52 protein-coding genes, 1 tRNA gene, 1 pseudogene and 1 other annotated feature (1 of these 55 running past the window's edge) are annotated in these 57,671 nt (G+C 50.3%); of the genes and pseudogenes, 36 read left to right on the forward strand and 18 right to left on the reverse strand.

Annotated features, from left to right (window positions below):
• The first annotated feature begins 155 nt into the window (after positions 1-155).
• The 6 genes from EHW56_RS00005 (at position 156) to EHW56_RS00035 (ending at position 3,750) form a co-directional block, all read left to right on the forward strand.
• Positions 156-1,052, forward strand: a complete 897-nt coding sequence (locus EHW56_RS00005; RefSeq protein WP_152796782.1) for a hypothetical protein — start codon at positions 156-158, stop codon at positions 1,050-1,052.
• A 151-nt stretch (positions 1,053-1,203) separates the two neighbouring features.
• Positions 1,204-1,617: a hypothetical protein gene (locus EHW56_RS00010; RefSeq protein ID WP_152796780.1), complete on the forward strand. Its 414-nt coding sequence runs from the start codon at positions 1,204-1,206 to the stop codon at positions 1,615-1,617.
• A gap of 45 nt (positions 1,618-1,662) precedes the next feature.
• Complete coding sequence (locus EHW56_RS00015; RefSeq protein WP_172970040.1) at positions 1,663-2,349, forward strand: GNAT family N-acetyltransferase; 687 nt, start codon at positions 1,663-1,665, stop codon at positions 2,347-2,349.
• Between the two features lie 227 nt (positions 2,350-2,576).
• Positions 2,577-3,074 (forward strand): ASCH domain-containing protein, encoded by a 498-nt coding sequence (locus EHW56_RS00020; RefSeq protein ID WP_152796776.1) that lies wholly within the window; start codon positions 2,577-2,579, stop codon positions 3,072-3,074.
• A 159-nt stretch (positions 3,075-3,233) separates the two neighbouring features.
• A complete protein-coding gene (locus EHW56_RS00030) occupies positions 3,234-3,494 on the forward strand; it encodes a type II toxin-antitoxin system Phd/YefM family antitoxin (RefSeq protein ID WP_069590095.1) in 261 nt (86 codons plus the stop codon).
• Positions 3,481-3,750, forward strand: coding sequence for a Txe/YoeB family addiction module toxin (locus EHW56_RS00035; RefSeq protein WP_216644429.1), 270 nt, complete (start codon positions 3,481-3,483; stop codon positions 3,748-3,750). The genes EHW56_RS00030 and EHW56_RS00035 overlap by 14 nt, the downstream gene beginning before the upstream one ends.
• A gap of 78 nt (positions 3,751-3,828) precedes the next feature.
• Here EHW56_RS00035 and EHW56_RS00040 read toward each other — a convergent pair whose 3' ends face one another.
• Both EHW56_RS00040 and EHW56_RS00045 read right to left on the reverse strand, forming a co-directional pair.
• The gene (locus tag EHW56_RS00040) at positions 3,829-4,593 is read right to left on the reverse strand and encodes a hypothetical protein (RefSeq protein WP_152796775.1); all 765 of its coding nucleotides are present in this window, start codon (positions 4,591-4,593) and stop codon (positions 3,829-3,831) included.
• Between the two features lie 119 nt (positions 4,594-4,712).
• Positions 4,713-6,188 carry a sensor domain-containing diguanylate cyclase gene (locus tag EHW56_RS00045; RefSeq protein ID WP_052708002.1) on the reverse strand — a complete coding sequence of 492 codons (1,476 nt, stop codon included), beginning with the start codon at positions 6,186-6,188 and terminating at the stop codon, positions 4,713-4,715.
• A 216-nt stretch (positions 6,189-6,404) separates the two neighbouring features.
• Between EHW56_RS00045 and EHW56_RS00050 the strand changes: the two genes are divergently transcribed.
• Complete coding sequence (locus EHW56_RS00050; RefSeq protein WP_152796773.1) at positions 6,405-6,800, forward strand: hypothetical protein; 396 nt, start codon at positions 6,405-6,407, stop codon at positions 6,798-6,800.
• A gap of 79 nt (positions 6,801-6,879) precedes the next feature.
• On the opposite strand, the gene yciA is transcribed toward EHW56_RS00050, so the two are convergent.
• From yciA to EHW56_RS00065, 3 genes are all read right to left on the reverse strand, one after another.
• Positions 6,880-7,278 (reverse strand): acyl-CoA thioester hydrolase YciA, encoded by a 399-nt coding sequence (yciA, locus tag EHW56_RS00055; RefSeq protein WP_152796771.1) that lies wholly within the window; start codon positions 7,276-7,278, stop codon positions 6,880-6,882.
• 95 nt (positions 7,279-7,373) lie between these two features.
• Complete coding sequence (locus EHW56_RS00060) at positions 7,374-7,916, reverse strand: septation protein A (protein WP_077605981.1); 543 nt, start codon at positions 7,914-7,916, stop codon at positions 7,374-7,376.
• A 145-nt stretch (positions 7,917-8,061) separates the two neighbouring features.
• Positions 8,062-9,405, reverse strand: coding sequence for a sodium-dependent transporter (locus tag EHW56_RS00065; RefSeq protein ID WP_046073441.1), 1,344 nt, complete (start codon positions 9,403-9,405; stop codon positions 8,062-8,064).
• Between the two features lie 517 nt (positions 9,406-9,922).
• Between EHW56_RS00065 and cls the strand changes: the two genes are divergently transcribed.
• The 4 genes from cls to EHW56_RS00085 all read left to right on the forward strand — a co-directional run bounded on the left by cls (position 9,923) and on the right by EHW56_RS00085 (position 14,006).
• Positions 9,923-11,383: a cardiolipin synthase gene (cls, locus tag EHW56_RS00070; RefSeq protein WP_152796768.1), complete on the forward strand. Its 1,461-nt coding sequence runs from the start codon at positions 9,923-9,925 to the stop codon at positions 11,381-11,383.
• Between the two features lie 194 nt (positions 11,384-11,577).
• Positions 11,578-11,883: a hypothetical protein gene (locus tag EHW56_RS00075; protein ID WP_046073439.1), complete on the forward strand. Its 306-nt coding sequence runs from the start codon at positions 11,578-11,580 to the stop codon at positions 11,881-11,883.
• Between the two features lie 322 nt (positions 11,884-12,205).
• The gene (locus tag EHW56_RS00080; RefSeq protein WP_152796766.1) at positions 12,206-12,739 is read left to right on the forward strand and encodes a molybdopterin-dependent oxidoreductase; all 534 of its coding nucleotides are present in this window, start codon (positions 12,206-12,208) and stop codon (positions 12,737-12,739) included.
• A 10-nt stretch (positions 12,740-12,749) separates the two neighbouring features.
• Positions 12,750-14,006 carry a GGDEF domain-containing protein gene (locus EHW56_RS00085; protein ID WP_152796764.1) on the forward strand — a complete coding sequence of 419 codons (1,257 nt, stop codon included), beginning with the start codon at positions 12,750-12,752 and terminating at the stop codon, positions 14,004-14,006.
• Between the two features lie 76 nt (positions 14,007-14,082).
• Here EHW56_RS00085 and trpA read toward each other — a convergent pair whose 3' ends face one another.
• The 7 genes from trpA to aroF form a co-directional block, all read right to left on the reverse strand.
• Positions 14,083-14,898 (reverse strand): tryptophan synthase subunit alpha, encoded by an 816-nt coding sequence (trpA, locus tag EHW56_RS00090; protein WP_370517162.1) that lies wholly within the window; start codon positions 14,896-14,898, stop codon positions 14,083-14,085.
• On the reverse strand, positions 14,898-16,091 hold the full coding sequence (trpB, locus tag EHW56_RS00095) for a tryptophan synthase subunit beta (RefSeq protein ID WP_152796760.1): 1,194 nt from the start codon (positions 16,089-16,091) through the stop codon (positions 14,898-14,900). The genes trpA and trpB overlap by 1 nt, the downstream gene beginning before the upstream one ends.
• Before the next feature lie 109 nt (positions 16,092-16,200).
• The gene (gene trpCF, locus EHW56_RS00100; RefSeq protein WP_152796758.1) at positions 16,201-17,589 is read right to left on the reverse strand and encodes a bifunctional indole-3-glycerol-phosphate synthase TrpC/phosphoribosylanthranilate isomerase TrpF; all 1,389 of its coding nucleotides are present in this window, start codon (positions 17,587-17,589) and stop codon (positions 16,201-16,203) included.
• Positions 17,586-18,590, reverse strand: coding sequence for an anthranilate phosphoribosyltransferase (gene trpD, locus EHW56_RS00105; protein ID WP_152796794.1), 1,005 nt, complete (start codon positions 18,588-18,590; stop codon positions 17,586-17,588). Before trpD ends, trpCF begins: the two co-directional genes overlap by 4 nt.
• 80 nt (positions 18,591-18,670) lie before the next feature.
• Positions 18,671-19,285, reverse strand: coding sequence for an aminodeoxychorismate/anthranilate synthase component II (locus tag EHW56_RS00110; RefSeq protein ID WP_152796756.1), 615 nt, complete (start codon positions 19,283-19,285; stop codon positions 18,671-18,673).
• The gene (locus tag EHW56_RS00115; protein ID WP_172970041.1) at positions 19,282-20,886 is read right to left on the reverse strand and encodes an anthranilate synthase component 1; all 1,605 of its coding nucleotides are present in this window, start codon (positions 20,884-20,886) and stop codon (positions 19,282-19,284) included. The genes EHW56_RS00110 and EHW56_RS00115 overlap by 4 nt, the downstream gene beginning before the upstream one ends.
• Positions 20,883-21,896 carry a 3-deoxy-7-phosphoheptulonate synthase gene (gene aroF / locus EHW56_RS00120; protein WP_152796754.1) on the reverse strand — a complete coding sequence of 338 codons (1,014 nt, stop codon included), beginning with the start codon at positions 21,894-21,896 and terminating at the stop codon, positions 20,883-20,885. Before aroF ends, EHW56_RS00115 begins: the two co-directional genes overlap by 4 nt.
• 83 nt (positions 21,897-21,979) lie before the next feature.
• Positions 21,980-22,074 (reverse strand) — a sequence feature (Trp leader region).
• 415 nt (positions 22,075-22,489) lie between these two features.
• Here aroF and EHW56_RS00125 point away from each other — a divergent pair.
• From EHW56_RS00125 to EHW56_RS00145, 5 genes are all read left to right on the forward strand, one after another.
• Positions 22,490-23,392: a PHP domain-containing protein gene (locus tag EHW56_RS00125; protein ID WP_152796752.1), complete on the forward strand. Its 903-nt coding sequence runs from the start codon at positions 22,490-22,492 to the stop codon at positions 23,390-23,392.
• A 106-nt stretch (positions 23,393-23,498) separates the two neighbouring features.
• A complete protein-coding gene (locus EHW56_RS00130; protein ID WP_152796750.1) occupies positions 23,499-24,119 on the forward strand; it encodes an L-threonylcarbamoyladenylate synthase in 621 nt (206 codons plus the stop codon).
• A 307-nt stretch (positions 24,120-24,426) separates the two neighbouring features.
• Positions 24,427-25,404, forward strand: a complete 978-nt coding sequence (rluB, locus tag EHW56_RS00135) for a 23S rRNA pseudouridine(2605) synthase RluB (RefSeq protein WP_046073429.1) — start codon at positions 24,427-24,429, stop codon at positions 25,402-25,404.
• 209 nt (positions 25,405-25,613) lie between these two features.
• Positions 25,614-26,513: an AraC family transcriptional regulator gene (locus EHW56_RS00140; RefSeq protein ID WP_152799833.1), complete on the forward strand. Its 900-nt coding sequence runs from the start codon at positions 25,614-25,616 to the stop codon at positions 26,511-26,513.
• Between the two features lie 77 nt (positions 26,514-26,590).
• Complete coding sequence (locus EHW56_RS00145; protein WP_227486544.1) at positions 26,591-28,765, forward strand: TonB-dependent siderophore receptor; 2,175 nt, start codon at positions 26,591-26,593, stop codon at positions 28,763-28,765.
• 45 nt (positions 28,766-28,810) lie between these two features.
• Here EHW56_RS00145 and EHW56_RS00150 read toward each other — a convergent pair whose 3' ends face one another.
• Positions 28,811-29,554, reverse strand: coding sequence for a YciK family oxidoreductase (locus EHW56_RS00150; protein ID WP_077667138.1), 744 nt, complete (start codon positions 29,552-29,554; stop codon positions 28,811-28,813).
• Between the two features lie 125 nt (positions 29,555-29,679).
• On the opposite strand from EHW56_RS00150, the gene sohB reads away from it, so the two are divergent.
• From sohB to EHW56_RS00165, 3 genes are all read left to right on the forward strand, one after another.
• Positions 29,680-30,732 carry a protease SohB gene (sohB, locus tag EHW56_RS00155; RefSeq protein ID WP_152799835.1) on the forward strand — a complete coding sequence of 351 codons (1,053 nt, stop codon included), beginning with the start codon at positions 29,680-29,682 and terminating at the stop codon, positions 30,730-30,732.
• Between the two features lie 385 nt (positions 30,733-31,117).
• The gene (topA, locus tag EHW56_RS00160) at positions 31,118-33,748 is read left to right on the forward strand and encodes a type I DNA topoisomerase (RefSeq protein ID WP_077577951.1); all 2,631 of its coding nucleotides are present in this window, start codon (positions 31,118-31,120) and stop codon (positions 33,746-33,748) included.
• A gap of 144 nt (positions 33,749-33,892) precedes the next feature.
• Positions 33,893-34,816 carry a TIGR01212 family radical SAM protein gene (locus EHW56_RS00165; RefSeq protein ID WP_152799837.1) on the forward strand — a complete coding sequence of 308 codons (924 nt, stop codon included), beginning with the start codon at positions 33,893-33,895 and terminating at the stop codon, positions 34,814-34,816.
• Here EHW56_RS00165 and EHW56_RS00170 read toward each other — a convergent pair.
• Complete coding sequence (locus EHW56_RS00170) at positions 34,803-37,931, reverse strand: efflux RND transporter permease subunit (protein WP_152799839.1); 3,129 nt, start codon at positions 37,929-37,931, stop codon at positions 34,803-34,805. The two genes, EHW56_RS00165 and EHW56_RS00170, sit on opposite strands and share 14 nt — an antisense overlap.
• Positions 37,924-39,069 carry an efflux RND transporter periplasmic adaptor subunit gene (locus tag EHW56_RS00175; protein WP_152796739.1) on the reverse strand — a complete coding sequence of 382 codons (1,146 nt, stop codon included), beginning with the start codon at positions 39,067-39,069 and terminating at the stop codon, positions 37,924-37,926. Before EHW56_RS00175 ends, EHW56_RS00170 begins: the two co-directional genes overlap by 8 nt.
• 803 nt (positions 39,070-39,872) lie before the next feature.
• On the opposite strand from EHW56_RS00175, the gene EHW56_RS00180 reads away from it, so the two are divergent.
• The 6 genes from EHW56_RS00180 (at position 39,873) to EHW56_RS00205 (ending at position 44,917) form a co-directional block, all read left to right on the forward strand.
• The gene (locus tag EHW56_RS00180) at positions 39,873-41,246 is read left to right on the forward strand and encodes a multidrug transporter (RefSeq protein ID WP_152799841.1); all 1,374 of its coding nucleotides are present in this window, start codon (positions 39,873-39,875) and stop codon (positions 41,244-41,246) included.
• 272 nt (positions 41,247-41,518) lie between these two features.
• Positions 41,519-41,872 (forward strand): DUF805 domain-containing protein, encoded by a 354-nt coding sequence (locus EHW56_RS00185; RefSeq protein WP_046073416.1) that lies wholly within the window; start codon positions 41,519-41,521, stop codon positions 41,870-41,872.
• Between the two features lie 122 nt (positions 41,873-41,994).
• Positions 41,995-42,513, forward strand: a complete 519-nt coding sequence (locus tag EHW56_RS00190) for a GrpB family protein (protein ID WP_152799843.1) — start codon at positions 41,995-41,997, stop codon at positions 42,511-42,513.
• 164 nt (positions 42,514-42,677) lie between these two features.
• Positions 42,678-42,764 (forward strand) — tRNA-Leu (locus tag EHW56_RS00195).
• Positions 42,765-42,974: 210 nt separating this feature from the next.
• A complete protein-coding gene (locus tag EHW56_RS00200) occupies positions 42,975-43,853 on the forward strand; it encodes a LysR family transcriptional regulator (protein ID WP_069590163.1) in 879 nt (292 codons plus the stop codon).
• Between the two features lie 137 nt (positions 43,854-43,990).
• Complete coding sequence (locus EHW56_RS00205) at positions 43,991-44,917, forward strand: YeiH family protein (RefSeq protein ID WP_152799844.1); 927 nt, start codon at positions 43,991-43,993, stop codon at positions 44,915-44,917.
• Positions 44,918-44,937: 20 nt separating this feature from the next.
• Here EHW56_RS00205 and EHW56_RS15260 read toward each other — a convergent pair whose 3' ends face one another.
• Positions 44,938-45,084: a hypothetical protein gene (locus EHW56_RS15260; protein WP_155522538.1), complete on the reverse strand. Its 147-nt coding sequence runs from the start codon at positions 45,082-45,084 to the stop codon at positions 44,938-44,940.
• A gap of 270 nt (positions 45,085-45,354) precedes the next feature.
• Here EHW56_RS15260 and EHW56_RS00210 point away from each other — a divergent pair.
• Positions 45,355-45,987: pseudogene (locus EHW56_RS00210) on the forward strand (cation transporter); the annotation flags it as partial.
• 321 nt (positions 45,988-46,308) lie between these two features.
• Complete coding sequence (locus tag EHW56_RS00215) at positions 46,309-46,755, forward strand: GNAT family N-acetyltransferase (protein WP_152796729.1); 447 nt, start codon at positions 46,309-46,311, stop codon at positions 46,753-46,755.
• 162 nt (positions 46,756-46,917) lie between these two features.
• Here the strand turns inward: EHW56_RS00215 and EHW56_RS00220 are convergent, their stop codons facing one another.
• Positions 46,918-47,424 carry an SCP2 domain-containing protein gene (locus EHW56_RS00220; protein ID WP_172970042.1) on the reverse strand — a complete coding sequence of 169 codons (507 nt, stop codon included), beginning with the start codon at positions 47,422-47,424 and terminating at the stop codon, positions 46,918-46,920.
• 219 nt (positions 47,425-47,643) lie between these two features.
• Here EHW56_RS00220 and EHW56_RS00225 point away from each other — a divergent pair, with 219 nt between their 5' ends.
• From EHW56_RS00225 to EHW56_RS00250, 6 genes are read left to right on the forward strand one after another with little or no spacing between them, the layout of a single operon-like run.
• Positions 47,644-48,639 carry a peptidase U32 family protein gene (locus EHW56_RS00225; RefSeq protein WP_152799846.1) on the forward strand — a complete coding sequence of 332 codons (996 nt, stop codon included), beginning with the start codon at positions 47,644-47,646 and terminating at the stop codon, positions 48,637-48,639.
• A 9-nt stretch (positions 48,640-48,648) separates the two neighbouring features.
• Entirely contained in the window at positions 48,649-49,524 is an 876-nt protein-coding gene (locus tag EHW56_RS00230) for a U32 family peptidase (protein WP_077638968.1), read from the forward strand.
• A gap of 46 nt (positions 49,525-49,570) precedes the next feature.
• Positions 49,571-50,899: an anaerobic C4-dicarboxylate transporter gene (locus EHW56_RS00235; RefSeq protein WP_152799848.1), complete on the forward strand. Its 1,329-nt coding sequence runs from the start codon at positions 49,571-49,573 to the stop codon at positions 50,897-50,899.
• A 28-nt stretch (positions 50,900-50,927) separates the two neighbouring features.
• Positions 50,928-51,419 (forward strand): GNAT family N-acetyltransferase, encoded by a 492-nt coding sequence (locus tag EHW56_RS00240; protein WP_077638970.1) that lies wholly within the window; start codon positions 50,928-50,930, stop codon positions 51,417-51,419.
• The gene (locus tag EHW56_RS00245; protein WP_152799850.1) at positions 51,416-51,814 is read left to right on the forward strand and encodes a VOC family protein; all 399 of its coding nucleotides are present in this window, start codon (positions 51,416-51,418) and stop codon (positions 51,812-51,814) included. The genes EHW56_RS00240 and EHW56_RS00245 overlap by 4 nt, the downstream gene beginning before the upstream one ends.
• Before the next feature lie 60 nt (positions 51,815-51,874).
• Positions 51,875-52,264, forward strand: a complete 390-nt coding sequence (locus tag EHW56_RS00250) for a hypothetical protein (RefSeq protein ID WP_152799852.1) — start codon at positions 51,875-51,877, stop codon at positions 52,262-52,264.
• Between the two features lie 119 nt (positions 52,265-52,383).
• Here the strand turns inward: EHW56_RS00250 and EHW56_RS00255 are convergent, their stop codons facing one another.
• A complete protein-coding gene (locus EHW56_RS00255) occupies positions 52,384-53,301 on the reverse strand; it encodes a hypothetical protein (RefSeq protein ID WP_046073402.1) in 918 nt (305 codons plus the stop codon).
• 487 nt (positions 53,302-53,788) lie between these two features.
• Between EHW56_RS00255 and katG the strand changes: the two genes are divergently transcribed.
• From katG to yqfB, 3 genes are all read left to right on the forward strand, one after another.
• Positions 53,789-55,966 (forward strand): catalase/peroxidase HPI, encoded by a 2,178-nt coding sequence (katG, locus tag EHW56_RS00260; protein WP_152799854.1) that lies wholly within the window; start codon positions 53,789-53,791, stop codon positions 55,964-55,966.
• Positions 55,967-56,147: 181 nt separating this feature from the next.
• Complete coding sequence (dcuC, locus tag EHW56_RS00265; RefSeq protein ID WP_152799856.1) at positions 56,148-57,515, forward strand: anaerobic C4-dicarboxylate transporter DcuC; 1,368 nt, start codon at positions 56,148-56,150, stop codon at positions 57,513-57,515.
• Positions 57,516-57,606: 91 nt separating this feature from the next.
• A protein-coding gene (yqfB, locus tag EHW56_RS00270) for a N(4)-acetylcytidine aminohydrolase (RefSeq protein WP_152799858.1) crosses the window boundary here: on the forward strand, positions 57,607-57,671 show its 5' end (the start). It continues 250 nt past the right edge of the window; the window shows 65 of its 315 coding nt (coding positions 1-65); it begins with the start codon at positions 57,607-57,609; the stop codon falls past the right edge of the window.

Genomic DNA, 57,671 nt, shown 5'->3' on the forward strand with positions numbered 1-57,671 from the left:
AGCCGACCAAGATCAGCTTGGTGGCCAAACAGAAGCGCTGTCTCATGAATCCCAGTTTCTTAGAAAAGGTTTTAGCCGCAGGCATACCGGCGATGGTTGAAAAATAAACACTCATGCGCTCGCCCTGTGTCATTCGTTAGTGTCACGGAGGACATATGAACGATTCGGAATTGTTAGAACAAGCCTTACATAGTGGGGCAATCATTCATCAACCTCATGCGTTGAAAGCATTTTTATCAGCAAATTTCCTTGCTAAACGTTTTGGTGAAAATGACAAACTTTTTTCTCATACGTCTATTTTAATGGCTAATGATTCAGTTTTGGTACAGCCTACATATGAGGAATCTGTTCAAGCACCAGCATTACAAGATTTTCGTATTCAAAGAATACTGAATCGTGGTATTTATCCCGCAGCTTATCAAGCTACTTTTCAGTGGTATCAAAACAAAGGTTTTGATGAGGTTTTTCGCCACTTTGCCACCAAAGCAGCATCTGATAATGAATACTTATCCCACCATGTGACGATATTGCTTGCAATGAATAGTGTCTATAGGCAATTGAATGAACATCAGATCCCAGCCTTTCTTAATCGTTTTACAGAGTTCGTTACGTCTACGTTTTCAAATATAGATAGCGTTAACTCGAAACCAGTGCCAGTAAAGGCCAGTCTCTCAGATGTATTATCATCTTGTATTGAGCAGTTTGGTTTCTTTGGACACAACTTGATCACTTTGGCTTGGCTATTACGTTGCAAAGATCAGTTATCAACATCACTGTATGAAGCAATGCTGTCAAACTTATATGTTCAGGCCAATAGTCCTTTGGAAGACCCCGAAGATGAAATCGATCAAGTCATATGGGGGCAATGCAAGGCTGAGCCGGGTATAGAATCGTTTGAATCACGTATAAATTGCTTAATCTTTGATTACACGTCAAATTTGCATCAAATAACATTTGCTGATGCTCTATGCTTGTTACAATCTGAGTTTCCGCAATATACGGAAGATTTAAATAAAATAGCGAAATATCAATGCCTTGTTCTTGAAAAATGAAACTAAAAAACGCTTAAATACGGATTCGCAACGCGTAGCATTTGTGGTTTGCGGCAGATTTAGTAATTTAGGTGGTATGCGGTAACATCGGTATTGCGTTGCACACCACGTAAGCGGGCATTTTCTATGTCAGGGAAGATCGAGAAATTAAATGAAAATTAAGCATTTGTCTGTTAATTCATGCCGACCGAAGCGTAGCTCGGAGATTTTAGCTGAGCTGACAAATGGTGAGGCTAAAGCATTTCCTTCAAAGACGATGACTGGTGCATGGATGTGTGTTTGGAGCGAGAGTGATAACGAACTAATAGAGCTCATTCCAGTGCAGTATAAATTGACGTTCGGCGACTTAGCTGCAATTTATGAAGATCAAGGTAAAAAGCAAAATTTTCATGCTTCTCACTTTATGCTCGAAGCAAACAAAACGGTAGATGAGTTAGTTGCGATAGCAGAGAAATATCAATTAACTCATCGATTTAGAAAACACTTTGGTGGTCCTTTGTATGAGGTTTGGCTAGAAGATGGCCTGCTAGTTGAATTTTGCTCTGCCGAAATTTCAAAACTTTAAGTGTCGCGTAGCCGGCACTTTTGACTAAGTATGGAGTATAAAGCGATGGATAGCATTGATAAATCTTGGCTTGCGCGTTTGGGCGTGAATCAGATTGAGAGCAATTATATTTTCACTGGTTGTGAATACTATAAACGAGGCGGCGAAGAGGATTTAGCGTTTCTGTATGCGTCTGATAACCTGACACTGGTCAGCTGCAATGAAGACGTTCGCACACATCTAGAAAAATCTAAGCTGCGATCGCTGTATGACTATATCGACGATGTGAACTCTCAAGCGTTTGAGGTCTATATCGATGATATTGACTATTATCTATCAGGTCATATTTGTGACGCTAAATCAAAGGTAGAGGTTGTTCAGCTCACGCTGGACGCCCATCGGGAGCACATCGAACAATTTATTACAGGGTTTGATGAGGAAGAATTATTTAAAGCGGATTTAAGTCTGGACTCAGACTATTTCTATATGGCATATCTGGAAGGTCAGCCTGTTGGGATCATTGCATCATATTGTGGTGTCGAGCCCTTTGAATCGCTGTCTATCTTAGTGACACCAAACTGTCGTCAGCGCGGTGTCGGCAAGGCACTGATTTCAAGGTGGGTCAAAGAGGTTGAAAAGAGGGGACGTGTCGCCCGATATCGTGCCAACCGGGAAAATATTGCCTCTCGACGCCTTTGCGAGTCGTTAGGCTTTGTTGCTCACAGCCATATTCAAATACTGGCAGAACTATGAGTAGCGGCAACGACCCAATACGCATTGGTGGAGTTATCGCAATATGATAAGTGGGAGAGTCGTTTGTACCTTATGTGCGGAAAATGCCGTCAGGCGAGGTAGGCACAAGAATGTGGCGAGAGCTATGGATTGTCGAAGGCTGTGATGACACCTATCCGATAAAACTTCGCTTTCAGGAGGCGGGAGCTGGCGCCGCGAATTGGATAATTGAATAAACAAGGACACTCATGAATACAGAACAACAGGCATTTTTAAACACCTACCTTGCCACTTTAACTGACGCAGAACGTCAGGCCGTGCCTGAAACGATTGCCGAGTACTTTTGCGCGGATGAATACAATGCTAACGAATGCGCCCGTTTGATTGATCAAGGCATAAAACGCGCATCGTGTAGCTTAAAAGCATGCTACGAGATAGAAAACGAACCTTACCCGCAAGTCGGGCGTTTAACCGTGGTGCTTAACTGGGCGCAGCAGCCGGTTTGTATTATTAAAGTGACTGAAGTGAGCGAGTGCCCGTTTGATCAAGTGACTGCTGAGTTCGCCGCAGCGGAAGGAGAGGGCGATAAGAGTTATGCGTGGTGGCGGCAGGCACATCTTGCGTTTTTTGAGGAAGAGGGGCAAGCACTTGGCGTGCCGTTTACAACCCAATCCCCTTTGGTGTTAGAGCGCTTTGAGAAAGTCTATCCGCTTGATCACCATGAAAATGAGCAGGTGAGCGCATGATAAAACAAGTCGGTCAAACGCCCATCCAACCCGAACACTTGGCTCGCTGTCATTGCGGGACAGTTGTGCTCAGCGAATAGCGACTAGACATGTTCTTTAAGTTGTACATGTCTAGTTTGTTGCTCTATACTTCGATGGTGTAAGAATAGGAGTGATCCGATGAAAATCATTTCGTTTACTGAAGCGAGAAATGGCCTCAAAACGGTATTAGATGGGGTGGTTGACGACGCTGATACCGCTATCATCACCCGACGTGATGCAGAGGATGCGGTGGTGATGTCGCTTGACTACTACAACAGCCTTATGGAAACCGTCCACCTGTTGCGCTCGCCCGCAAATGCTGAGCACCTAAATCGCTCTATTACTCAGTACAAGATGGGGAAAGCGATGGAGCACGCGTTAGTCGATGACGATGAGTAGTCGCTTACTTTGCTGGACGGATGATGCGTGGCGTGACTACGTATACTGGCAAAGTCAGGATAGAAAAACACTCAAGCGAATCAACAAGCTCATCATCGATGTAAAACGAACGCCATTCGAGGGGATAGGTAAGCCTGAGTCACTAAAAGAAAATCTGACAGGCTTCTGGTCGCGGCGTATTGATGACACCAATCGGCTGGTTTACGCCGTGGATGATACGTCTATTACGATCCTATCTTGCCGATATCACTATTAGTCACCTAGCGCCTGCGGTGCACAATGGCACAATGAAGGCGCGAGGCGTCATGCTCACCACCCTCAATAAAATCACTCCTTATAACGCCTCTGGATAGTGCGTTTTCAGTAATTCTTCGACCACCGCCAGGTTCTGTCCGAGCTTTCTCAGTGCCAGCAAGCGTGTTTTGCTAAATTTAGCGTCTTTTTGCACCAAGCGCATGATGTAGGCAGCGCGTTTGCCTTGGTAGACATCCTCTGATTTATGGAAAAAAGCGTTACAGAACAGCAGCGCATCACCTGCATCCAACGCAGGCGTCACCTTACCTTTCTCCATATAGTCATACTCTTGCTGAGTGATGTGAAACGGCGGGTGCTCGGGCACCGACGGGTCGGCAATGCGCACCAGTGAGTGCAATTGATTGGCTTCGCGGATCAGCGATAGGCGCACCGCTCCCTCTTCCATCACGATAGATAACTGCCCTGAGCCGGGTTCTTTCACTGGCGTCAGCGGGATCCATACCGTGAGCATATCTTCCGGCCGCTCCATAAAGCCAATCGAGTCAAAATCGGTATGGAAAGGAAAGCCTTGATCCTCGGGCGTTTTCTCCAAATATAAATCGGCCAAAATGCGATAGTCTGGTAGCAGTGCCTCAATGGTGTCGGCGATGTTGAGATCTGGGTCGCGGAATACCATGGGCCCATAGATCGCTTTTTTGTAAATGTCGGCATACCAAGTTTGCCCATTTGGCATGGCGTCGAGTTTGGCAGCGAGAGCCGTTTGTGTCTCTAGGCTCAGTACGCCAGGGACGACTTTGCCGTGATGAGGAGAGAGGTTGTCGAGAAAATCCGGGCGAGCTGGCATAGAAGCTCCTTGAGGGGGATATAAAATCGAGTGTGTTAGATGTAGTTTAGCAAATCACCGTCTTCACTGAATAACGGCGGTGGCGAGATAAATGTACTGACCGAGAATGCCCTACAAGTTTAAGCGTAACTGACGACCCGGTTGCGTCCAGAGAGTTTGGCGTTGTATAAAGCGTCATCGGCATGCTGGTAGAGGTGCTTAGCATCGAGCTGGGCCGCGTCGAGCTCTGCACAGCCAATTGACACGGACACACGGATAGCGGGGGAGTAGTCGAGGATCGAATGTTGGTCGTAAACGGCCTCGCAGAGCTGAGCGGCATAGTGCTGCGCCGCTTTTTGGTCGGTATTCGCCAACAGACAAGCGAACTCTTCCCCGCCAATGCGATAAATGTTGCTGTGCAGAGGAAGATGCGTTTCGAGTAATGACGCGAAGGCTTCGAGGACGTGATCGCCAACGATATGGCCGTAGTTATCGTTGATGCGTTTAAAATGGTCGATATCAATAATAAGCAGGGATAGAGGCTGATGTCGGTACCGGGCTTGTTCACCAAAGCGGGCAAGGTCACTGGCAAATTGACGGCGGTTGTATAGTTGTGTCAGCGGGTCAGTCGCAGCTTGGCGCATTAATGCTTGTTCTTCCGCCTTACGCTGACTGATATCCCACATCACCCCAGCGACCACACCTTGAGGCTTATTTTTCGGATCATTATTGGTGGTGATTTCTACCCACGTATATTCACCATTATCACGTTTAACCTGTAAGTCCATTTTTAGCTCGTTGCCAGCGGGCGATAAAAAATGGCGCACCCGCGAGAAAAACGCTCGACGATACTGAGGATGAATGCGGCGCAGCCAGTGTCGGCTGGTGTAGGTACGGGAGTCACGAATACTGCTGGCAGCACTGTCACCGATGATCTCTGACGAGCACCAACAGATACCGCGTTGAACATCCACTTGCCAGGTGCTGCAGTGGGTATTGTCTTTAATGATTTCGATTTGCCGTTGTTTAGAAAACAGCTCGTTTTTTAGCACTGTACTGGCGATGAGATGTCCCGTGGCGCGCAGCAAGGTCACATCACTTTCTGACCAGCGTTGTTCACGCTCGCAATCATCAAACCCTAGTGTTCCCCACCATTTATTATCGACAATGATGGGGATGGTTAACATCGATAAAATGCGCTGTTGTGTTAAATAGCGTTTGAGCCAGGATGAGGGTAATTGATCAGTAATGACAGATTGATACTCGCCACGTTGTCGGCTTTCTATCAGCTCGCGGTACTCGGGGTGAGCGAGGCTAGAGCTAAAATGATTGAAGTGGGGGAGACGAATTTGCGCATACTTCTTCTCGTTGGCCCATTCAAAAACATAATCTTGCAAAATATCGCTGTCGCTGAGTGCTAATACTTGAAACACCCACACGCGACTCACTTGCGTGACAGCTCCAATTTCAGCGAGCAAGTGATTAATATTGGCAAGCCTGTCGTCACCACTGACCAGCATGTCTGCGCCGCGTAGCACAGCCGACAGCAGGTCGACATTCAGCTCAGAGAGCTGGTGTCTATCAAGTTCAGGTTGGATCCCGGTTAGGATGGTCATGCGATAGTCCGTTATCTACAAAGTCACCACTTTGTTGAGCGTAGCAGGCGCGTGTATAAATAGTTAACACAGAACACATTAAATATTCAGTGTTGTGGGTCACGTTTGCGTTTAGTCGCACTCGCTCTGTTAGTAAAAATAGACATAATCATCGCCGCAGTGGAATGAGTGCTGCGACAGTGTGAGTGGCTAACACACCTTGATATGGAAATAAGTATGAGAAAGTCAGTGGTAATAAAGCAAACCCCAACCCGTTTATGTGTGAATGATGACTGTTACACGATGCACAATATTGTTGATGCCAGCGTTGAAGAACTCACGTGGAAAGATCACCTGCTGAGGATGTTGGGGTTAGGAATACTAAGCGCGAGCTTTTTGTTTTTTATGTTGGTCGGTGAGCTGCCTTACGCGGAGTATTTGCCTGCAGTGGGCTTTGCTGCAGGCGCGTTGTTAGCTTTGCTGACAAGCGCAAAATACGTGCTACGCATTGAATATAACCACCAGGATGACACGGGCGTGCAATGGCTGACCATCGCCAAAAGCGGAAAGAAAACAGATAAATTGCTTTTTGATCAGCACGTCGCGCAATTAAAGCGGTTGTTAATCTCATAGCCATGCCGGTGGCGATGTTTATCGAGCGGATACACGAAGGGCCTGCAATTTAACAGGCCCTTTTTACTTGTTGATCGCGTTATTTATTGATTGCGCGAGGGCGGCCGTTTTCATCAATCGCAACATAATTAAAGGTTGCATGACTAACCTTGTTGCGATCGCCAATCTCATCATGACTGACGGGCTTAACCCAGACCTCAAGCTCAATGGTAATCGAGGTATTGCCGATACGTTGGCACGTGCCGTAGCAGCAAACCACATCGCCGACACTGACGGGCGATTTAAATGTAATGTCGTTGACAGAGACAGTGACAACGCGTCCACCAGAAATCTCTTTGGCGAGAATTGCGCCGGCTAAATCGAGCTGGGACATGATCCAACCACCAAAAATGTCCCCATTGGCGTTGGTATCGGCGGGCATGGCTAATGTACGAAGCAGCAGTTGGCCACGTGGGCAGTTGTTTTTATTGTCAGGCATGGTTCTCTTCACATCTTATCGCAAAGGGGCATGCACCCCCTTTTTTATAGAACAGACAAGAATTGTGACCGCTAACACAGCATTTGGGCAAGTTTTTATTGGTCTGAGTTGCTCTCTTTGGGCATATGGCGATAGATATACACCCCAGTTGCAATCATAAACAGGAAGGTCAGGATTAAAGTGCCGAAGACCTTAAAGTTCACCCAGGTATCAAGCGGCATACTATAAGCAACATAAATGTTCACGCCGGCTAATAGGGAAAAGAACCCAATCCAGGCCCAGTTAATGGTGCGCCACACGCGTTCTGGCAGTGTAATCTCTTTGCTGAGCATATTCTTGATCAAAGGCTTACCCATCGCCTCGGACACCGCCAAGCCAATGGCGAATAAGACATACACAATGGTGACTTTCCACTTGATGAAGTTGTCATCGTGAAAAAATAGCGTCATGCCGCCAAATATGGCGACCAGAACGGCGGTGATGATTTGCATCTTTTCAACGCGTTTATACAACGCCCAAACCAGCACAACTTGCACTAGGGTGGCGATGATCAGTGCACCGGTTGCCATATAAATATCGTAAAATTTGTATAAGGCAAAAAAGATAATTAAAGGGATAAAATCAATCAGTTGTTTCATAACGCCGCCGCGTAACTAGGTGTATTTAAGCTAAGTATGTACGCAGTGTACCCAAATGCGCAGAGAGGGGAAACGACAAGGCGGAGAGAGAAAAGATAACAAGGTAGGCGCCTTGGCAGGGGGGGTTGCCAAGGCGCGTTGAAGATTAAATCCAATCCCAGCCGAACACCAGTAGCATCAGTATCGGGCAGATAACACGAACATAGCCTGGCCAGATTTTCCAAAACCAGGTTTCGCCAAGCTCAGGGCTACCTTGCACCAGCTCTTTCAAGATTTCGTTGCGGTGCCATAGCCAGCCTGCAACCAACGCAAACAGCAGGCCAAGGATAGGCTGTGCGTACTCGGTGGTGACGGTAACCACCAAGCCAAACAGATCGCCAAAGTTGTAAACAATCACCGCCGAGGCAATGGTGATAAGGCCGCCAATCCACCATACCGCTTTCTCTCGTGATTGACGGAATTCCTCAGTAGCACAGGCTACAGGTACTTCAAGCAATGAGATGGCTGAGGTGAGGGCGGCAATGACCATCAGCAAGAAGAAGGCAAAACCGACAAAGATGCCCGCTGTTCCCATGGTGTCGAACATGGCAGGGAGGACACTGAATACTAGTGTGTCACTGCTGAGGAGCGCGCCTGCATCGCTGTAGATAGCCACGCCATTGTGTTGGGCAACAAACATGGCAGGCATGATCAATAGCCCCGCAATAAAGGCGATGCCCGTATCCAGCAGTGCTACTTGTGCAGCAGTTTTAGGAATGTTGGCGGTTTTGGACAAATACGAGCCGTATACCATCATCACGCACACACCCAGAGAGAGTGAGAAAAACGCTTGCCCCATGGCACTCACGACCAGCCCCGGCGAGAGGTGCGACATATCTGGGATCAGGTACATCTTCAGCCCTTCCATCGCGCCAGGCTGAAATAAAATGTAAACCACCATGATCACGAACAGTAAAAAGAGGACGGGCATTAAACGTGACGACCAGCGTTCGATCCCGTTGGCAATACCATTACGGACCACCAAAATCGTCGGCACCATAAAGCACAGCATTAATGCGAGGTTACGGGTCTCGCTAAATGACTCTAACCATGCTGCCGCATCGGTAAAGCCTATTAATGCAAGTAAGGGGGAGACCATATAGCCCACCAACCAACCGGCCACGATGGTGTAAAAGCTTAAAATGCCAGTCGCGCCGAGTAAGCCGACTAATCCAAGTAACCGACCAATCCATTTTTGTCCACCGGATACGGCTGACAGTGAGCGAACGGGGTTTGCATTGCCATAGCGTCCAATAGTGAGTTCTGCTATCAAAAGGGGATACGCTAGGACAAAGACCATCAGCAAATAAATAAACAGAAAAACGGCGCCGCCGTTTGAGGCTGTTTGCGTGGGGAAACCCCAAATGTTGCCGAGCCCAATCGCAGAGCCGGCTGCCGCCAAGATAAACCCTAATCGGGATGAAAATTGTGCGCGTTGTGTGTTTGCCATACCTACTCGATATCGTATTCGATAATTAATTGATTTTTATGGGCGCATACTCAGTTGCTCCCGTCAGGTGCTCGCTCATGGTGTAAACTAATAATTACACTATGAGACGAGTGGTTCCCTCTACAAAGACTCGTAAGTAAACCAGTTTATGCGTAGAATTTGAAGATCACGCCGTACGTAATGCCATCATATCGCCACATTTCCCCATATTCTCTCTCCGTGTGATTACTTAGTGTGCATCGATAAGGTGAATCCGCTGCCTATAGTGAGTATCACAGTGGCTTTCTCTATCGCAATTATTGATTTAACACATTGTTAACATTGCTGCTTTGGGTCACGTTAAAATGCACCTTAAGGTGCACTTAACATTATACTGGTGTGGCATTTATCACGATTTTTACGCCACTTGTCTTTTTCTAAAGACAAATCATGGCTTGCACCGAGTGGCAAGCTAGGCAGAATAGAGAAAGCGAGAGAACACGCTTTCGTCAGTTATTATTAAGGTGTGCAATTAGGCATGGAAAAAGTCTACGAGATCGTAACCTTACTGTTGCTCCTGGTCTATTGGTTAACCATTGCTGGGGTGACAGTCCGAGTGGTATTCAAGCGCCGCGCGCTGGGTGTATCGATCGCTTGGTTAATGATCATTTATATCCTCCCGATCGTGGGGGTGATTGCCTACCTGCTATTTGGCGAGCTTAACCTTGGTAAGACGCGTGCAATGCGAGCAAAAGCGATGTTTGAGCCATATCGTCAATGGCTGCTCAGTTTGCAGGCGTGCCCTGCACATCGTCCTCAGCATATCAATGAACAATCTCACCATGTCAATCGACTCTGCCATGCCCGAATTGGTGTGCCGGAGCTCACCGGCAACCAGCTGGCGTTGCAAACAGAACCGGCCGATATTCTTAAGTCGATCGCGCTTGATATTCGCCAAGCGCAAAAAAGCGTCGATATGGTGTTTTATATTTGGCATCCCGGCGGCCATGCCGATGAAGTTGCGCAGGCGGCCTGCGATACGGCCAAACGTGGGATCCCCGTGCGTATTATGCTGGACTCTGCCGGCAGTAAAGTTTTTTTCCGCAGCAAATGGCCACATGCAATGCGTGAAGCCGGCGTTGAGCTGATTGAAGCTCTTGCCGTGAATCCATTTCGGATGTTCTTCCGTCGCCTTGATATTCGCCAGCACCGCAAGGTGGCGATCATTGATAACCATATTGCCTATACTGGCTCGATGAACATGGTGGATCCTCGCTTTTTCAAGCAGGACGCGGGGGTCGGGCAATGGGTGGATGTAATGGTGCGGGTCTCGGGCCCTACGGTACCCGTTCTAAGTAGCGTGTTTGCGTGGGATTGGGAGGTGGAAACTGGGCTACGCGACTTGCCGTCATCGCCAGAGTGTTTGCTGATTGAAGATCACCAACATGCCAATCACGCGGTGCAAGCTATCCCGTCTGGACCTGGCTTGCCAGAAGGGATGATTCAACAAGTGCTGACTCTGGCTATTCATCAAGCAGAGAAGAGCATTGTGATCACCACCCCGTACTTGGTGCCAAGTGAAGGTCTGATGGTGAGCTTACAAACGGCCGCGCAGCGTGGGGTGTCAGTCACTCTGATTATTCCCGAGAAAAATGACTCCTTGATGGTGGAGTGGGCGAGCCGCTCGTTTTTTGAGGATTTAATGTCAGCAGGGATAGAAATCTACCGCTTCGGTGGTGGGTTATTACATACCAAATCCGTGTTGGTCGATGAGCAGTACTGCCTCGTGGGTACGGTTAACCTTGATATGCGCAGTTTATGGCTGAATTTTGAGCTCACGCTGACCGTCGACGATCCCGAGTTTTGTGCGAATATTCATGCGCTACATCGACACTATTTGGCACAATCGACCCGCATTAGTGCGGACGCTTGGCAACAAAGACCGGTCTATCATAAGCCGATTGAGCAGTTCTTTTACATGTTTAGCCCGCTGTTGTAAGGGGGGCTGAGTCGCTGGGCGAATTCATTTACCGTATGCAGTATTATTGAATAAGTATTTGTTTTTGCATGGGGTGATGCAACAAGAATGTAACCATCTATGATCTTAAGCAATACAAAGCTGGATAGTCCTCCATCCCTTATGGCTAAGCACTATAATAGGGAGTGCCCCAAGTCGAGTGATAGGAGGCTAACATGTCTATCCATTCACGTAGTTATACTTTAAACACCACCCCCGCGCGTCAAGCGCATGTGCGGGTGATCCCCAATGGCAATGTGACGGTGCACATCGCCGACGAGGAAAGCCCTCATCTCGCTGAATTTGATGAAGTGACGTTTCAGCGCAAAGGAAAAATCACCCAGTTATTGGCTGAGCATATTGAGCCTGGCAAACACGATAATTGGGCGTTACCTTTGAACCATCGCGATGCCAACGAGCTCGCGACATTGATCGATCAAGCTCAAGAAGAGTTTGAGATATTAATGCGCGACCTGAGCTAACACCCTGACCCACCAGTGCGTTTACTGGTGGGTCTTTTTTATCTTCATGACGTGCGGTCTGACCGTATTGACTCCCCGTTGTCTCAATTGTGCGAATTATCAATAAACCCGCTTGTTAGCACTGTTCAATATGCATCCTTTTGAAGCACACTAATCGCAAGTCCGCCACACGCGTGGCGAGATGCTAACAGGTGGCTCATTCTGGGCACGCAATACGCTTGGTCAGGGTGTGTCTGGTACGCAACCTAAACCTGTTTTTGTTGAGTGGTAACGGTTGAGCGACAGTTGGTAAACACAACCGTAGAGACGTCAATGGTGAGCGATGAACATACAATCATGCCCAACCTATATAACGGTATTTTGCGCGTCGACGCGCGTACTCATTCCCTTCGTGGTGGTATTTGTCTCTGTGCTCGCATTAGACAGCGCACAAGCTTCACTTCGTCTTCCTGTGTCTCTGACCCTCACGGTGGGCGATGCGGAGCGTATCACGTTTGATCGCCAACAATTAGATAGATTTCCTCACATCGATATCAGTACACACACGCCTTTTACCGCCGGGTTGCAAACCTTTCGAGGAGTCAAACTATCAACATTGCTTGAAGCCGCCAATGTCTCGCACTATCAAGCATTGACGCTTAATGCGATGGACCGCTATCAGGCACGTTTACCGCGGGATGTGGTGACACGCTATCAGCCCATTATTGCGTTTGAGCGCAATGGTAAACCGATGACCATTCGAACATTAGGGCCACTTTGGTTGATTTACCCTTTGGATGATTACCCGCAACTGCAATCCGATCGCTACTACGAGACGATGGTTTGGCAGTTAACAGACATTGAGGTTGAGCCTTGAGGAGGCATGAATGATGAGAAGTAAGCAATTGAAGATCATGCCTGCTAAGCGCGTGATCTTGGTTGGCTGTATCGCCTTAATGGCAGTCGGCGTGGTGTTGACGACGCACAAGATAACCAGCTTATCGGATCGGTTAACCAGCAGCCAAAGCAAACTTGTATGGTACATGCTTAGCTTGTCCAAAGAGTACGATGCACTGATGACGTTGCTGGCACGCTATCAAGGCGGAAAGAGCAGCTTTGATAATGTGGCGGTGCAGCATGAGATCTTGTGGAGCCGCTTTCCTGTCGCGATCAATATGGCTCGCGAACACACCGCATCACAGCCCAACCCTAGGATGTTGCTTAACGCGATATATCGCGATCTTCAGGCGAGCGAAGCTAGCTTCTATGCCTTACGCTTTTCTACACACAATATTGGTGACGTGATGGCGCGCTATCGCCAACAGCGGCAACAGCTGGAAGACTACTTTGCGCAGACACTGTCATTGCCAGGCAACGGTTATCGAGAACACACACGGCTTCTTAATCAACTTGGGCAGCTGACCACCATGATGACATTGGGGATGATGGCGGTTGGTGCGACGGTTCTGCTGCTTATCGCGCATGACGCGAAACGATACTACAAACTCGCCCGAGAGGATCAACTGACTGGCCTGAATAATCGACATTGGCTGTTTGATTCCTTGAACCACCGCTTTGCGACCTCGACAGAAGGGGTGGCGATTTTAGTGATTGATTTGGATGGTTTTAAGGCGATAAACGATACGCATGGGCATGATGTGGGTGATGTGTTTTTGCGCACACTGGCAAAGCGCTTTGCTGATGAACTCCCTAGTCATGCCGTTATCGCGCGATTAGGTGGCGATGAATTTGCGGCGATAATTCCCTATCAAGAGGCAAATATGCCTGGTGAGATAGCGACGACACTGGTCAATATTGCGCAACGACAATCGGTATTGCTTGGCCACCGGTGCAAAGTGTCAGCCAGTATTGGCCTGGCATTCGGGCAAAATAACATCAGTGGTGAAAGGCTACTGAGGTATGCGGATACGGCGATGTATGCGGCAAAACATGGCGGTAAAAACCAATATCGTGTTTACCATGACGCGATGCAAGCATCTGACCACCGACTGCACAGTCGTGGCGCGCGTCGACCAGCGCTGGAGAGCGACGACAGCAATGAAACACAGACTGATCAGGGTGATGCATTTAAGGTTTCGCTCGCGACAATCCGCCAAATCAGTAAACCTAATGCGCGTGAATGACGCTATCGCGAGCGTTAATAGGTGGGTGACGTGAAATGGGCAGGCAATTCTGCCCATTGTGGTAACTGGCGCCGTTTTATTGTTGCGTCGCCGCTTTCATTTCATGGACAAACTGCGTGAGCGTATGGAGCATCTTAGGTACATCATGTTGATGGTGCTCGATGATCTTCACCACCGCCGAGCCAGAAATGGCGCCTGCCGCCCCGGCGCTAATTGCCGCTTTGACTTGCTCAGGGGTCGAGATGCCAAAGCCAAGCAGCGGACGCGGTGCTTCATGATGATGCAAGGTGCCGAGTAAGTGCTCAACAGGCGTTCCCGCCTTGGCCTCGGCCCCAGTTACCCCCGCGCGCGACACCAGATAGGTATAGCCACGACCGAGCTCCGCAACCTGAGCTAAGGTTGCATCGTCTGCGTTAGGCGGGGCAATAAAAATCGGATCAATGCCCTGCGCCAAGGCTTGTTCACGAAATGGCGCAGATTCAGCAATTGGCACATCTGCCACGAGCACCGAATCGACACCCACTTCCGCGCAGCGGGTATAAAAAGCGTCAACACCACGTGCGTAGACGAGGTTAGCGTACATCAGCAGCCCAATCGGCACGTTAGGGTGTTTTTCGCGTATCGCTGCCAACATTTCAAAGCAGGTATCGGGGGTGGTGCCAGCCGATCTTGCTCTAATGGTTGCATCCTGAATGGTCGGCCCATCGGCCAATGGGTCAGAAAACGGCATGCCGAGCTCAAGCGCGTCGGCACCGCCCTCAACCAAGGCATCGACCACGGCGAGTGATTGTTCTGGATTTGGATCCCCCAAGGTGACAAAAGGAACAAAGGCACCTTGCTGTTTGGCATCCAGATTTGCGAACATCGCTTGATATCGAGTTGATGATGCCATCATGACAGCTCTCCTTTGCCTTCTAAAATGTCATATACAGTAAAGATATCTTTATCACCACGTCCGGATAGATTCACCACTAAAAGCTGCTCTTTGTCCGGCTCCGCCGCCATCATCTTTTGTGCATGGGCAATGGCATGGGCCGACTCCAGCGCGGGAATAATGCCTTCGTTGCGCGCAAGTGATTGAAACGCTTCTAAGGCTTCATCGTCGGTGACCGCCGGATATTCGGCGCGACCAATGGCGTTAAGGTGCGCATGCTGAGGCCCCACCGACGGGAAGTCTAACCCTGCAGACACTGAATACGACTCTTCCACTTGACCATATTCATCTTGCATTAATGGGGACTTCATACCGAAGAAAATACCGGGTTTGCCGTGCTTTAAGGGCGCGCCGTGTTGATCGGTATCGAGTCCTTTGCCTGCCGGCTCAACACCAATTAAACGCACGTCTTTGTCATCGATAAAGTCAGCAAACATGCCAATCGCGTTTGAGCCGCCACCCACACAGGCGATCACTGCATCCGGTAAGCGACCTTCTACCTGCTGAATTTGCGTGCGGGTTTCCTCGCCAATAATGCGTTGAAACTCGCGCACAATGGTCGGGAAGGGGTGCGGGCCCGCCGCAGTGCCGAGCAAATAGTGTGCGGTATCATAGTTGGCTGACCAGTCGCGCATCGCTTCGTTACATGCATCTTTTAACGTCGCTGAGCCCGCATGTACTGGGATCACAGTGGCACCCATCAGCTTCATTCGAAACACATTAGGGCTTTGGCGCTCAACGTCTTTGGCCCCCATGTAGATGCGGCATTTCAGCCCCAAGAGCGCACATGCCAATGCGGTCGCCACACCGTGTTGACCGGCTCCGGTTTCGGCAATGATCTCTGATTTGCCCATACGCTGGGCAAGCATCGCTTGGCCCAGTACTTGGTTGGTTTTGTGCGCTCCGCCGTGTAGCAAGTCTTCACGCTTAAGATACAGCTTGGTGTTCGTCCCCTTGGTGAGGTTACGGCAAAGCGTCAACGCGGTGGGTCGTCCGGCATACTCTTGCAGCAGGCGGATAAAATCGTCTTTAAATTTCGGATCGTCTTGGGCATCAATAAACGCCTGTTCGAGCTGATCCAGCGCAGGCACCAGGATTTGGGGCACGTACTGACCACCAAATTCGCCAAAATACGGGTTAAGCTTGCTCATAATTATCCTTTTACGTCTTTAACTGGGGGCCGAGATACGTTGACTGTCTTGGCGACATCTATCCTCTCAGCCAAATCAATCATCTCGGCAAATCAACTATCTCGAAAAATCAATAGCGGCGAAGAGCGCGGAACGCCGCTTGTAACTTGTTGGCATCTTTCACGCCGGGCGCATGCTCGACGCCGGAGTTAAAATCCAGCCCGAGGCAGCCCTGTTCAGCCGCTTTGGCCGCATTCTCGGGGGTGAGCCCGCCGGCAATCATGACTTTGTCTTTGGCGGTTTTAGGAATCAGGTGCCAATCAAAGGTTTTACCCGTGCCGCCAGATTGTTGGCCGACTCGACTATCGATAAGGTGGCGGTCAGCATTCACGCCGTCTAAAGCCGGTGCGACATCAGAGACACCGTGCGCTTTCCAAATTTCACAGTGCACAGGGAGCTTTTCGCGCAATGCTTGTAGATACGCTGCGTCTTCATCACCATGCAGTTGCACCGCGTGAAGGCTTAGCTGTTGGGCATAGTCTGCTACGGTGTCCAGCGCATGATTTTGGAACACGCCCACATAGCGCAGCGGCGCGCCTTGCTGTACGCGCTCGGCCACGGCGGGTGTCACCGCGCGCGGGGAGTGCTCAACAAAAATAAGTCCGCCGTAGACAGCGCCAGCGTTATAGGCGGCGAGGGCATCGTCGGCGGTGGTGAGCCCACAGACTTTATTTTCCCCCAAGATCACTTTACGTAGCGCGAGGGTCAGATCAGGTTCTGCCATTAATGCACTGCCAATTAAAAAGCCATCCGCGTGGTGGGCAAGATCGCGCACATGACGATGGCTATGAATACCACTTTCTGAAATCACGATCGCTTTTTCGCCCACTTGTGGTGCTAAACGTTTGGTCCGCTCGCGATCGATGCTTAAATCACGTAAATTCCGGTTGTTAATGCCAATCACCACTGCCCCTAAGGCATTGGCACGCGCGAGCTCGTCTTCGGTGCTCACTTCAGTAAGCACGCCCAGCTTTAGCGACTCGGCTAAATCGGCCAGCTCGCGGTATTCGGCGTCGTCGAGTACTGACAGCATCAATAAGATCGCATCGGCTTGATAATGACGCGCGAGGTAAACCTGATAAGGGTCGATAATAAAATCTTTGCAAAGCACAGGCGCATCGACTTGTGCGCGCACGATCGGCAAGAAGTCAAAACTGCCCTGAAAGTGGTCCTCGTCCGTCAGGACTGAAATGGCCGCGGCAAAGGGTTGGTAGGCACGGGCGATACTGGCTGGATCGAAGTCTTCTCGAATCAACCCTTTTGAAGGCGAGGCTCTTTTGCACTCCAAGATAAACTGTGAGCCCTGTGCAGACAGCGCAGCACGAAAATCGCGATCACTGAGCGTTAGTTGGTCGATAAAGCTATCCAGCGGCTGAGTGCGCTTGCGCGCAGCCACCCAGCGTTTTTTGTCATCGACAATGCGGCCTAAAATGGTGTCGTTGAGGGCTGAGGTGGTCATACTGCGCTCCTTTGTGCTAACGCTTGCATGATGGTGTAAGGCTTGCCCGACGCCATCACGTCCAAGGCCTGTTGTGTGTTTGCTTTCAAATCTTCTTGTCCGAATAAGCGTAGCAATAGTGCCACATTGACGGCCACCGCGGCTTGCTGGGCGTCTGTGCCTTTACCTTGCAAAATCGCGCTAATTACCGCGCGGTTTTGCTCCGGTGTGCCCCCGGCAATGCTGTCCAGCGGGTGTTGGGATACACCAAAGTCGCTGGGTGTCAGGGTGTAATGTTCAATTTGGGTCGGGGTGATTTCTGCCACCGTTGTGGGGCCGTGGATAGCCACTTCATCCAGACCGTCACCATGAACCACGGCCGCACGGGTCATATTGAGGTTTTGCATGGTTTGTGCAATCGGCGCAACTAAGGCTTGGTTATACACGCCCATCAGCTCGATGCTAGGTTTCGCTGGGTTAATTAACGGCCCAAGCAGATTGAAGATGGTGCGGGTTTTCATCGCTTGGCGCACGGGCATCGCGTGTCGTACGCCGGTGTGGTATTGCGGGGCGAATAAAAAGCAAACGCCCAGATTATCCAAGGCCTCGCGGGCGTGGTCGGCAGGCATCGCCAAATCAATGCCAAAGGCGGCGAGTAAATCCGATGAGCCCGATTTGCTCGACACCCCGCGGTTACCGTGTTTGGCCACTTTAACGCCACAGGCGGCGGCGACAAAGGCGGCCGTGGTTGAAATATTAATGGTGTTCGCGCCATCGCCTCCGGTGCCAACGATATCGGCAAACGGATAACTAGGGCGGGGGAAAGGTTCGGCGTTGTCAGTCAGTGCTTTTGCCGCGCCCGCGATTTCTTCAGGCGTTTCCCCTTTAATCTTCAATGCGGTTAACGCAGCCGCTAATCGTGCTGGCTCGAGCTCGCCCTGAATGATCGCACTAAACAGCTGCTCGCTTTGCGCTTGGCTGAGTGACTGTTGTTGGTAAAGCGTCTCTAGTAGTTGATCCATCACTGTACTTAACCTCGGTATTTGTCTGTTCGAGCTCCGTGCTTATCTGGCACGTGTTGTTGTTAGCGCTGATGTTGTTGTTAGCACTGATAGTAGCCACTCGCCCAATCGATGGTGTGGGTGAGCAGGGCGGCGCCTTGTGCGGTCAAAATGGACTCTGGATGGAATTGATAACCGACCACGTAGTCGGTATTGCTCACCACCGCCATTACTTTCTGATCGTCGCCATCAAACACGGTGGCGATGACATCCAAGCTGGCAGGTACCTCAGTCGCCACCAGTGAGTGGTAACGGGCCACGGTGAGTGGGGATGCCAATGGGCCAAATACCGCATGCTGTTGGTGATGCATGGCCGAAGCCTTGCCGTGCATGATGGTGCCAGCACCGGCGACTGTGCCGCCGTAGGCTTCGACGATCGCTTGCTGACCCAGGCAAATCCCCAGCATCGGCACTTGGCCGCGTAGCCTCTCAATCAACGCGGGCATACAGCCGGCATCGGAAGGCGCACCTGGGCCGGGCGAGAGCACCAGTAGCGGCTGGGGCAGGGAGCGAATATGACGAACAATCGCCTCGGCCTCTAAATGATTGCGAAACACCGTGACTGGGTAACCCAGTGCGCGAAATTGATCCACCAAGTTGTAGGTAAAGGAGTCCATGTTATCGAGCAGGACGATGTCCATTAGCGGGGTACTCATGATTGGCCTCCTTGGTGGGCGGTTTGAATCGCGTGGATCACCGCTTGTGCTTTGCCGCGGGTTTCGTCCGCTTCGGCTTGAGGGTCAGAATCAAACACTACACCCGCGCCGGCTTGCACGGTGGCAACGCCGTTTTCAACGTAGGCAGAGCGGATCACAATACAGGTATCCATCTCACCCGAACCGGTAAAATAGCCCACGGCCCCGCCATAACTGCCGCGACGGCACTGTTCGGTGTCACGGATAAGTTGCATCGCGCGAAGCTTGGGCGCACCGGTGAGCGTGCCCATATTCATACAGGCTTGGTACGCATGCAGCGCGTCTAGATCGGGTTTCAGCTGACCCACCACCCGAGAAACTAAATGCATGACGTGGCTGTAGCGGTCGACTTTGAGCAAGTCGGCGACATGGCGGCTGCCGGGCGTGCTAATTCGCGCCACATCGTTGCGGGCCAAATCGACCAGCATCATGTGCTCGGCATTTTCTTTCTCATCATTGCGCAGCTCAAGCTCAATGCGGCTATCCAAGTCGTGATCAATGTCGCCTTGGGCGGTTTTCCCGCGTCGGCGCGTACCCGCGATGGGATAAATCTCAACCTGATTAGTCGCTTGAGTATATTTGAGGGCGCTTTCCGGCGAGGCGCCAAACAAGCTAAATTGGCTATCACGCAGATAAAACATATACGGGCTAGGGTTGCCGCGCTTCAGCGCCCGATAAGCATTGAGCGGCGAGGGACAGGCGAGGGTAAAGCGGCGCGATGGCACCACTTGAAACACATCTCCGGCAATGACGTGCTTTTTCAGCGCGTCAACTTGCTGACAAAAATCTGAATCGGAGACCGAAACCGCAACGCTGTGATCGGTCACTACGGGCGCTTCTGGAAGCGGCGCAGGCGATAAGCAGGCTTCTTTGATGCTTTGTAAACGACGCGATAAATCCACATAGTGAGCGCGGGCGTTATCACCACCAAATAAGGTGCCTTGTAAGCGCGCTTGGCGGTGCTGGTGGTCAATCACCAGTAAGCTTTCCGCGACATAAAACAGGTAGTCGGGGCAGTGCTCTGTGCCGTCCACCGCCGGTAGCGTTTCAGTGCTGGCCACCAAATCATAGGCAAAAAGGCCACCGACAAAGAGCGCATCGTCAGGTTGGTTATCCAACGCGATACTTTGTTTGATAACACGCAGGGCATCAAACACCGACGCTTGGCGCAGACGGGCGTCTTCATCCAACAGCGCGCCATTGTCGTTGGGATGGCGGAACGTCAACGTCAGGGCGGGAAAGTCTCCATCGTCGGCCTGCGCTACCTCACAGGCAAGGGCTTTCAGCGCTGCGCTCTGGGCGATGCTCTCCAGCAAATGACTGCCATTATGGGTGAGCGCTTGTAAGGTCACGCGCTGTCCGCGGCACTCAACGCGCACGGCGGCATCGACCAGCATCAGGCTTTTAAGGTTGCGTTTGGAGTCAATCTCTGCCGACTCCAACAGCATGCTATAAGGCTTATCTTGGCACACGGCGGCATATAACTCAGTCGGGTCGGCGACATAAGGCACCGAGAGTTGGAGCGTATCGAGCTCGCCATGTTGGGGATCATGAGTGTTCACAGCTTTCTCCCTGCCGCTTGCACAAAGGGGGTGAGTTCTTGCATCAGCTGCGCGAACATATCGCCGGTTAATGCTTGGTGGCCGTCTGACAATGCTTCGCTTGGGTTTAAGTGGCTTTCCACAATGATGCCATTCGCGCCCACGGCCGCCGCGGCGCGTGATAGTGGCGTCACCAGCTCTCGCACGCCGGTCCCGTGGCTTGGGTCGACCAACACAGGCAAATGGCTGCGCTGCTTCATCAAGGCCACGGCATTCAAATCCAAGGTGTTACGTGTGGCGGTTTCGTAAGTGCGAATGCCGCGTTCACATAAAATCACATTGGGGTTACCTGCATCGACAATATATTCCGCCGCCAGCAAACATTCTTCGATAGTGGCGGAAAGCCCACGTTTTAACAAGACAGGTTTGCCCGTTTCGCCTACCGCTTTGAGTAAGCCATAGTTTTGCATGTTACGTGCGCCAATTTGCAAACAATCAATGTACTCGCACACGGCGTCGACTTGACTAATTTCCATCACTTCTGACACGGTTGGCATGCCAGTCAGGTCACTGGCTTGTTTGAGCAGTTTTAATCCTTCAACCCCCATGCCTTGGAAATCATAAGGGCTGGTGCGAGGTTTAAAGGCGCCGCCCCGTAACACACGTGCGCCGTGCGTTTTAACGCGCTCCGCCACGGACAATAGTTGTTGTTCGGATTCCACCGAGCAGGGACCTGCCATAACCACGAAGTGTTGACCGCCCACGGGTACATTGCCGATATGCACCACGCTGTCATGCGGCTGTACATCACGGCTCACACGTTTGTACTTGGTTAAAATCGGTTTGACTTCCTCAACCAGCGGATTAGCCTCAAAATGGCATTGTTGCAGCACACGTTCATCACCCAGCGCGCCCAATACAATGCGTTCCACTCCCGGCATATAAAGCGGTTTTAAACCGCATTGCTCGATTTTATTGAGGAGGGCTTTGGCATCCTGCTCGGTGGCTTGGGGCTTAAGTACAATAATCATCAAATATCCTTTTAAACTATGGTTGCCGGTTACCGTGGCTGAATGCGTGGTGGCACGATAACGCGTGATGGCAAAACTGAGAGACAAAAACGCCCGCATCAGTGGCGGGCGTTGTGAATAAGGTAGCTGTTTATACAGCGCGTCACACCGCCCGTGAGGAGCCGTGCCACCAAATAAGCGCAACAGAGGTCATGGATGTCGCCAATACACTCACGGCCTGTTCGGCAGCTGGTGCAGTGTGAATCGAATGTGATCTAGACGCGGCGTTGAAATACATGCTGCGAGACTCCGTTGTGACTGTTACCCTTAGCGCCATATCGCTCCCCGAGACTGAGAAGTGGTGCGCGTTAACTTGTGTACTAGTAAACTGATATTTTGCTTCTGTGTCAACGGGGAAATCGAAAAGAATGCAGAAAAAGTGCGGACTAAACACACGATAAAAAAGAGCAAAGATATTCACCGTGCTCGCGAGCGCTGGTCAACTTGGCGCATTCACATCGACTGAGCCCGCATGGCGCGTACTCAGCCTCAGGCTGATATGGCGCAAACCGACAGTGCCAAGGCGCGAGCACATTAAGGAAACCCGGTACACCATGATCATTGATTTACATAGCCATACCACTGCCTCCGACGGCCGCTTATCGCCAAAAGACTTGGTGCAGCGCGCGGTCGAGCGTCGCGTGGGCGTGTTGGCGATTACCGACCACGACACCACCGCCGGGCTGGTAGAGGCGCAAGCAGAAATCGACCATCAAAACTTGCCCCTTACACTGGTCAATGGCATTGAAATTTCGACCTTGTGGCAGAACTTTGATATCCACATTGTAGGGTTAAATGTCGACCCCCAGCACCCGGCACTAACGGCATTGATTGCCGAACAAGCTGAGCGACGCCAACAACGGGCTGAGCTGATTGCTGAGCGGTTAGAGCGCTCGCACTACACAGGGGCGCTCGCAGGTGCGCGCGAACTGGCTGGCGATGCGCCGCTGACCCGTGCGCATTTTGCGCGCTGGTTGGTCGAGCACGGTCACGCGAAAACCATGCAGGCTTGTTTTAAGCGCTTTTTAACCCGAGGGAACACCGGCTATGCACCACCGAACTGGTGTTCGATTGCAGATGCGGTTGCGGCGATCCATGAGGCCGGTGGGCAGGCGGTGCTTGCTCATCCTGGCCGATACAAGCTCAAAGCCAAGTGGCTGAAACGATTACTGGCTGCGTTTTCTGACGCTAATGGCGATGCTATCGAAGTCGCTCTTCCTCAGCAGTCGCAACAAGAGCGTCGTTTGCTGGCCGATTACGCGCGAGATTATGGATTGTTGGCCTCGCTGGGATCGGATTTTCATTATCCTTCGCCGTGGACAGAGCTGGGCCGTAATTTATGGCTACCCAAAGATAGTCAGCCGGTTTGGCATGACTGGACGTGTTTAGAGGCGGCTGAACAAAACTGGCAATCAGTAAATCAACTAGATAGCGACAAGCCAGACGCGTTACAATAACGAAATACGTTATATTGATAGCGATAAGGATTATCCGGTGCGCAGACCATTCACGCTGGATTTGCGGTGCGCATCCCCATGGGGTCAAGCTACAGCAGGAGGAACCATGAGTCAGTTTTTTTATGTCCACCCAGAGAACCCGCAAGCGCGGCTGATCAAACAAGCGGTGGAAATTGTCCGAAACGGTGGAGTGATCATTTATCCGACCGATTCGGGCTATGCGCTTGGCTGTCAGCTTGAGAACAAACAAGCGTTAGAGCGTATTTGCCGTATTCGCGACCTCGATAAAGATCATAACTTCACCTTGTTGTGTCGCGATCTGTCTGAGTTATCACTGTACGCACGGGTCGATAACGTTGCATTTCGCTTGATTCGTAACAATACACCTGGTGCGTATACGTTTATTTTCAAAGCGACTAAAGAAGTGCCAAAACGTTTGATGAATCCAAAACGGAAAACCATTGGCATTCGTGTTCCAGATAACCAAATCGCTCTGGATTTGCTCGAGGCGCTGGGTGAGCCGCTAATGTCGACCTCACTGATTTTACCGGGTAACGACTTTACCGAATCCGATCCCGAAGCAATTCGCGATCATTTAGAGCACAGTGTGGATTTAATTATGCACGGTGGCGTATTAGGTGAGCACCCCACCACAGTGGTCGATTTCAGTGAAGGCATGCCTGAGGTTCGCCGTCACGGGAGTGGTGATCCCGCCCCGTTTGATTAATGCCTGACTGCGGGTGAACCAACGCATAGTGTCGCGCGTAATTACCCATGCAATGTTCTTGTTCTGATGTTGCGTCAACCTGTGGTTGACCTTCCATTCCCGCCCAGCCACCTTGCTGGGCGTTTTTTTGTCCAGGTGTTTTGCGATTGACTCAGCCACAACAGCTGATATGCCGTGAACGCGTGAAACTGTTTCTCTATCTCTACGCTTATTGGTATCATTAACGGCTGGCTAACTCATTATCGTTAGCTCTTATGCCAATCGTGACAGTGATGACGCCTGTGAAGGCGACAGTAAGGTAAAAAACATGAGCGAAAAATTACAGAAGGTGCTAGCGCGTGCTGGCGTAGGTTCACGCCGCGAAATGGAAGGATACATTCAAGCCGGCCGGGTGAGTGTTAATGGTGCCGTCGCCAAACTGGGTGACCGCCTTGATGATCCCAGTGCATTGGTGCGTGTTGATGGTCATGCGGTGCAGCTTAATGCGCCTTCTGAGTCTGTGTGTCGCGTTCTTGCATACAACAAGCCAGAGGGTGAACTGTGTACGCGAAGCGACCCAGAGGGGCGTCGTACGGTATTCGATCGCTTGCCCAAATTGAAAGATGCGCGCTGGGTAGCGGTTGGCCGTTTGGATGCCAATACCTCAGGCTTAATGCTGTTCACTACCGACGGTGAACTAGCGAATCGTTTGATGCACCCAAGCCGCCAAGTGCAACGTGAGTACATGGTGCGTGTGTTTGGTGACGTGAACGAAGATATGGTGAAAAACCTTGTTCACGGCGTAGAACTAGACGATGGCGTGGCGCGCTTTGAAGATGTCGTTTATGCGGGCGGCGAGGGGATGAATCACACTTTCTATGTGGTGATTACCGAAGGGCGCAACCGTGAAGTGCGTCGTTTGTGGGAAACCCAAGGTGTGACCGTAAGCCGTTTGAAGCGTGTGCGTTACGGCGATATCTATCTTGAAAAAGATCTGCCGCGTGGTGGTTGGCGTGAGATGGATCTGAAAGAAGTGAATTATCTGCGCGAAATGGTAGAGATGAAGCCAGAGTCGCAAACGGTTATCACGCCAGATGATCAAAAGCGTAAAAAGTCGCGCCAGAAGATCCGTCGTGCAGTACGCCGTTACGAAGAGCGTATCGATAGCAATGATAAGCCGAAGAAAACACGTCAGGCTCGTCGGGGTAACGCACCTGCGGCAGGACCGAAAGGCGGAAGCCCGAAAAAGGGCAATCAGCGCTCGGGCGCGCCGCGTGGTAAAGGCAAACCAAGAACGCGTAAGTAAGTCTGCGTGATGTTCGCTATGTTCGCTAAAGCCCGGCCATGTGCCGGGCTTTCTATTTCTGTGTGACGCTCTAACTCGTCGCGCTCACTATAACAGTTGCAGCCTTATTATCCGTCGTATCGGTTGGCCTCTTTTACTTCAGTTATGATAATGATTATTGTTTGTGTTATCTTGGAGTTTATTTACAATTTTGTCGATAAAAGGATGTGATGACAACGGCATTAGCACCAGAGCAAACCGCACGCTTTGATCGTATCGAGCGGGTTCTAGACTTTATCCACGCAAACCTTGACCAACCGCTTTCTGTCAGTGAGTTGGCCGCTCACAGCTGCTGGTCTCGCTGGCAATTGCAGCGCGTGTTCTCGGAACAAACGGGCGTGAGTGTGGCGCATTATGTGCGTGAACTAAAACTTAGCTATGCCGCCAAACAGTTGCTCTCTCGGCCCGATAGAGTGATTGATATCGCGCTGTCGTTTGGGTTTACCTCAGAGGCGAATTTTTCCCGCGCATTTCGTCAGCAGTTCGGGGTGAGTCCTCGTACGTATCGCCAGCGGGGGGTGATGGATGGTATTCGAACACCACTGCATATTACGACACTGGCGACTCCCAATCCGTCTTGGCTGTCGGTGCACATTCAAACGCGATCATCGATCACGCTGGTGGGGCAGACGTCGCCTATATTAGGCTTGTTTGCACCTGAGCCCGATTTTACTGACGTGGTGCCTAAGCTGTGGCGTGATGCGCACGAGGCTGGGTTGATTGATGTTGGTCAGCCAAGCATTGGTGCGATTGATGTGGCCAGCGCTGATACACTTCAAACCCCGTTACCCTACCTCGCCGGTCAGCAGCGAGATGCGCCGTCAAGCCTACCTTTAGCCACGTGGACGGTGCCAGAGGCGACCTATGCGGTGATTACGCATTTGGGGCCCGTGAGTGAACTGCCTAAGACCTTGCATACCTTTATCTATCATTGGTTGCCTGCCTCAGGGTACCGATGCACGGATGGTATCGAGCTTGAAGTCTATCCGCCTGGATATCAACCAGAAGCCGATGACGCGGTAATGACGTACTGGATCCCGCTGGATTGTCACCATCATGCACCAAAATGAACAGTATTCACCATGCACACCTTTAAAATGCGAATGATTCCGGTTTACGTTTAGTTTGCATTGAGAGGAAAATCATCATGGATATGGGTTGTGCACGCGTGCAGCAGGTTGCCAGATGGCGACTGTCCCCGTTAGCGATGGCGGTTATGGGGAGCTTGATGCTGCCATCAGCTTATGCCGAGTCGCAACACGCCGAGATGGAAACCATACAAGTCTTAGGCGACACCTACCGCAATACGGCCACGAAAACAGCACTGGCACCAGAAGAAACGCCTCAAGCGGTCACTGTCATCGACCGAGAGGCCATCGAACAGCGCCAAGCCAGTTCACTAAGCGAAGTGGTGCGCTATACACCGGGTGTAAATACTGAGCTGCGGGGTGGGGCCGTCACGCGACTCGATCTCTTTAATATTCGTGGTTTTATCAACTATCAGAACTTTTTTGATGGTCTCGCGGTACCTTACAACACCTGGAATTTACAGCCACAAATCGATCCGATTGCGATTGAACAAGTGGAAGTGTTCAAAGGGCCGACGTCGGTGTTATACGGGAATATTCCACCGGGTGGGATGGTGAATATGATCGCCAAGACACCGCAACAAGAGGCGGCGCACCGTGTGACGATGAGCACCGACTCTGATGCACTGCGTGAAGTGTCTGTTGACAGTACTGGTGCGATTTCTGACACCCCATTGGCGTACCGGATGGTGGCGCTGGCACGACAAAAAGATGGCCAAGCGGGCGATTCGGAAGAAGAGCGTTATGTCGTCGCCCCATCGCTAGATTGGCGGGTGTCGCCAGATACGTTGGTGAACGTTAATCTTTATTACCAAGCGGATCCGGCGGCGGGCATTTATACCTCATTGCCGGCCAACGGCTCGGTATTGCATAGTGACCAAGGCAGCCTTTCTAGCGATAGCTTTTCCGGTGACAACAACTGGAATACTTATGATCGTGAGTTTCTGATGCTGGGTTACAAGGTGCAGCACCAGCTCTCATCAAACTGGTCGTTACTGCACTCGGCACGCTACACAGATGCTGATTTGCTGCAAAAAAATATGTACATCAATACACGGTTAGTGAATAACGACAACTATCGTCAAAATACGTTTGATGGCCGCCACTACCCGCGTAACGCGTACCTGACAGATGAAACGATCGAATCCTGGGTGGTGGATACTCAGCTTTCTGGCGATGTGCGCTGGGGGGCGGCAGACCATTACACCTTGCTAGGGGTTGATTATCAGACTATGTCCTCGGACGTGGGTTACGATGACACTTACGCTCCCGGTTCAGTGCCGGATATTGATATTTTTGATCCCAATAATAACCAGGTTGCTCCGAGTTCACTCAACTTCATTTATCAAGATCAACATGACATTGAGGTCACGCAGACTGGGATCTACGCCCAAGACCAAATCCTGTGGAACCAATGGGTGTTATTGGCTGGCGCGCGTTACGATGAATATGAGTTAAAGGATGACCAGCAGACACTTTATGCGGGGTCACCGAGTTCCTCTGAGAAAAACATTCGTCACTACAATTTGGCGTTCCGCGCCGGCGCCATGTACCAATTTGATAACGGTATTTCCCCTTATCTGAGTTACTCAGAAAGCTTTGAACCAACCGATATGGATAATCGGGGTAATGTATTCGACCCTTCCACGGGTAAACAATGGGAAACCGGCCTCAAGTACTTGTCACTAGACGGTAGCACGGGCGTTAACGTGGCGTTGTTCGAGCTTAAAAAGCAAGACGCGCTGGTGAATGATCCCAACGACTCATACGCGAAAATTCAAACCGGTGAAATCCGCTCTCGTGGAATAGAGGTTGAGTTTAATCATGCACTTAGCGTAGAGACGGATGTGGCCTTAACTTATGGCTATATTGATATGGAGATCACGGATGATCCTAACCTGGAGGGCAAGACCCCAGTTTGGGTGCCAGAGCAGACTGCCAGTGCGTGGCTGAATCACCAGGTCAGTGCGGGGACACGCGTGAGTTTAGGCGCACGGTATGTGGGTGAGTCACAGGGTAACGCCACCAATACCTTTACGGTGCCCGACTATACGGTGTTTGATACCGCGATTAGTTACGATCTTTCGCAAGCATCACCGTCGCTATCAGGCGCAAAATTGTCCCTATCTGCGACAAACTTGTTTGATAAAACCACTTACAGCTGTTTTGATGAATTGAACTGTTGGTATGGGGACGAACGCAACATCAAAGCCAAACTCAGCATCGATTTTTAAATCGGTTTGCTAAAACGAGCGCCCCCAGCCATGGGGGCGCAATGCTTAGCGCTTAGGTTGTGCATCAATACACTGGCCGTGCTCGCCAATACCTTCTGGTGCCATCAAATACAGGTAAAGTGGCATAATATCGAGAGGCGTTTTGAGCGTGTCAGGGTCTTCTCCTGGGAAAGCGCTCGCGCGCATACTGGTGCGGGTACCGCCTGGGTTGATGGCGTTGACACGGACCTTGGTATCAGACATTTCATCCGCCAGCACTTGCATTATGCCTTCGGTCGCGAACTTAGAAATCGCATAGCTGCCCCAATAAGCACGCCCTTGGTGGCCGACAGTCGATGTGGTAAACACTACGCGAGCATCGTTAGACTTTTTCAATAGTGGCAACAGGGCTTGCGTCATGAGCATGGTGGCTTTGACATTCACCTGCATCACATCGTCATGAGATTTTTCATCAATCTGATCGAACGGGCTCAGCACACCGAGAAGGCCAGCATTATGCAGCACGCCGTCTAAGCGCCCGAACTGCTGTTCAATGGTGTCTGCCATATCCAAATAATGCTGACGCGTGGCACCCAACATATCCAGTGGGATAATCGCAGGCTGTGGCGCGCCCAAAGCATCAATTTCATCGTATACTGCTTCAAGTTTTTTCACGGTGCGGCCGAGAAGGATGACGGTGGCGCCTTTCTCTGCATAGCTAAGCGCGGCTTGGCGACCAATGCCAGCGCCCGCACCGGTCACCAAAATCACACGCCCGTCAAGCGCGTTTGAGCTTACTTGGTAGTCCACGATATAAATCCTTATTTATTGTTAAACGTAGATTATTGTAAGGTTGCGGGTAAGGTGTGACAACCAAGTGCGTGATGTACGGTTAACGGCATTGCCAACATAGCGACAAAAAAGAGGATACAACATTGGATTTCATTGCGGATTATGGGCTTTTTCTGGCAAAAGTCGTCACTTTCTTATTAGCGGCATTTGTATTGGTCGCTTTAGTGCGCGCCGCGAGCGACAAAGGGGGGCAAAAAGGTAGCCTAAAGCTCACTGACTTAACTGAGCGGTTTAAGCATTATCGTCAATCGCTAGAGCAGCACTTGTACAATGAATCGTCGTTAAAAGCGCGAGAGAAAGACGAGAAAAAAGCCAAGAAGAAAGAAGAAAAGGCGCAAAAAGCCGCAGCCAAAAAGCAAAACGAGCCATCGGCTCAACGGGATCCACAATTGTTTGTGATCCACTTTAAAGGCAGCATCGATGCCCGCGAAGTAGAGGCGTTACGAGAAGAAGTCACGGCGATTTTGTCGGTAGCAACCGAACAGGACGAAGTCTTGGTCAACGTCGAGAGTGGCGGCGGTATGGTGCATGGCTACGGCCTAGCGGCGTCTCAGCTGGCACGCTTCCGTCAAGCAGGCGTGCCCTTAATCGTGGCGGTTGATAAAGTGGCCGCAAGCGGCGGGTATATGATGGCATGCGTCGCGGATAAGTTGATTGCAGCGCCGTTTGCGATCATTGGCTCGATTGGGGTGATTGCCCAGCTGCCCAACTTTAACAAGTTGCTTAAGAAGAACGATATTGAATTTGAGCAGCTGACCGCCGGTGAATTTAAGCGCACGCTAACCATGTTTGGTGAAAACACTGACAAAGCGCGCGAGAAGTTCAAAACGGAACTGGAAGAAACCCATGGCCTGTTCAAGGCGTTTATCAGCGAATACCGCCCGTCTCTTAATGTCGATAAGGTTGCCACTGGTGAACACTGGTTTGGTAACCAAGCATTGGATCTGGGATTGATTGATGAGGTCTGTACCAGCGACGAGTATTTGTTCCAGGCGGCGAATAACGAGCGAAAAGTGCTGTCGGTGTCTTACCATCAGCGTAAAAACATTGCTGAAAAGCTTGCTGGCGCATCCGCGGAGGTGGCAGATCGTGTGCTGCTAAAATGGATTAGTCGTGGTCAGCGTCCGTTGGTTTAACTCACTCCCGAGTGCTGCCTGTTAGCGTTGGGCGATAAACAACGGAAGAAAATAGCGGTAACAGGCGCACGATAATGAGCGAAATAGCCATAATAATGTGAGCCAAGCCAAAGATTACCGCATCCATTTAGCTATTTTGCGTGCGGCAATGGTAATGATTAGCGCGTTTTTGCCGGAAACCGGCATTAAGAACAATCGGGATATTACCATCACAATTGCTTAACAATTGTGGAAGGGACGAGCAATCAGCGTGTTTTGCTGCGAATTTAGTTGATATTCGGCTAGACTCGCTCAATATTGTAAACAGATAGCGGCACTCCGGCATGGAAGTGCAACGCAACGAATTTTCGACAGTTTTAGCGCAAAGGGCGTCAATTAGGTCATTATGGGCAAATCTCTCGTCATCGTGGAGTCCCCAGCAAAGGCGAAAACGATCAATAAATATCTCGGCAAAGACTTCGTGGTGAAGTCGAGTGTCGGGCATGTTCGTGACTTGCCAACTGGAGCGACGCAAGGCGGTAAAAAGGCCGCACCTGTGTCCACGAAAGGGCTCAGCGCCGAAGAAAAAGCGCGAATTAAAAAAGAAAAAGAACAGAAGGCGCTCATCAACAAGATGGGCGTTGATCCTTACAATGGCTGGCAAGCAAAATACCAAGTGTTGCCCGGTAAGGAAAAAGTCGTCGCCGAGCTTAAGTCACTGGCTGAGAAAGCCGACAACGTTTATCTCGCAACGGATTTGGACCGCGAAGGGGAGGCCATTGCTTGGCACCTGCGCGAACTCATCGGTGGTGATAACGACCGCTTCAAACGCGTGGTCTTTAATGAGATCACCAAAAATGCGATCACACAGGCGTTTGACGCACCGGGTGATGTCAATATCGACGGTGTCAACGCACAGCAAGCACGTCGTTTTCTCGACCGTGTGGTGGGCTTTATGGTCTCGCCGTTGCTGTGGAAAAAAGTGGCGCGAGGCTTGTCGGCCGGTCGTGTGCAGTCGGTCGCGGTAAAGCTGCTTGTTGAACGTGAGCATCAGATAAAAGCTTTTATTCCCGAAGAATTTTGGGATGTGCACGCCGACACGCTCACACCGAAAGAGCAGGCGCTGCGACTGCTCGTGGCGCAACAAAATGGCAAAGCCTTTAAGCCGAAAAATAAAGATGAGGCAATGGCGGCGGTGTCGGCGCTTGAGCACGCCAGCTTTGTGGTGCGTGATCGCGAAGATCGCCCCTCAACGAGTAAGCCCTCGGCGCCTTATATCACCTCAACATTGCAGCAGGCGGCAAGCACGCGTCTCGGCTTTGGGGTGAAGAAAACCATGATGTTGGCGCAACGCTTGTATGAAGCCGGCTATATCACTTACATGCGTACCGACTCGACCAACCTCAGCAAAGAAGCGGTTGAAGCGGCTCGTGGCCATATTGCCAGCGAATACGGTGAGAAGTACTTACCAGCGTCGGCGAACGTGTATGGTGCCAAAGCCAATGCCCAAGAAGCGCACGAGGCCATCCGGCCTTCTGATGTGGGTGTCAATGCCAGTGATTTGCAGGGGATGGACCCAGATGCGCATCGTTTGTACGACTTGATTTGGCGCCAGTTTGTGGCCTGCCAAATGGTACCGGCAAAATATGACTCGACGACCTTGACGGTCGATGCGAGCGATTACACCTTGAAAGCAAAAGGGCGCACACTGCGCTTTGACGGTTGGACTCGGGTACAGCGGCCTTCAGGTAAAAATGAAGACCAAACCTTGCCAGCGGTTGAGGTGGGTGAATCACTGACACTCGACAAGCTTGATCCGAAACAACACTTTACTAAGCCACCCGCCCGTTATACCGAAGCGGCCTTGGTCAAAGAGTTAGAAAAAGCGGGCATTGGTCGTCCATCGACGTACGCGTCTATTATTTCCACGATACAAGACCGCGGTTATGTGCGAGTTGAAAACCGTCGCTTCTATGCTGAGAAAATGGGCGAGATTGTCACTGATCGTCTCAACCAAAGCTTTGCCGATTTGATGGACTATGACTTTACCGCTCGTATGGAAGCGTCGCTCGATAAAATTGCCGAAGGTGAAGCCGACTGGAAAGCGGTGCTTGATGATTTCTTTGCGGATTTCACCGCTGAGTTAGGCCAAGCCGAGCAGGATGAAGACGAAGGTGGAATGAAACCCAACAACATGGTGATGACAGATATCGACTGTCCAACCTGTGGGCGTAAAATGGGGATTCGTACCGCATCGACTGGCGTGTTCCTCGGTTGTTCGGGCTACGCATTACCCCCGAAAGAGCGGTGTAAAACCACCATCAACTTGATGGACGAAGATGGTATTGTCAATGTGCTCGAAGAGGACGTTGAAACCGCTGATCTTCGGGCGATGAAGCGTTGTCCGATTTGTGAAACGGCAATGGACTCTTACCTCATTGATCAGCATCGCAAGTTGCACGTGTGTGGTAATAATCCGAGCTGCGAAGGCTATGTGGTTGAAAAAGGGGAGTTCAAACCCAAAGGCTACGATGGGCCTGTGGTAGAGTGCGACAAATGTGGTAGCGACATGGTGCTGAAAAATGGCCGTTTCGGTAAATACATGGGTTGCACCAACGAGGAATGTAAGAACACGCGTAAGATCCTCAAAAATGGGGACGTTGCGCCACCGAAAGAAGATCCGGTGCACTTCCCAGAGTTGCCATGTGAAAACTCGGATGCCTATTTCGTGTTACGTGATGGTGCCTCTGGCCTATTTATGGCCGCGAGTAATTTCCCCAAATCCCGCGAGACACGTGCGCCGCTGGTGGAGGAGCTTCATCGCTTCAAAGACCGCATTTCGGACAAGTTCAAATACCTTGCCGATGCGCCGCAGGAAGATCCCGATGGACGTCCTACTGTGGTTCGTTTTGCACGTAAAACCAAAGAGAATTACGTGCGTAGCGAGGAAGATGGCAAGCCAACGGGCTGGTCAGCCTTCTTTGTTGACGGTCAGTGGGAAGTCACTGATAAACGCAAGAAGAAAGCCAAAGCCTAATGGGCGTATCACGCCAATGATTTAAACCCGCCGCCAAGGCGGGTTTGTTGTTTTAGGGCAAGCACGCCTTTGCTTGATCCGTCCCAATATCTCTTCGATAACAGTTGTTAAAATCTCGCCTTTGTCTTTTTCCGCTGAGGCGTTATGGAGCTGCATCAACTCGTTAATACACTAGGCCAAGATTTAAAACACCGTTATGGCGAACGTGTCCATAAGCTGACGCTACATGGTGGTTTTAGTTGCCCCAATCGTGATGGCACGCTCGGGCGGGGCGGTTGCACCTTTTGCAATGTCGCATCCTTTTCTGATGAAACCGCGCAGCACCAATCCGTTAGCCACCAGTTGCACCAACGTGCGAAAGAGGTAGACCGAGCACGTCGTTATCTGGCGTATTTTCAAGCTTATACCAGTACTTATGACGAGGTTGCGCGGTTAAAGGCCTTGTACGAGCAAGCATTAGCGCGTGAAAACATGGTCGGGCTGTGTGTCGGTACACGGCCAGATTGTGTGCCCAGCCAGGTTTTGACGCTGTTGGCGGGTTATCGTCAACAAGGATTTGAAGTGTGGTTAGAGCTTGGTTTACAAACGGGTCATGATAAGACGTTGAAACGCATTAACCGTGGCCATGATGTGGCGGTTTACGAGCGAATCACTCAACAAGCCCGTGCAATGGGTATTAAAGTATGCACGCATTTGATTGTTGGTCTGCCCGGAGAGGGCACCACCGATCATCAAACAACGATTGACCGGGTCGTGAGCACAGGCACCGATGGGATTAAACTGCACCCGCTACATATTGTCGAGGGTAGCACCATGGCGAAAGCGTGGCGTGCAGGGCGTCAAAGCGAAATCACATTAGAAGACTACGTCGACAGCGCCAGTATGATGATCCAGCGAACGCCTCCTGAGGTGGTGTATCATCGCGTGTCTGCGAGTGCACGTCCACCGACGTTACTGGCCCCTTCATGGTGCGAGAATCGCTGGCTAGCGATGACCGCCATCGCTAACCAGCTGGACAAACACGGTGCACAAGGGGCTGCGATCGGCACCTCTTTTATCGCGCGTTAGGCTCTGATTGTGACGAGGAAAGGCCGGGAGTGAGCCGGCGCAGAAGCTGTCCAATATCTTGCAGCATCAGATATAAACAGGGCACCAGAAACAGCGTTAGCAAGGTGGCAAACATCACCGCAAAGCCAAGTGCGACGGCCATTGGGATCACAAATCTTGCTTGCAGGCTGGTTTCAAACATGATGGGCAACACCCCCGCAAAGGTGGTGATAGACGTCAGTGTGATGGCCCGAAAGCGGGCACAGCCTGCGTCGATCACTGCTTTTTTGATCGCAACCCCCGCATGACGCGATCGATTAATATAATCCGTCATCACCAGCGCATCGTTGACCACTACGCCTGCGGCGGCAATCAAACCAAAGGTCGACATCATACTTAAATCAATATCAAACCAATAATGTCCCCAAATAGCCCCCGTTAAGCTAAAAGGGATCACAGACATGATAATCAGTGGTTGCGTATAGCTTTTTAAGGGCACGGCCAATAACGCATAGACCACAATCATCCCGGCAACAAAGAAAAGCTTTTGTTCATCTTGCTGTGCTTGTTGTTCTTCAATCGAACCACTGAGTTCACTAGTGACATCCGGATAATCGGCCAATACCTCTGGTATGACGGATTGTTGAATGGTTTCGACTACTTCATTGGGTTCGACTAACTCTTCATCAATCGCGCCATAGACATAAACCGTTCTAAATCCTGCTTCGCGGCGCAGGCTACTTACACCGGGTTGTTGCTCCAGTTTCACCACATCGCCCAACATGACTTGTTGACCGGTGGGGGTGGTGATCACGGCATAACGCAGTGATGAAAATGCCTCCCGCGTTAATTTGGGGTAACGCACCATGACTTTTATTTCTTCACCGTCACGGATTAGGCGTTGGGCTTCCCCGCCATAGAAACTCCCTCCTACCTGTTGAGCAATGGTGGTGAGATCCAGCCCCAGATCATGAGCCACGGGCGTGAGGGAAATGAGCACTTCCTGACTGCCTGAATCGATGGATGAGGACACATCGAAAAGACCCGCTTGCTGGTTAAGGCGCGACATTAAAGCACGTCCGGCCGCATTGAGTGTGTCGATGTTGGGCCCAAAGAGGAGAAAGCCAAACTCATCACCTTGTTCTCCACCATTCACGTCATCTTGAATGGTGAGTTTTTTAACTCCTGGGATCTCCGGCATCGCCTCACGCCAGCGCCGCGACAATTCGAAGGTGGTAAAGGGGCGCAATGTATCATCGACTAAAGGGATCACCAGTTGTCCTGAAGTTCGCCCTTCATTAAATACGAGCGTGTCTTGAACCATGGCTTGGCCCGTCTCGGCTTCTGTGGCGTTATCGACGCGGTAGACCATGCCTTCAATGGCTTTGAGTGCGGCAATGGTTTGCTCACTCGAGGCGTTATTGTTCATCTCAAGGCGAATATTGGGAAAATCATGCGGGACTTTGGGCGTCGGCACCATACGCACGTGGCTGGCAACCACCAACGAAATACTGATAGCTAATAAGGCAACAAACAATGCGAAAGCCGACCAGCGCCAACGTACCGCGAAGGTGACGGCGCGGCGGTATGGTCCATTGACGAAGCGATGGAATTGCCGATTAAAACGCTGGCGGAAGCTATTTGATTTGGGCGTGGAAAAGTGGGTGTGCGCCAAGTGAGCGGGCAAAATAAGCTTCGACTCTACCAAGCTAAAGATGAGACACAAGATGACGATTGACGCGATGCCAAAGAAAAAGGCGCGTTCAGGGCCGCTCGACATGATAAAAGGTGCAAAAACGGCAATGGTGGTGAGCACGCCAAACGTGGCAGGGGTGGCAACACGCTGCGCCCCGGCGACAACGTTATTGACGCCGCCACCTTTGTGCTCCACTTCGGTATAAACACTTTCGCCGATAACGATCGCGTCATCGACGACAATCCCCAACACCATAATGAACGCAAACAGTGAAACGATGTTAATGCTGACCCCAATCACTGGCATTAGCATGACCGCGCCAAGAAAGCATACGGGCAAACCGATAAGCACCCAGAGGGCAAGTTTAAAGCGCAAAAACAATGTCAGCAGTAGCGCAACCAATACCGCTCCTTGTAATAAGTTTTTCAGCATCATATCAAGGCGGGCATTAAGGTAGTGTGTCATGTCGACCACCGATTTGAGTGCCAGCCCGGCGGGCAATGCTGCGTTTTTGTCTTGTATGTAGTCTTTGACGGCGTCGGCAACGGTCACCATATTTTCGCTAGCGGTTGCATTCACCGAGAGAAAAATTGCGTTCTGCCCCGAGTACTTAAAGTAACGCTCGCCTTCGGTAAACCCGTCTTTGATGGTGGCAATATCCTGCAGCAATAATCGACTGCCATTGGGGCCGATTTTAATTGGGATCTGGCGAAACTCATCACCGCGATAACGCTGGTTCTCGACGCGAATTGCAATCATACCGCTGTCGGTACGTACTTCACCGGCAGAGAAGTTGGCGGAATAGCGGGCAATGGCGTCACTCACCTGATTAAGCGTGAGGTTATACTTGCGCAGAATACGGGGGGCTACCTCGATGGCAATCTCGTAGGTAGGGGCACTGAGCTCCACCAAGGTGACGTCCTTGAGTTGGAGGAGTTCGTCTTCAATGTCCTGTGCCGCGCGTTTTAGCTCAGTGAGCGGCTTATTGCCTACCACTGCCATTTGAATGACGGTTTGGCGAAACTCCACTTGCGCGACATTAAGCGGTTCCATCGACGCGGGGAGATTAGAGAGGGCATCGACCTCTTGCTTTACGCGGTCCAGGACGAGATTGAGATCTTCCCCAACATCCACTTCGATTTCTACTTGACCAAATCCGCGCCGCGCGGTTGAAACCACCGATTCGATCCCGGTGACATCTTTAATGGCTTCCTCCACTTTAACTAAGATGCTCTCCTCTACCTCTTGGGGGGAGGCGCCGGGATAGTCAGCGGTAATATGAATGTAGTTAATCTCGATGTTAGGGAACATCTGTCGCTGAATGAAAAAGTAACTGGCAACCCCCATGATGAGTACAAACACCATGATCAGGTTTGCAGCAACCGGGTTGTGGGCAAAATAGGCAATGAGCCCACGCGTTGGCGTGTCAGCATTACTCATTTTCACCCTCCGGCGATACCTGCGATGCCACGCGAACCGTCATGCCAGGCTCGGGGAATTCAGGCAGCGTGGTAACCACTTGGTCATCATCGCTTAAGCCTTGGTCAGCGTAGATATACTGGCCTTCCGTTCTCACCACGCGCAGTGTACGCGGGGTGAGTTTTCCTGCTTGATCGACGACCCAAACTTGGCGATTGTTCATCAAGGATTGCGGAAGCTTAAAGACGTTCTCCAACGTTGCCCCTTTGAAAGTCGCCTCGATATAACTGCCAAAGGGTAGGGCAGGTTTAGCCGATTGGGTGCCGTAAGGATCATCAAGGCGCACTACAACTCGCATCATGCGGGTGCTTTGCTCCACGATGCCTAGATCGCGCACGAGTCGTGCTTGGCGTTGAGTCGGTTTGCTGCCGTTGCGGGTAAGCTGAACCTCGATCCCCGCTAATGGTGTGGGGAGAAAGAGTGTGTCGAAGCCAGCAATAGGCAAATGCACTTCCGCAGCCTCGATGCTATTAAGTACCCCCACCGGGCTTCCTGCGTTAATGTACTGCCCAACCCCGACGTCTCGCGACACGACGAGCGCATCGTAAGGGGCGGTCACTTGGCAGTTTTCTAAGTCGCGTTGTGCGCGCTTTAATGCCGCTTGTGCCGATTTTACGCGGGCTTTTGCACTGAGTACTTGTGGCTTGCGTAAGTAGAGATCGGTGACTTGTGAGGATGGAAGGCTTTTGGCCTGACGTTTTGCCACCGCCGCCTGGGCTTGTTCTTCTATCAAGGACGCTTTTGCACTGGCAAGGTCGGCTTCGGCGCTCAGTACCGCGGCTTGATAGTTATCAGGCTCAATTGAAAACAGCACATCACCACGTTTAACAATGCCGCCAGCAACGAAATTTGGATGCCATGCGACCACTTCACCGGACACTTGGGCAGAAAGCTGTGTGGTCTCTACAGGGGTGACTTCACCGTGCGCCCGTAAAACTACTTGATGTTGAGTTGGGTGAACAACGCGTGTCTCAACAATCGGTGGGAGCGGGGACGCAGCATTTTCTTGAGTAGCTGTCTCTGTTGCCGCGATGGCGGTATAGCCAAGATAGCCAAGACCGAGAATAACAAGAGGTAAAAACCAACGTAGTCCTTTCATTGATGCCGGGATCCTTTTTCGCCATGGCGTGGTGGTGTGTTGCGCTATGGGGGGCGCTTAACGCTTCATTGACTAATTTATCACGCGAATCTGTTGATTGAATGACAGGTCAACCTAACTTTTGATGCGCATCAGTTTTTCTATAACGGCGAGTACGCCTCAATATGCAACAGCGATCGTTGTGCGGTGATGCAAAAAGCCCTCAATCGCGAGACAAGGCTTTGTCGCGGGGGAATACCGATGACGTAAACACAGTTGTAGTCGTGGTTATTTTTCATAATAAAATTACATAAACCCTAAATTCTATGCATTCTTTTGCCGTTTTTGACGATAATAAAATTTATTTTACGTAAAAAAATACCCTCCTCTATCCATTTTCTTCTCGTTAATTTTGTAAGAAAAATAAGGTTGGCGACTTTTGCCGTTTTTGACGTGATTTTCTATCCATTTTTTATGATATTTATTTCATATTATTTGCATGAAAGTACTTGCCTGCGGGGACTGTGACTTTTGGGTTTTTATTTAAGGTGTTGTTTTTAAGGGTTTTTGTTTTTTTAGTGGATAAGATCTATGTCATAAAACGGTCAAAAACATGCTCTAGTTCATATTATTCGCATTAAAAATTAAGTCGTGATTGATATTTTTCTTTGCGTAATTAGTCTGAAGGTGTGGTTACACGAAATGTGTAAGCAGCGGGGGAAAGCTGAAATACGTTTCTCAGCTTTCAAATCGGTTTTGCACTCGATAAAACTTAATAAATCAACGAGGCAAAGCCCGTATCTTGCAGATAGCAGGAGTCTTTCATGAATAAAATGTTTAGCGTATCGACATTAGCTGCAGCTGTTTTTAGTGCGGTGGTGGCGGCGCCAGCAATGTCACAAACATTATCCTCAGAGACATCACCTTTTTTTACTGAATCTACCTTAAGTGGGAATCTCAATTTTTGGATGCGATCCCGTGACCGCGCAGGGACAGATGCCAACGGCAACGATACGGCCAAAGAAACCAACCTTGACCATGGCTCTATCTACGCAAATCTTGCCTTTAACTCAGGCTATGCTGCGGAAGTGGTTGGACTTGATTTGATGGCCTTTAGTACCTTTGATATGTGGCAAAACGGTAGCCCGGACCACGAAATGAACTTTTGGGGCGTGAATAACCCCTTTGATAAAGAGCCAGATGATAGCGAATGCACGGGCGCATGGGACGAAGAATGTACGGACAATGGTGTCTCTCTGGCTACTGCGGCGGCTAAGTTTAAATTTGGCGAAAACGTAACGGCGAAGCTGGGTTATTTTCAGCCTTCAGTACCAAGCACGATTGGTATTAACTGGTCGTTTGCGCCGGGCACTCATGTGGGTGGGGAGTTAGGTCTGAGTGTCGATAATCTTGATCTGGGCCTTGTGGTCTCCGAGCGCTATAAAGCGCCTTGGTTTAAAGAAACCTATGAATTTCAAACGACCGATGGTGAAGACGCTGGTACCGCCTATTCGTTAGGGGCGCGGTATACATTGGATAATGATGTTTCTATCGATGCGGCTTATGGGGCTTTAAGTGACGGTGACCGTTGGAATGCCCATCTCAAAGTCAAAGGCACCACTGAGGGTGGCGTGTATTGGTCGCCGCAACTTTATGTGGTCGATGATGATGAGCAATATGATAGCACGGCATTCCAGCTAGCTATGCTTACCAGTATGTCATCAGGGCAGTATTCATATCGAGCAGAAGCCACCTATACCGAAGCCGACTCCGGCGATCCTGCCAAGGTGCAAAACTTAGCGTATCGTTTGACGAGTCAATATGGTGGCTCGAACGGTACCTATGACATTTGGTGGAATAACCGTTCGGACTTTAACCACGATGAAGAACTGGCGGTATTTGGGTCGTTATCGCGTGATTTCTCGGATATTGGTGCAAAAGGCTTTAGTGCAGGCTTTAACGGCGCTTATGGCTTTGGCTCATCCGCCAAGGGATACGATGATCTAAAAGAATACTCTTATAGCCTGTTTGCGAATTACGCCATTCAAACGGGTGCACTTAAAGATGCGAAAGTAAGCTTCTACTTCACGCAGTACTTTAACGATACCGATGCGCCGAGCTGGAAAGGGTATACCAATCTATTCCAAGACGAAGATGACTTTAAGTTAACCTTAGCGATTCCTTTTTCCATTAAATAAGGTCTTTTTTGATACTGTCTTTTAGCTGAGCCTAGCGCTCAGCTTTTTTTTATCTGCTTTGCAATCAAATCACATAAGGTGGCCAGCGCATTTTGGTGAGCAACACTGGTTTGGGTAAATCGCGCTCTGGGGTACAAATGCAGTCAATCAGTGATAAGCTTCTCAAGCTGATGATAAAGCGGTCGGATGTCTTATCACTGAAATAGTACTGACTCGATAGTCCGTTCTATGATACGTGCGAACACTTCTTTCAACTAAAAATAGGGTTACGTATGGAATGGTATTTAAAAGTGCTGCGCAATTATGTCACTTTTTCAGGGCGCGCCCATCGTCGAGAGTATTGGATGTTCTTTCTGGTTAACTTTTGCATCTCCTTGGCGCTAAATATTGTCGCTGAAGCGACGGGGCTGGTGTTGCTGAGCATTGTGTACTCATTGGCGGTACTACTGCCAACCTTAGCCGTTACATCAAGGCGCTTGCATGACACTGGACGTTCTGCATGGTGGCTGCTGATTTCATTCATTCCTATTATCGGGATGATTGCGCTGCTAGTGCTTTGTGCATTGGAAGGGGATCAAAATAACAATCAATACGGTTCTAACCCTAAGCTTGCGGAAGGCGTCTAGTAAGGTGGTGTGATTTGTTTGCATGGGAACTGCTGGTACGATAGCCAACTAACTTGAGTCAATGTGTCGCTCATGCCGACTCACTCGTGTTTACCAGCATTCTTTTTTACCTTAGGTGCCACATGATCACACTCGAGCCCTACCAATTAGTTGACGCCAGTTTCTCTCCTTGGCGTCCTATTTACTTAGACGTTGCCCAAGCCCTGTCTGACCATATCTCGACACCTCCTATTGAGGTACTGCATTTTGGTTCAACATCAGCCAAAGTCGGTGGCAAAGGGATCATTGATTTATCTATTCTTTATTTCCCAGGAGAGCGAGAAAACGCGATTACCCATCTTTACGCGCTAGGCTTTCAAGATCAGCACAGTAAGCAGCCGTTTCCCGAACACCGCCCTCGTAAAGACGCCTCTGTAACCTATCAAGGTGAGCGGTTTTTGATTCATGCTCACGTGATTGAAAAAGACAGTGATGAGCATCATCGCCAAATGGCGTACAAACAGTATTTGCTCGATAACCCTAGTGTACGCATTGAATATGAAAACAAAAAGCGCGCCATACTCGCTCAAGGTGTGCGTGATCAAGATGCCTATGTCAAGCAAAAAGCTCCTTTTGTAAAGGGGGTTTTGGCGGAACTTTAAAGGCGCATGTGCAGCATGATTCACCTCTATCGTTCTGCCTGCTTTTCAACCACTTGAGTCAAAAAGAATAAAAGGGCTATTGACCTCGGGTTAAATTTCATTAAAGTACACCTTCGTTCGCAGCGCAGTCTGCGGACCATGGTGCTACCACGCATATCTGCGTTGCCCTGGTGGTGGAATTGGTAGACACAAGGGATTTAAAATCCCTCGGCGTTCGCGCTGTGCCGGTTCAAGTCCGGCCCGGGGCACCATAGCACTCTCGTTATCCCTATCTATCTTCTATCACAAATAAACGATTCTTATTCTGTCTAGCCTCAAGCACAGAGAGCTTAGCGTCTTCTGATATGCAATAAGTCGCTACGAATAATTGCATAATCGCCGATAGTTTAAGCATGCTGACAAGCGGTAATAGCGCTTTGTGTCTTTGCCGCGCTCCGGTAGGATAGCGTGAGGAGGGCGGCATGAATCTAACCCAAATTGATGCGTTTTGTGCAGTCGCAGAGACTGGCTCAGTGTCTGAAGCTGCACGTCAGCTGGATGTGAATCGTTCACGATTGAGTATGGCGATTAAAGCGCTCGAGCAATCACTTAACGCTGAATTGTTCTATCGCACCGGTAACCGTCTGACACTGTCGGAAATCGGCAAAGCCGTTTACAAAGATTTCGAGAGTATATCGGTCACCGCGGCCCGCATTCGTCGTACGTGCGAGCAAGCGAACGCGGGCTTTAATGCCGAAGTGTGGATCGCGCGTGATGATGCGATCCCCGATCAGCTTTGGCAGGACTGGGCGCATCAGCTCAATAAGCGCTTTACGGCGACGTCCTTCAACCTAGTCTTGGCCTCGAGCGGTGATTTGGCCAATTTGGTTGAAACCCAACAAGTCGACTTTGCGTTTGGCGTGGACTACGAGCGCATTGACGATCCGCGCATCAACTATCAGCCGTTGGGTAAAATTCGCATGATGTCGGTGTGCAACAGCGAGCACCCGTTGAGTCGACTGCGTCGGGTCAGTGATGATCAACTGCGTAATGCCATGCAAGCGGTAATGGTCTATCTCAATGAAAAAGACAATCCCGAGCTACAGCCTTTCTCACGCCGTTATATTGGCTTTTCGAGCTTTGAATATATGCTCAATACCATCTTACAAGAAGAAGCGTGGGGCGTGTTGCCTGAGCCGCTGATCCGGCAATACTTACGAGAACAGCGCTTAGCGGTGATCAAACACACCTATGGCTTAACCCAAGAAGACTACTGCCTATTCACCGCCTCAGGGATGGCCGAGCATCCTGGGATCCAATGGCTGAGTGATAGCATTACCAATTACTTGTTTGATTTCTAAATGTGCGCCTCGATGATTGTTTTTCAATGCCTTGCAATACATGTTAAGCAAAACTTAACCTAGGTTAAAAAGTTTAAGATTTTCTGAACAATCACTGAGCGCTACAATGTTGTCACTGAATTTCACCGAGCATCATTATGACCGCATACACGCGTTATCTTCCTTTTTCATTGGCTGTGTTAGCCTGTTTAACCCCTTGGGTGAGCTCGCCGATTGCATTGGTATTGGGTTTTTTGCTGACCTCCCTAGGCTGGGTGCCAAGTGCAATTCCGCTCACGAAAATCACCAAAAAGTTACTGGCTTATTCGATTGTGGGTCTGGGGTTTGGTATCCCGCTGCACGAGGCGCTCGCCGTGACAGGCGATGGGATAGGGCTGATTATTGCCACCATTGCAGGCACGCTGATTTTTGGCACATTACTGGGCAAACTTATGGGGCTGGATAAAAAGACGGGTCACCTGATTGCCTCAGGCACTGCCATTTGTGGCGGCAGTGCAATCGCAGCTGTCTCGCCCGCTATCAATGCGGATGATAAACAAATTGGTCTCGCGTTAGGCACGGTGTTTGTGTTGAATTCATTGGCGCTGTTTGTGTTTCCTATGGTTGGGCATGCGCTGGGCTTAGATCAGCACACGTTTGGAACCTGGGCGGCGATCGCGATTCATGATACATCATCGGTGGTGGGCGCGGCGTCCGCTTATGGTGAGCAAGCACTAACCACTGCGACCACCCTCAAACTTGCGCGCGCATTATGGATTGTGCCAGTGGCGTTTGTCAGCGCACTCATGTTTCGCAGCCACGCTAAAAAAATCACGATCCCTTACTTTATCGTTTTTTATTGTCTAGCGATTGGTATCAGTGATGTCTTTGTCCAAGCGCAACCCATCTATGAGGTGATTTTCGCCATCTCAAAGCAAGTATTAGTGGTGTGTTTATTCTTAATCGGCTGCAGTATTTCTGTCACCCAGCTACGCACGGCAGGCCCCAAACCCTTATTGTTTGGTGTCGCGCTGTGGGTGATTATCTCCTGTACATCGCTTGCTTGGCTGCTGCTAGCGGCCTAGCCTCCGTCGTTGCCTCAGGTTCACTCATGCGGCGTGTCCTGAGGCAAACGTAATACCGCGACCAACAGAAACGCACTGAGTGCCGCACCAAACTGCCACCATCCTGTGCTGGTTATCGCGAGGAAAAGCTGCAAGCTAATTGCCGCGAGTAACACGCCTTTTCTCATCTTCTTAGTCCATAAAGAATCTAAATTTAGATTTAGTATGCGTAAAAGTTATATGCAAGCAAAATGCGATTTAGCGCTATCTCATAACTAAAATTTGTTTAGAACACTCACTGTCAGAAATATTGACAGTTATTTTTATGCATAAACTATTGAAATAAAACGCCTTTAATTTTTCCCGCAGCAGGGTGGTGAAAATGTCAGCAAGTTCGTGTTTGTAAAGCGGCGCAGTAGCACCAAGAATATGTGCGTGTTTTCTACTTTTGGTGTTTTATGTCTTCTCAAAACGTGATCAATGAAAAGTCAGTATTAGTGTTTTCGGCCCTTCTCGCATTGGGGTTTGCCATCGCCGGCCTTGCCGTTGGATGGATTGCTGGCTCTTTAGTGATTATGTTCGACGGTATCTACTCGTTGATTAGTCTAGTGTTAACTTTGTTGTCACTGGGCGCGTCGTGGTATATCCACTCGCGTTACGCAAGGCCGATCACACGTGCGCTGCTGACACCGCTTGTTGTCGCCATTAAAGGCGCCGTGATTATGCTATTGGTGAGTTATTCTCTGTATGAAGCGGTCTCCTCCTTGGTCGAAGGCGGACGTGCGGTTAACCCGTCATTGGCGGTGCTGTTTGGTATTGTCAACGTGGTGGGTTGTGGTTACGGATGGTGGATGATTGCACGCAAAAACCAAGCAGGGCAAAGCCAGTTGGTGGAGGCGGAATCGCGCCAGTGGCAAATGGATACCTTGTTAAGTCTGGCGGTCACCTTAGGCTTTTTAGGTGCTTGGTTAGTGGCGCATTCACCTTGGTCGGATTATGCGGTTTATGCAGATCCTATGATGATGGTATTGATGTCGTTCTACTTCATCAAAGTACCATTTATCATGGTGCGTAACGCGTTAAAAGAGCTCGCGCCTGTTACAGTAAAGTGGTATCGCACCCGCTCAATAGCGTAATAAGAACACGACACAATACGGACTTAGCCAAACGATCCTATATCCGTGCAGGGATCGGCATATACTGAGGCGGCGTTTAGCCGCCTTATTTATATTACCTTATGCACTATAACTTTTTATGTTGGTGTTTATATCAACACAAATACTGTAGGCGATTTCAACGTAGTGTGAAGAAATATATTTTGCTCTCTATGCTCGTCTGTTGAGGTGTTGGCAGCAGAACGTCGTGATGGCGCTTACACTGAAAAGTAACCATAGCGCTGCGGTAGAGAAAGAATGTTGCATATAGCGAAAGCGGAGTTAAATGATCTAGACGCCCTCACCGTGTTATTCGGCCAATACCAGCGCTGGCTCGCGATTCGTCCGCCGCTCAGTCAAACAAGGGCGTTTACCGAGCAACGGTTGTGTGAGCAAGACACGTGCATACTGACCGCTTCTCGCCAATCCTCCATGGTGGGATTTGTCCACCTAACGCCTTTGTATTCGCTCGCGAGGGCGCGCCGTGGCTTAATTATTAACGATTTGTACGTGCAGCCAGACTCACGGCGACAAGGTATCGCACGGGCATTAGTCTCGCACGCTCTCAAGGAGGCTCGTGCCCGCCAAGCCGCTTGCTTACTGCTACAAACCCATCAGAGCAACCATGCCGCTCATCATCTTTTTGAATCTTTTGGTTTTATTTGCGACGTTAGCCAGTACTATTTTCTGGACGTAACCGATTAACGGGTTACGAAAGGCGTAGCGAATGGCGTACGATGTTGATACCCAGACGGTCTCACTCACGCAACCTTGGTTGGCGGGTGAGCACGCTGGGCAATGAGCTTGGATTAGTAAGCCACGCCAATCCGTTGGCGATGGTGTGTGCCTTATCGAATAACTAAGCCTCTACAACGCGAGTTTAGTGAGGTAGTGATGGCTTAACGTCAGTGAGCGTGCCAGTGGTTTGGGTAGGGTATCGATTTCGAGGCTATCAAGCAGGTTTTTCACATGCAGCCCAAGTTCGGTATCACCACTTATACTGAGTTGGCGCTGGAAAAACAGCGTATCCGGATCGCAATAGTGAGTCGCCATTTTCAAAAACGCTAACCAATCTCCCTCGATACTGGCGTCTTCCTCCCCAGACAAGCGCACCAATAATTGGTTGTCTTCGTTCAGCGACACGAACCAATTGGCGTTGAGATCGCGCAAGCCAATGCGAATGGTACGGCCAGCAAGAAAGTCGAACTCGTCCTCTGCCAGCGGCACCGCAAAAGCGGTATTCATGACTTTGGTCAGCACCTGAGCTTGCAGCCCATGTGGTAACTGAGTGATGGCTTTTAGCCCTGGTGTAATCAGAGCTGGCTGAGGCAGTGGCAGGGCAAGGGGTTGTTGGGTGATTGGGTTTACGAGCATTTGGCTTTCCTTTGGTGCCAATGGTTGAATGCCACTAGAGTAGCGAGGTTGAATGCTCCGCCATTGGATCCGAGTCAAAAATGAGAGGAGTTTTTGTGCCAACAGCGTCATTTATCGCGATTTTTATCATCATGGAGAAGTGAGCTTGATACACATCAACCCCCCACATTGGCAACGCCCTTATCTTAGCCGGACAATCATAAAATGGAATGCAATGTTATGGAGCTCCTTTGTCCGGCGGGCAATATTCCGGCGGTTAAAAAAGCGATCGAACATGGCGCCGATGCGGTGTATGTCGGCTTAAAAGATGACACCAATGCGCGCCATTTTGCGGGGCTGAACTTTACCGACAGCAAATTGCAGCGTGCCAGTCAGTATGTACATGACCACGGCAAAGACTTGCACGTTGCCATTAATACCTTTGCCCATCCTGATGGTTGGCGTCGCTGGCAATATGCGATTGATAGCGCCGCCGGTAATGGTGCCGATGCGCTGATCCTTGCCGATATGGCCTGTTTAGATTACGCCGCCAGTACCTACCCCGATTTGGATATACACCTTTCTGTTCAAGCATCCGCCACTAACGCTGGGGCGATCCGCTTTTATCAGCAGCAATATGGCGTTAAGCGAGCAGTATTGCCGCGGGTGCTGTCTATTCATCAGGTTAAACAACTAGCACGCGATACCGATGTCGACTTAGAGGTATTTGCCTTTGGCAGCTTGTGCATTATGGCCGAAGGGCGCTGCTATTTATCGTCTTATCTTACCGGCCAATCGCCCAATACCGTGGGCGCTTGCTCACCGGCGGCATTCGTGCGCTGGCAAGATACTGAGCAAGGGCTGGAGTCGCGCTTAAACGGGGTCTTGATTGATCGGTACCAAGCTGATGAAAAAGCGGGGTATCCCACCCTTTGCAAAGGTCGTTTTTGTGTCGACGGTAATCGCTATCACGCACTGGAAGAACCCACCAGTTTGAACACCTTAAGTGTCCTGCCTGAGCTTTATCGCGCCGGGATCAAATCGGTCAAAATCGAAGGTCGTCAGCGCAGCCCGGCGTATGTGGAGCAAGTTGCACGGGTATGGCGTCAAGCGATTGATCGCTGTATCGCAAACCCCGAGGCGTTTGATATTGCGCCGGATTGGGCGCACTCGCTCGATAGTCTTTCTGAAGGGGTGCAAACCAGTTTGGGTGCTTACCATCGCAAGTGGCAATAAGGAATTATGATGCAATTTTCTCTCGGGCCGATCCTGTATTACTGGCCCAAGTCTGAGGTTGAAGCCTTTTATCAAGCAGCGGCTGATAGCCAAGCCGATGTGATCTATCTCGGTGAAACTGTCTGTGCCAAGCGGCGAGAGCTGAAAACCAAAGACTGGATCGGGCTTGCACGTGAGCTGGCCGAGTCTGGTAAACAAGTGGTGCTCTCGACCATGGCGCTGATTGAAGCGCCCTCAGAGCTGAGCATGCTAAAACGCTACTGTGACAATGATGATATTCGCATTGAAGCGAATGACGTGAGCGCGGTGCAGTTTTTAAGTGAGCGTCGGCAGCCCTTTGTGGTGGGGGCCGCCATCAATTGCTATAACCCGCAAACATTAAAGCAATTTGTTGACCTTGGCATGACGCGCTGGGTGATGCCGGTGGAACTTTCGCGCGACTGGCTGGTGAATATGTTAAACGGCTGCGATGCACTGGGTATTCGCGACCGGTTTGAGGTGGAGGTGACTGGCTATGGTTACTTACCACTGGCTTATTCAGCACGCTGTTTTACCGCGCGCTCAGAAAACCGCGCCAAAGATGACTGCGAACTGTGCTGTATCAACTATCCCAATGGGCGGTTAACGGAATCCCAAGAGGGTCAGGCCGTATTTGTGCTGAACGGCATTCAAACCCAGTCCGGGCAGTGCACCAATCTCATTAACGATTTACCGTCGATGCAAGGGCTGGTGGATGTGGTGCGGTTAAGTCCACTGTCGCTTGACACCTTGCACTGGGTAGACAAATTCCGTGCTAACCAAGCAGGCAATAACCCGCAACCGCTCAACCACGATTGCAACGGCTATTGGCACCACTTGGCAGGCATGACACAAGTTCTAGGCTAAACGCATAACAAAAACAGCCTGCGTAGTCGGGTAGAGAGGTGAGGGTATGTTGTATTTAGAGTTCTTGTTCTTACTGCTAATGCTGTATATCGGCTCCCGATACGGGGGCATTGGGCTGGGCGTGGTCTCAGGGATTGGCTTGGTCATTGAAGTGTTTATCTTCCAGATGCCGCCAACGTCACCGCCTGTGACCGTGATGCTGATTATTCTTGCGGTCGTCACCTGTGCCTCTATTTTGGAAGCGGCAGGTGGCCTTAAGTATATGCTGCAAGTGGCCGAGCGATTATTGCGTAAAAATCCAAAACGCGTCACCTTGATTGCGCCGTTTGTCACCTATGCCATGACCTTTATGCTTGGGACCGGTCACGCGGTGTATTCCATTATGCCGATTATCGGTGATGTCGCGCTGAAAAATGGTATTCGTCCGGAGCGCCCAATGGCGGCGGCGTCGGTTGCCTCTCAAATCGCGATTACAGCCTCGCCGATCTCTGCAGCCGTGGTCTATTACCTTGCCCAGCTTGCCGATATTCAACATGACATTACTTTAGTCTCGATTTTGTTGGTGACTATCCCCGCCACCTTGTTTGGTACCTTGCTGATGTCTCTGTACAGCTTGCGCCGTGGCAAAGAGCTGGATGACGATCCGGATTACCAAGCGCGCTTACAAGACCCCGAATGGCGTGAGCGAATCGAAAATACTACAGCGACCTCGTTAGATGAGGTATTACCCCATTCCGCGCGCAATGCGGTGTTATTGTTCATCAGTGCCATCGTTACCATTGTGATTATCGCGATGTGGCCAGAGATCCGCACAGTGGCAGGGGAGAGTAAGGCCATCAGCATGTCGGTGGTTATTCAAATGATGATGCTCTGCTTTGGCGGGATTATCTTACTGGCGACCAAAACAGATCCGCGTAATGTGCCGAATGGCGTGGTGTTTAAATCTGGGATGGTGGCGGCCATTGCTATCTTCGGGATTGCTTGGATGTCAGACACTTACTTCCAATACGCGATGCCGCAATTTAAGTCGGGAATTGTGGAGATGGTCACTCAATATCCGTGGTCTTTTGCACTTGCCTTGTTTATCGTGTCAGTGGTTGTTAATTCGCAAGCCGCGACCGCACGGATGATGTTGCCGGTGGGTCTTGGGTTAGGGCTCGATCCTGCGCTGCTTATCGGTATTATGCCGGCCGTGTATGGGTACTTCTTTATTCCCAACTATCCTTCAGATATTGCGACCGTGAATTTCGATGCATCCGGCACCACCAAAATTGGTAAATGGTATTTCAACCATTCATTTATGGCGGTCGGCTTAATTGGCGTGGTGAGCGCTTGTGCGCTCGGTTATGTATTAGGGCAGATTTTTATCGCCTAATACACAAAAGGATTTAAAGGACACAAGGATGCAAGTGAGATGTGCCTCGGTTGAGGACTTGGATGCCATCTTCGCCCTGAATGTACAAATTGGTGACATGCACCATCAACATGCGCCGCATCTGTTTGCAACGCCTGGCCCAAGCGGTCGGGCGTTTTTGCAGCAAGCGCTGCAAGAAGCGGATAAGTACTTTTGGGTGGCAGAGCATCAAAACAAAGTGATTGGCTTTTTGTCGGCAAGGCTGGAGTCGTTTGAACACATTCCTCATCTGGTCGACGATCCCATGTGTCATGTGAATACCATTGTGGTTGACCGTGATGCGCGAGGAACCGGTGCAGGTAAAGCGTTAATGGCGGCCTGTACCCAATGGGCGAAAGACAATCATGCCACTGTGATTAAACTAGAAGTGATGACGTTTAATCAGGATGCGCAGGCGTTTTACCATGCGCTGGGGTTTACCCCAGACTCTATCACCATGATGCAAACATTGAATTGCGAGCCGGAGGAGCCAGCACAATGATTGATAAAGACACCGTGATGCGGGTGGCACGACCCACCGACAATTTGGCCGACATTACCAACATGTATTGCGATGGGCTGGGGTTTGAGCTATTGGCGACGTTTTCTGGCCATAATGATTTTGATGGCGCCATTATTGGTCACCCACATCATAACTATCACCTTGAATTTACCCATCGTCGCGGCACCCATGTCGGTCCAGCACCGTCACAGGAAAACCTGTTGGTCTTTTACTTGCCGGATCACGCTGCATGGCAGACTGCGTGTCAACAAATTGAAGCCGCTGGGTTTAAACCTGTGCCGAGTTACAATAGCTATTGGGATAAAGACGGGCGTACCTTTGAAGATCTGGACGGTTATCGTGTGGTACTACAAAACCGTGAGTGGGCGTATTAAAAACTTAGCCTTGCCGTGTGTCTATCTAATTGACGTTTTTTGTGCGACAGAGTAAAAAACATGGAAGAACTTTTTAAAAAATATAATGCTGCATGGGATGCACTCAATCCACGTGCAATCGCCGATCTATATCGGCTTCCTTGTGCAATATCAGATTCAGATGGGGTAAATGTTTTTTGTGACAATCTTTCACTGACTAAAAAACTGACAAAAAATTGTGAAGATATGGCTAGCTTCGGATACCTAGAAGCAAAATTCAACATACTAAACCAGCACTCTTTGGATACTGATCAGGTCGCTGTCACTATTGGTTGGCGCATTAGAACGGCAAGCCAAGATATAGAATTTCGCGCTTTGTATATTTGCCATCAAATTGAAGAAAAGTGGTACGTATACAGTGCAAACGTCTACCGAGGAAGCTTTAATAACGCCTACACAACAGGCGATTAACACGTTTAGCTCGACGTAGTATGCTTGAACAGTAACATAGCGGTTTTTGATTGTACCGCTACGTCACTGCTTGTTAGTGGGCCAATACTCCCCCGTTGAATGAAGGGAGCAGAGGATGATTACTTAATCGCGTCCGCTTCTTGTTTTTGACGTGCGCGATGTGCCGGACCAAAGCAGAACTGAATTTGATCCGCGCTCGGTGAAGCGGGTGTTGTGGTGCCATCCAGCCAGTCATCCCAGCTTTTCACAAATTTATCGGCGAGCTTCTCCGCCGCACTTTCATTCCACAGCCCACCTTTAAAGGTCAGTTCCATCACATTCACAGTGATCTCAGTTTTGTACTGATCTTTAGGCGCACCTTTACCTGAGCTGTGACTGCGCTCCATCATCATAAAGGTTTGCTGAATACCGACGACAATGTCCGTCCCAGTCGCGTTCATGGTGTTTTGGACAAACAAGGTTTTGGTGTTTTGGGTATTCACTCGGCTAGTACACGCCTTGGCAAGGTTCACAATACTGTTTTTAATCAGCGGAACATCTTGCTCAGTGATCCCGTCATAGAGGCCAACGACTTTATCAATCAGAGAGTTGTAGTTCTCTTCTTCGTAATGCACCGTGGTGCGCTCTGATTGGGTGACATTAAAAAAGGGCACTTTAAGAATGGAGCTCACAAACTCCTGAAACCCTTCGGCATTCTTGTCATTATCTGGGTCCAGCGGATTCCAGCCGGTGCGGCTTTGAGCTAAGCCTAAAATGCTCGATACCGCATTACCGGTAGACTCGGTGAGCAAGCGAACAATTTCACTGTGATTGCCAGCGCTAATGGCATCATCCAATTTCTTACCTTGCGCTGATTCCGTTTGCGCATTTTTACCGGCACCGATGGTATTCTGACCAGATACTGAGCTGTCGCCATCGCGTGGTACCGCAAAGAGCGCGCTGTGCTGCAGTTGCTGTTGGTTAGAGACCAAACTTTGGTGGCTATTCAACCAAGTATCAAATTGAGATGTCAGGTTTTGTGCATCTGAAGCGTTCATAATTGTGTTCCTAATTGCGACAATGTGAATCGTGATTGAGTGAGCTTCAATCGCTTAGGGCAACAACAAAATTCTGCCTGCAAAACTAGGCTAGCTTGCTTTGTTTTATTTTCCATCAGTCGATGAAGACAATTCTCTGTGGGGGATGGAGTTTAATCGCTACACACTGAAATATAATGCCTTTTTCTTGACGTCGATTTGACGAAGTCATGCTGCCATTGTGTTTTGGTGGCCATACAAGGTGTTAGGAAAAGGAGTGTCTATTTATCAATGCATTAGCGGTGTGGCATTAAGCGTATGCTGACTGGTAACTCTGGTGTCAGCAATCACAGTAATTGGCAAAACAGATTAGCGCGGATGTCTAATGCCTATTAACGTTGTATTAGTCGGGACAATCAGACACTTCGCCTGATTGCCTATTAACGCAATGCGCAAGCTGATTCGCTGTGAAGAAAGCTTGTCGAACAATAAGAGCAAGGAGAAAGCAATGTCTCAACAACGCTCAACGTCGGGAGGGCAGTGCCCTGTCATGCACGGCAGCAAAACCTCGGAAGCGATGGCACACAAAACCTGGTGGCCAAACGCGCTAAACCTCGACATTCTTCATCAACATGACAGTAAAACCTCCCCCTTTGATGATGATTTTGATTATCACGCCGCGCTTAAAACTCTCGATATCGATGCATTAAAAAAGGATGTGAAAGCGTTACTGACCGAGAGTCAGTCTTGGTGGCCCGCCGACTGGGGACATTATGGCGGCTTGATGATCCGCATGGCATGGCACTCCGCGGGGAGCTATCGCATTGCCGACGGCCGCGGTGGCGGTGCGACCGGTAACCAGCGTTTTGCGCCTTTAAACTCATGGCCGGATAACGCCAATCTCGATAAAGCCCGCCGCCTGTTGTGGCCGATTAAGAAAAAATATGGCAACAAAATAAGCTGGGCAGATTTAATTTTGCTGGCGGGGACGATGGCGTATGAATCGATGGGCTTAAAACCCTATGGATTTGCATTTGGCCGCGAGGATATTTGGCACCCTGAGAAAGATACCTACTGGGGCGCAGAGAAAGAATGGCTGGCGCCAAGTGATGCTGAAAACAGCCGCTACTCTGGTGAACGCGATCTGGAAAACCCATTGGCAGCGGTGATGATGGGGCTGATTTATGTCAACCCAGAAGGGGTGGATGGCAATCCCGATCCGCTTAAAACCGCGCAAGACATGCGTGTCACCTTCGAGCGTATGGCGATGAACGATGAAGAAACGGTTGCACTCACCGCAGGTGGCCATACTGTTGGTAAGTGTCATGGCAATGGCGATGCGGAACAGCTCGGCCCCGAGCCGGAAGGTGCAGCGATTGAAGAGCAAGGCTTAGGGTGGAACAACCATCAAGCGCGTGGCATTGGTCGCGATACGGTCACCAGTGGCATTGAAGGGGCGTGGACCACCCATCCCACGCAATGGGATAACGGCTACTTTTATCTGTTGTTTAACTACGAGTGGGAATTGAAGAAAAGCCCTGCGGGTGCGTGGCAGTGGGAACCCATCGACATCAAAGAAGAAGATAAACCTGTCGATGTGGAAGACCCCTCTATTCGTCGTAATCCCATCATGACGGATGCTGATATGGCACTCAAAATGGACCCAACCTATCGCAGTATTGCGGAGCGTTTTTATCAACATCCCGAGCAGTTAGCGGATGCCTTTGCTAAAGCCTGGTTCAAACTGACGCACCGCGACATGGGGCCTAAATCGCGTTACATCGGCCCAGATGTGCCAAGTGAAGACTTGATTTGGCAAGACCCTGTACCGGCAGGACGCACCGATTATGACGTCGCGTCGGTAAAAGCGGATATTGCCAACAGTGGCCTGACACTGGTAGAGAAAGTGACGACCGCATGGGATAGTGCGCGGACTTATCGGCAATCTGATAAACGAGGAGGGGCGAACGGCGCGCGGATCCGTCTAGCGCCGCAAAAAGATTGGCAAGGGAACGAGCCGGAGCGTTTGGCGAAGGTAGTCAACGTGCTGAGCAATATAGCCCAGAAGCATCAGATTAGTTTGGCCGACACCATCGTGCTGGCAGGCAATCAAGGCATCGAAGAAGCCGCAAAAGCGGCTGGCGTCCCCGTCGACGTTCCCTTTGCGCCCGGTCGTGGTGATGCCACGCTTGAGCAGACTGATGTGGCTTCGTTTGAGGTGCTAGAACCGGTTGCAGATGGATTCCGCAACTGGCTGAAAAAAGACTACACCGTTCAGCCTGAAGAGTTACTGCTCGACCGTGCCCAATTGATGGGACTCACGGCCCCTGAAATGACAGTATTGCTGGGTGGTATGCGCGTACTTGGGACCAATTATGGCGGTGCGCCGGAAGGTGTACTGACCGACCGAGTGGGGCAGCTAAGTCATGACTTTTTTGTCAACCTGACAGACATGGCGTATCAATGGAAACCCGTCGGCCGCAACCGCTATGAAATCATTGCGCGCGACTCTGGTGCGGTGAAGTGGACGGCAAGTCGCGTTGATTTAGTGTTCGGTTCAAACTCTATTTTACGCGCTTATGCTGAGTTTTACGCGCAAGATGACAACCAAGCCAAGTTCGTACACGATTTCGTGGCGGCGTGGGTGAAAGTGATGAACGCTGACCGCTTTGATCTTCACCACTAGCCGATGACTTAACCAAGACAAACTGTGATCGCCAAGCCGCCTTTTATTGAGAGGCGGCTTTTTATTTGTCTTAAATCAAGCTCGGGGTTGGTTCTTGTCGTGCTACAGGCAGGGGTTTAGTACAGTGAGCTGAGTAAATTCCATCCAATTCTTTTATCTTTATCATCTGGCGGAGTGAATTATGCTAGAACTGCTCATTGGGCTAGTGGTAACGGTGGCTGTGGGCTACTTCATTGTCAAAGGTTATCGTGCTGCAAGCACCTTGCTAACCGCAGGGATTTTATTACTGATTATCACTGGGTTAATCGGGCACAGTGTCCTACCGGCTAAACTAACGTCGACGGGCAACCTGTTTACCGACTCGCTTGAATACGTAAAATACATGCTGCAATACCGGGGTGGTGGCCTCGGGATGCAAATTATGTTGTTGTGTGGCTTTGCGGCCTATATGTCGCACATTGGTGCCAACAATGTGGTGGTGAAACAGTTCTCTAAGCCGCTATCGGTGATCAAGTCACCTTATGTGCTGCTCGTAGCGGCCTACATCGTGGCATGTTTGATGTCGCTGGCGGTCAGCTCTGCAACTGGGTTAGGTGTCCTTCTGATGGCGACCTTGTTCCCGATGATGACTGCAATGGGCATTTCTCGTCCTGCCGCCACCGCAGTGTGTGCGTCACCTGCTGCCATTATTTTGTCACCCACGTCGGGCGATGTGGTGATTGCGGCGGAAAAATCCGGGTTGCCTCTCCATGTGTTTGCGGTTGAAACCGTATTGCCAGTCTCTATTTGTGCAATCATCGTGATGGCCGCCGCAGCATATTTTTGGAACAAATACCTGGATAAAAAAGAAAACACGCCGATGGAGCGTGTAGATGTCTCTGAGATAGAAACCCACGCGCCTGCTTATTACGCAGTGTTACCGTTTTTACCCATTATTGGGGTGTTCCTGTTCAATGGGCAAACCATCAAGGGGCTGTATCTTGATATTTATACCATCGTGGTCTTGTCGATCTTCTTGGGGGCATTGGTGGACTTTGCGACCAAAAAATTTGATGGCAGAAGAACGCTAGAAGATCTCGATGCCTGTTATGAGGGCATGGCGGACGCCTTTAAAGGCGTCGTGATGCTGTTGGTGGCTGCTGGTGTATTCGCCCAAGGCTTGATCTCGATTGGTGCGATAGACAACTTATTGGGCTTGGCGGAAAGCGCCGGCGCCGGCGGCATCGCGCTGATGATGTTGCTAACCTTGCTCACTGTCGCGGCAGCAATTGCGACCGGCTCGGGTAATGCGCCTTTCTATGCGTTTGTTGAACTCGCGCCCTCGTTAGCCGCGAAGATGGGGCTTAACCCAGCGTTTTTGATTATCCCCATGTTGCAAGCGTCTAATTTAGGTCGCACGGTTTCGCCTGTATCGGGAGTGATCGTGGCGACATCTGGGATGGCAAAACTCAGCCCGTTTGAGGTGGTTAAACGCACCTCGGTGCCAGTTCTCTGCGGATTAATCACCGTGATTATTGGCACGCTTGTATTGGTGCCGATGATGGCGTAACGTCACAAGGTATGGAAAGCCCGCGTGCAAGTGCTCGCGGGCTTTTTTAATTGTATTGCACATAGGCCAACACGGTTTGGAAGAAAACAACATGACTACCCCGACTAAAATCACTTTTTTCTCCACCTTAACGCCCATGGTGGCCGCCGGTGTTAA

The sequence above is a fragment of the Salinivibrio sp. VGrn1 genome (assembly GCF_009377995.1).
GTDB lineage: Bacteria > Pseudomonadota > Gammaproteobacteria > Enterobacterales > Vibrionaceae > Salinivibrio > Salinivibrio siamensis.

Coding starts and splice junctions, on each gene's coding strand:
- EHW56_RS00005 (WP_152796782.1), top strand. CDS start 156: ATGAACGATTCGGAATTGTTAGAACAAGCCTTACATAGTGGGGCAATC.
- EHW56_RS00010 (WP_152796780.1), top strand. CDS start 1,204: ATGAAAATTAAGCATTTGTCTGTTAATTCATGCCGACCGAAGCGTAGC.
- EHW56_RS00015 (WP_172970040.1), top strand. CDS start 1,663: ATGGATAGCATTGATAAATCTTGGCTTGCGCGTTTGGGCGTGAATCAG.
- EHW56_RS00020 (WP_152796776.1), top strand. CDS start 2,577: ATGAATACAGAACAACAGGCATTTTTAAACACCTACCTTGCCACTTTA.
- EHW56_RS00030 (WP_069590095.1), top strand. CDS start 3,234: ATGAAAATCATTTCGTTTACTGAAGCGAGAAATGGCCTCAAAACGGTA.
- EHW56_RS00035 (WP_216644429.1), top strand. CDS start 3,481: ATGACGATGAGTAGTCGCTTACTTTGCTGGACGGATGATGCGTGGCGT.
- EHW56_RS00040 (WP_152796775.1), bottom strand. CDS start 4,593: ATGCCAGCTCGCCCGGATTTTCTCGACAACCTCTCTCCTCATCACGGC.
- EHW56_RS00045 (WP_052708002.1), bottom strand. CDS start 6,188: ATGACCATCCTAACCGGGATCCAACCTGAACTTGATAGACACCAGCTC.
- EHW56_RS00050 (WP_152796773.1), top strand. CDS start 6,405: ATGAGAAAGTCAGTGGTAATAAAGCAAACCCCAACCCGTTTATGTGTG.
- yciA (WP_152796771.1), bottom strand. CDS start 7,278: ATGCCTGACAATAAAAACAACTGCCCACGTGGCCAACTGCTGCTTCGT.
- EHW56_RS00060 (WP_077605981.1), bottom strand. CDS start 7,916: ATGAAACAACTGATTGATTTTATCCCTTTAATTATCTTTTTTGCCTTA.
- EHW56_RS00065 (WP_046073441.1), bottom strand. CDS start 9,405: ATGGCAAACACACAACGCGCACAATTTTCATCCCGATTAGGGTTTATC.
- cls (WP_152796768.1), top strand. CDS start 9,923: ATGGAAAAAGTCTACGAGATCGTAACCTTACTGTTGCTCCTGGTCTAT.
- EHW56_RS00075 (WP_046073439.1), top strand. CDS start 11,578: ATGTCTATCCATTCACGTAGTTATACTTTAAACACCACCCCCGCGCGT.
- EHW56_RS00080 (WP_152796766.1), top strand. CDS start 12,206: ATGAACATACAATCATGCCCAACCTATATAACGGTATTTTGCGCGTCG.
- EHW56_RS00085 (WP_152796764.1), top strand. CDS start 12,750: ATGATGAGAAGTAAGCAATTGAAGATCATGCCTGCTAAGCGCGTGATC.
- trpA (WP_370517162.1), bottom strand. CDS start 14,898: ATGGCATCATCAACTCGATATCAAGCGATGTTCGCAAATCTGGATGCC.
- trpB (WP_152796760.1), bottom strand. CDS start 16,091: ATGAGCAAGCTTAACCCGTATTTTGGCGAATTTGGTGGTCAGTACGTG.
- trpCF (WP_152796758.1), bottom strand. CDS start 17,589: ATGACCACCTCAGCCCTCAACGACACCATTTTAGGCCGCATTGTCGAT.
- trpD (WP_152796794.1), bottom strand. CDS start 18,590: ATGGATCAACTACTAGAGACGCTTTACCAACAACAGTCACTCAGCCAA.
- EHW56_RS00110 (WP_152796756.1), bottom strand. CDS start 19,285: ATGAGTACCCCGCTAATGGACATCGTCCTGCTCGATAACATGGACTCC.
- aroF (WP_152796754.1), bottom strand. CDS start 21,896: ATGATTATTGTACTTAAGCCCCAAGCCACCGAGCAGGATGCCAAAGCC.
- EHW56_RS00125 (WP_152796752.1), top strand. CDS start 22,490: ATGATCATTGATTTACATAGCCATACCACTGCCTCCGACGGCCGCTTA.
- EHW56_RS00130 (WP_152796750.1), top strand. CDS start 23,499: ATGAGTCAGTTTTTTTATGTCCACCCAGAGAACCCGCAAGCGCGGCTG.
- rluB (WP_046073429.1), top strand. CDS start 24,427: ATGAGCGAAAAATTACAGAAGGTGCTAGCGCGTGCTGGCGTAGGTTCA.
- EHW56_RS00140 (WP_152799833.1), top strand. CDS start 25,614: ATGACAACGGCATTAGCACCAGAGCAAACCGCACGCTTTGATCGTATC.
- EHW56_RS00145 (WP_227486544.1), top strand. CDS start 26,591: ATGGATATGGGTTGTGCACGCGTGCAGCAGGTTGCCAGATGGCGACTG.
- topA (WP_077577951.1), top strand. CDS start 31,118: ATGGGCAAATCTCTCGTCATCGTGGAGTCCCCAGCAAAGGCGAAAACG.
- EHW56_RS00165 (WP_152799837.1), top strand. CDS start 33,893: ATGGAGCTGCATCAACTCGTTAATACACTAGGCCAAGATTTAAAACAC.
- EHW56_RS00170 (WP_152799839.1), bottom strand. CDS start 37,931: ATGAGTAATGCTGACACGCCAACGCGTGGGCTCATTGCCTATTTTGCC.
- EHW56_RS00175 (WP_152796739.1), bottom strand. CDS start 39,069: ATGAAAGGACTACGTTGGTTTTTACCTCTTGTTATTCTCGGTCTTGGC.
- EHW56_RS00180 (WP_152799841.1), top strand. CDS start 39,873: ATGAATAAAATGTTTAGCGTATCGACATTAGCTGCAGCTGTTTTTAGT.
- EHW56_RS00185 (WP_046073416.1), top strand. CDS start 41,519: ATGGAATGGTATTTAAAAGTGCTGCGCAATTATGTCACTTTTTCAGGG.
- EHW56_RS00190 (WP_152799843.1), top strand. CDS start 41,995: ATGATCACACTCGAGCCCTACCAATTAGTTGACGCCAGTTTCTCTCCT.
- EHW56_RS00200 (WP_069590163.1), top strand. CDS start 42,975: ATGAATCTAACCCAAATTGATGCGTTTTGTGCAGTCGCAGAGACTGGC.
- EHW56_RS00205 (WP_152799844.1), top strand. CDS start 43,991: ATGACCGCATACACGCGTTATCTTCCTTTTTCATTGGCTGTGTTAGCC.
- EHW56_RS15260 (WP_155522538.1), bottom strand. CDS start 45,084: ATGAGAAAAGGCGTGTTACTCGCGGCAATTAGCTTGCAGCTTTTCCTC.
- EHW56_RS00215 (WP_152796729.1), top strand. CDS start 46,309: ATGTTGCATATAGCGAAAGCGGAGTTAAATGATCTAGACGCCCTCACC.
- EHW56_RS00220 (WP_172970042.1), bottom strand. CDS start 47,424: ATGCTCGTAAACCCAATCACCCAACAACCCCTTGCCCTGCCACTGCCT.
- EHW56_RS00225 (WP_152799846.1), top strand. CDS start 47,644: ATGGAGCTCCTTTGTCCGGCGGGCAATATTCCGGCGGTTAAAAAAGCG.
- EHW56_RS00230 (WP_077638968.1), top strand. CDS start 48,649: ATGCAATTTTCTCTCGGGCCGATCCTGTATTACTGGCCCAAGTCTGAG.
- EHW56_RS00235 (WP_152799848.1), top strand. CDS start 49,571: ATGTTGTATTTAGAGTTCTTGTTCTTACTGCTAATGCTGTATATCGGC.
- EHW56_RS00240 (WP_077638970.1), top strand. CDS start 50,928: ATGCAAGTGAGATGTGCCTCGGTTGAGGACTTGGATGCCATCTTCGCC.
- EHW56_RS00245 (WP_152799850.1), top strand. CDS start 51,416: ATGATTGATAAAGACACCGTGATGCGGGTGGCACGACCCACCGACAAT.
- EHW56_RS00250 (WP_152799852.1), top strand. CDS start 51,875: ATGGAAGAACTTTTTAAAAAATATAATGCTGCATGGGATGCACTCAAT.
- EHW56_RS00255 (WP_046073402.1), bottom strand. CDS start 53,301: ATGAACGCTTCAGATGCACAAAACCTGACATCTCAATTTGATACTTGG.
- katG (WP_152799854.1), top strand. CDS start 53,789: ATGTCTCAACAACGCTCAACGTCGGGAGGGCAGTGCCCTGTCATGCAC.
- dcuC (WP_152799856.1), top strand. CDS start 56,148: ATGCTAGAACTGCTCATTGGGCTAGTGGTAACGGTGGCTGTGGGCTAC.